The 51,488-nt window shown below is 41.3% G+C and carries 31 protein-coding genes (1 of these 31 only partly in view); 18 read left to right on the top strand and 13 right to left on the bottom strand.

Features of this window, described 5'->3' with window-relative positions:
- Window positions 1-79: 79 nt before the first annotated feature.
- Together KXJ59_RS03060 and KXJ59_RS03055 are read right to left on the bottom strand one after the other, a co-directional pair.
- A complete protein-coding gene (locus KXJ59_RS03060; protein WP_295201007.1) occupies window positions 80-1,888 on the bottom strand; it encodes a RagB/SusD family nutrient uptake outer membrane protein in 1,809 nt (602 codons plus the stop codon).
- Window positions 1,889-1,906: 18 nt separating this feature from the next.
- Window positions 1,907-5,152 carry a TonB-dependent receptor gene (locus KXJ59_RS03055; protein ID WP_295201004.1) on the bottom strand — a complete coding sequence of 1,082 codons (3,246 nt, stop codon included), beginning with the start codon at window positions 5,150-5,152 and terminating at the stop codon, window positions 1,907-1,909.
- Between the two features lie 573 nt (window positions 5,153-5,725).
- Here KXJ59_RS03055 and KXJ59_RS03050 point away from each other — a divergent pair.
- From KXJ59_RS03050 to KXJ59_RS03015, 8 genes are all read left to right on the top strand, one after another.
- The gene (locus tag KXJ59_RS03050) at window positions 5,726-8,245 is read left to right on the top strand and encodes a glycoside hydrolase family 9 protein (RefSeq protein WP_295201003.1); all 2,520 of its coding nucleotides are present in this window, start codon (window positions 5,726-5,728) and stop codon (window positions 8,243-8,245) included.
- Window positions 8,246-8,501: 256 nt separating this feature from the next.
- Entirely contained in the window at window positions 8,502-9,095 is a 594-nt protein-coding gene (locus KXJ59_RS03045) for a hypothetical protein (protein ID WP_295201001.1), read from the top strand.
- A gap of 376 nt (window positions 9,096-9,471) precedes the next feature.
- Entirely contained in the window at window positions 9,472-11,985 is a 2,514-nt protein-coding gene (locus KXJ59_RS03040; protein WP_295200999.1) for an SIR2 family protein, read from the top strand.
- A gap of 396 nt (window positions 11,986-12,381) precedes the next feature.
- Window positions 12,382-13,098 carry an SDR family NAD(P)-dependent oxidoreductase gene (locus tag KXJ59_RS03035; protein WP_295200996.1) on the top strand — a complete coding sequence of 239 codons (717 nt, stop codon included), beginning with the start codon at window positions 12,382-12,384 and terminating at the stop codon, window positions 13,096-13,098.
- Window positions 13,099-13,553: 455 nt separating this feature from the next.
- Window positions 13,554-13,988, top strand: coding sequence for a UPF0158 family protein (locus KXJ59_RS03030; protein ID WP_295200994.1), 435 nt, complete (start codon window positions 13,554-13,556; stop codon window positions 13,986-13,988).
- A 123-nt stretch (window positions 13,989-14,111) separates the two neighbouring features.
- Window positions 14,112-14,459 (top strand): DUF3024 domain-containing protein, encoded by a 348-nt coding sequence (locus tag KXJ59_RS03025; protein ID WP_295200991.1) that lies wholly within the window; start codon window positions 14,112-14,114, stop codon window positions 14,457-14,459.
- Window positions 14,460-14,775: 316 nt separating this feature from the next.
- A complete protein-coding gene (locus KXJ59_RS03020) occupies window positions 14,776-15,339 on the top strand; it encodes a hypothetical protein (RefSeq protein WP_295200989.1) in 564 nt (187 codons plus the stop codon).
- Complete coding sequence (locus KXJ59_RS03015) at window positions 15,336-15,494, top strand: hypothetical protein (RefSeq protein ID WP_295200987.1); 159 nt, start codon at window positions 15,336-15,338, stop codon at window positions 15,492-15,494. Before KXJ59_RS03020 ends, KXJ59_RS03015 begins: the two co-directional genes overlap by 4 nt.
- A gap of 191 nt (window positions 15,495-15,685) precedes the next feature.
- On the opposite strand, the gene KXJ59_RS03010 is transcribed toward KXJ59_RS03015, so the two are convergent.
- Window positions 15,686-18,022: a S9 family peptidase gene (locus KXJ59_RS03010; protein ID WP_295200986.1), complete on the bottom strand. Its 2,337-nt coding sequence runs from the start codon at window positions 18,020-18,022 to the stop codon at window positions 15,686-15,688.
- A gap of 476 nt (window positions 18,023-18,498) precedes the next feature.
- Between KXJ59_RS03010 and KXJ59_RS03005 the strand changes: the two genes are divergently transcribed.
- The 6 genes from KXJ59_RS03005 to KXJ59_RS02980 all read left to right on the top strand — a co-directional run bounded on the left by KXJ59_RS03005 (window position 18,499) and on the right by KXJ59_RS02980 (window position 25,202).
- Window positions 18,499-18,861, top strand: coding sequence for a hypothetical protein (locus KXJ59_RS03005; protein ID WP_295200984.1), 363 nt, complete (start codon window positions 18,499-18,501; stop codon window positions 18,859-18,861).
- Between the two features lie 216 nt (window positions 18,862-19,077).
- A complete protein-coding gene (locus KXJ59_RS03000; protein ID WP_295200982.1) occupies window positions 19,078-19,518 on the top strand; it encodes a VOC family protein in 441 nt (146 codons plus the stop codon).
- A gap of 68 nt (window positions 19,519-19,586) precedes the next feature.
- Window positions 19,587-20,186, top strand: coding sequence for a VOC family protein (locus tag KXJ59_RS02995; protein WP_295200981.1), 600 nt, complete (start codon window positions 19,587-19,589; stop codon window positions 20,184-20,186).
- A 423-nt stretch (window positions 20,187-20,609) separates the two neighbouring features.
- On the top strand, window positions 20,610-21,962 hold the full coding sequence (locus KXJ59_RS02990) for an MFS transporter (RefSeq protein WP_295200979.1): 1,353 nt from the start codon (window positions 20,610-20,612) through the stop codon (window positions 21,960-21,962).
- A gap of 239 nt (window positions 21,963-22,201) precedes the next feature.
- Window positions 22,202-23,155: a carbohydrate kinase gene (locus tag KXJ59_RS02985; protein WP_295200977.1), complete on the top strand. Its 954-nt coding sequence runs from the start codon at window positions 22,202-22,204 to the stop codon at window positions 23,153-23,155.
- Window positions 23,156-23,249: 94 nt separating this feature from the next.
- The gene (locus tag KXJ59_RS02980) at window positions 23,250-25,202 is read left to right on the top strand and encodes an alpha-amylase family protein (protein ID WP_295200975.1); all 1,953 of its coding nucleotides are present in this window, start codon (window positions 23,250-23,252) and stop codon (window positions 25,200-25,202) included.
- 124 nt (window positions 25,203-25,326) lie between these two features.
- Here the strand turns inward: KXJ59_RS02980 and KXJ59_RS02975 are convergent, their stop codons facing one another.
- The 6 genes from KXJ59_RS02975 to KXJ59_RS02950 form a co-directional block, all read right to left on the bottom strand.
- Window positions 25,327-26,871, bottom strand: a complete 1,545-nt coding sequence (locus tag KXJ59_RS02975; RefSeq protein ID WP_295200972.1) for a phosphatase PAP2 family protein — start codon at window positions 26,869-26,871, stop codon at window positions 25,327-25,329.
- Between the two features lie 3 nt (window positions 26,872-26,874).
- Window positions 26,875-27,810 carry a hypothetical protein gene (locus KXJ59_RS02970; protein WP_295200970.1) on the bottom strand — a complete coding sequence of 312 codons (936 nt, stop codon included), beginning with the start codon at window positions 27,808-27,810 and terminating at the stop codon, window positions 26,875-26,877.
- Between the two features lie 154 nt (window positions 27,811-27,964).
- A complete protein-coding gene (locus KXJ59_RS02965; protein ID WP_295200968.1) occupies window positions 27,965-29,047 on the bottom strand; it encodes a hypothetical protein in 1,083 nt (360 codons plus the stop codon).
- 214 nt (window positions 29,048-29,261) lie between these two features.
- Entirely contained in the window at window positions 29,262-30,587 is a 1,326-nt protein-coding gene (locus KXJ59_RS02960) for a vanadium-dependent haloperoxidase (protein WP_295200967.1), read from the bottom strand.
- 62 nt (window positions 30,588-30,649) lie between these two features.
- A complete protein-coding gene (locus KXJ59_RS02955) occupies window positions 30,650-31,204 on the bottom strand; it encodes a hypothetical protein (RefSeq protein WP_295200965.1) in 555 nt (184 codons plus the stop codon).
- A 20-nt stretch (window positions 31,205-31,224) separates the two neighbouring features.
- Window positions 31,225-33,258 carry a glycoside hydrolase family 65 protein gene (locus KXJ59_RS02950; RefSeq protein ID WP_295200962.1) on the bottom strand — a complete coding sequence of 678 codons (2,034 nt, stop codon included), beginning with the start codon at window positions 33,256-33,258 and terminating at the stop codon, window positions 31,225-31,227.
- Between the two features lie 53 nt (window positions 33,259-33,311).
- Here KXJ59_RS02950 and KXJ59_RS02945 point away from each other — a divergent pair, with 53 nt between their 5' ends.
- From KXJ59_RS02945 to KXJ59_RS02935, 3 genes are read left to right on the top strand one after another with little or no spacing between them, the layout of a single operon-like run.
- A complete protein-coding gene (locus KXJ59_RS02945) occupies window positions 33,312-36,860 on the top strand; it encodes a VCBS repeat-containing protein (protein ID WP_295200959.1) in 3,549 nt (1,182 codons plus the stop codon).
- A 5-nt stretch (window positions 36,861-36,865) separates the two neighbouring features.
- A complete protein-coding gene (locus KXJ59_RS02940; RefSeq protein WP_295200957.1) occupies window positions 36,866-38,185 on the top strand; it encodes a vanadium-dependent haloperoxidase in 1,320 nt (439 codons plus the stop codon).
- 43 nt (window positions 38,186-38,228) lie between these two features.
- Window positions 38,229-39,155, top strand: coding sequence for a hypothetical protein (locus tag KXJ59_RS02935; protein ID WP_295200954.1), 927 nt, complete (start codon window positions 38,229-38,231; stop codon window positions 39,153-39,155).
- A gap of 96 nt (window positions 39,156-39,251) precedes the next feature.
- Here the strand turns inward: KXJ59_RS02935 and KXJ59_RS02930 are convergent, their stop codons facing one another.
- The 4 genes from KXJ59_RS02930 to KXJ59_RS02915 form a co-directional block, all read right to left on the bottom strand.
- Window positions 39,252-42,596, bottom strand: a complete 3,345-nt coding sequence (locus KXJ59_RS02930) for a VCBS repeat-containing protein (protein ID WP_295200951.1) — start codon at window positions 42,594-42,596, stop codon at window positions 39,252-39,254.
- Window positions 42,597-42,618: 22 nt separating this feature from the next.
- Complete coding sequence (locus KXJ59_RS02925; RefSeq protein ID WP_295200950.1) at window positions 42,619-45,945, bottom strand: VCBS repeat-containing protein; 3,327 nt, start codon at window positions 45,943-45,945, stop codon at window positions 42,619-42,621.
- A gap of 105 nt (window positions 45,946-46,050) precedes the next feature.
- On the bottom strand, window positions 46,051-47,664 hold the full coding sequence (locus KXJ59_RS02920) for a RagB/SusD family nutrient uptake outer membrane protein (RefSeq protein ID WP_295200948.1): 1,614 nt from the start codon (window positions 47,662-47,664) through the stop codon (window positions 46,051-46,053).
- An 18-nt stretch (window positions 47,665-47,682) separates the two neighbouring features.
- The gene (locus KXJ59_RS02915) at window positions 47,683-50,745 is read right to left on the bottom strand and encodes a SusC/RagA family TonB-linked outer membrane protein (protein WP_295200946.1); all 3,063 of its coding nucleotides are present in this window, start codon (window positions 50,743-50,745) and stop codon (window positions 47,683-47,685) included.
- 298 nt (window positions 50,746-51,043) lie between these two features.
- Here KXJ59_RS02915 and KXJ59_RS02910 point away from each other — a divergent pair, with 298 nt between their 5' ends.
- Window positions 51,044-51,488, top strand: partial view of a LacI family DNA-binding transcriptional regulator gene (locus KXJ59_RS02910; protein WP_295200944.1) — the start only. Its footprint extends 542 nt past the window's final position; only the first 445 of its 987 coding nucleotides appear in the window; the start codon lies at window positions 51,044-51,046; its stop codon lies off the right edge, out of view.

The raw sequence follows: 51,488 nt of genomic DNA, 5'->3' as shown, positions 1-51,488 counted from the left end.
CTCGTTCTCTGCGGTGAATTTACTCGAATTTTCACCGCAGAGAACGAGGGAACGCAGAGATAGGCCGCAGGGGGATGTTTTAATAGCCTGGGTTTTGGGTTAGGTTGGGGTTGGCATCGCGGGCGGGTTGTGGTATGGGTAAGAGTTCTGATTTACCCGTTACAAAACCTGTTGCATAACGTGCCAATGCTGTTGTATTCACTGCAGCCTGTGCCCAGTTTACCCTTGTACTGGCTGCTGGTGTCGTACCCGGTGTTGGCGCATAGAATGAATTGGCCCATAAGGTTGCATCATCTGCTGTTGAGTTATTGCGATAATACATAAACTCAGGTAATGTGCTGTAAGCGCCCGATCTGGTTGACATAGCAAGCAATGCAGTTTTGGTCTGTGCAATTTTTGTTGCCAGCAGGTTCCACCTGATCAGATCAAATTTACGTACACCTTCACCTCCCAGTTCCAATGATCTTTCTTTCACCACTGCATCAAAGAAAGCTGCTTTTGATAAACCGGTTGGTAAATCAACCGTTACATCAGGTGTACCGATCGCTTTTCCAAAACCTCTTCTTCTTACCTGATTCACGGCGTTATAAGCAGCAGCAGTTGGACCACTGATTTCATTCTCTGCTTCAGCCAGCATCAGCAACACATCTGAATAGCGCAGTATCTGCCATTTCAATCCAAAATATTGTACCGCATCTGTTGGTGAAACAACAGGACCACTGATCCAGTCTCTTCTGTATTTACCATCACACATGGCAGTCAATGCCTGACCAATTTTAGTACTGCCATTGGCCGCCACATTATAAGGTGCACAGGTTACATCTCTTCTTAAATCGTTCTGATCGAATGCATAAAAATAAGTGGGTAATACATTGATACTTTTATTACCCAGGTTGTTTACAGTAGGTCCATTATAATAAGCCAGTTTGGTATCTGCCGTTGCATTTCTTCCGATACCACTTGCCTGAAACATCAGTTCACCATTGGGGTCGGCCACTACTCTTGCATTCACCTGGTCTTTCCATAATGCCCTGAAACTGGGGTTCAGGGAATGCTGGTTGGATGCAATGATTTCATTACACTCATCTTTAGCAATCTGATAATAGGTAAGATAATCTGCAGGTCTTTTCATCGATCCGTCGCTACGTAAACCAAATCCACCTCTGAACAATGCAATCCTTGCACGCAACCCTTTTACCGTTCCCTTGGTGATACGCTCATCCAACTGATCGCCGATACCTGTAACTTCATTTCTCCAGGGCACCAGATCAGCCGCCACTTTTAAATCGGCCAGTAATCGGTTATAGATGGTGTCTCTGTCTGTACGTGTTGGGAAAGGAGCACTTGCTGCCACCGTTGATGAGGGCTGAAAATGCGTGGGTAAATCACCCCAGTTTACAATGGCCTGAAAATAAAACTGGGCACGCAAAGTGAGTGCCTCACCCAGTAACCTCCGCAATTGTTTTTTCTCCTGCTCACTGCCACTATTGTACATATCCATTTTAGGGATATTGGCAATACAGATATTGGCATATTCAATACCGGTAAACAACTGGTTGAATGGATTGGTAATTTGTGCATTACCAGATGTTGCCGCATAACGGGCAATATCACGTCTGTCATTATCCGCATTGCCGGTTGGCCCCTGCATTTCATCTGTATCAACGGTATAATACAGACTGAGGCGAATACCAAATCCAGCATCACCCACCAGTCTGCTGTAAGCACCGGCCAGTGCTTTACGCGTGCTGGCTACGTCCTGAAAAACCATCTCGGAGCCCACATCTGTAATGGGCTGCTGATCGAGGTATTTTTTACAGCCGGTAGTCAGCAACATCGTTCCTGCTACTGCGATCACTGTGAGTTTGTTAAAATATTTATTGTTCATATAGCAATATTTGATCGTTTAAAAAGTTGCGTTGATACCGAAAATGAATGTTCTGCTTTTTGGATAAGCCGAGTAATCAAGACCCTGCGTCAGTGGACTGTTTCTCACACTCACTTCTGGGTCGTACCCTGTATAGCTGGTGAGTATGGCAAGGTTATTAGCCGTTAAGTAAAAACGCAGTTTACTCATTTTAAGTCCCACTAATTTTTTCACCGGCATGCTGTAACCAACAGTTACGTTGTTGATGCGCAGGAAAGAACCATCTTCAATAGCCCATGAATGCGGATAGAAAGCACCTGCACCACGAACCGGCTGCCAGATGGTTGCATTGGCATTGAGCGCAGCCAGCTGATCTGGTGCAATACCTACCACCTGGTTGCTGCCGTTTACATACTGCGCTGTTTGACCGGTTGCCGTTACCACTTTCCAACGATTGCTCATGATATCGAGCATATTTGAATTGGCGGTATAACCATTGGTAAACTCAATCTTATTTGCATTGTATACATCATTACCATAAGAGAAGTTCATGAAGATGCTCATATCCCAGTTCTTATACGTGAACTGCTGATTTAAACCACCTGTGAATTTAGGTAATGGATTACCGATAACCGTTCTGTCGTTATCCAGTGTAATGGTACCGTCGCCATTCAGGTCTTTGAATTTAATAGAACCTGGCTGAACCGGTCCGATGATACCTGCATTACTCACCATACCAGCTTTCAGTGTATAAACGCCTGTGCCGGTATTGTAATCGAAATCGCTTACTTTATAAAAACCATCTGTTACCAAACCCCAGATAGCACTGGTTGGACTTCCGATGCGTACCAGATAATCGGTGGGTTGTCCGGAAACACCCCAGCTGGCAGCAGGGAAGAATGATTTCTGGTTCAGCCCCAGTTGCTCCACATTATTTTTGTTGAAGGCCATATTGTAGGAGATGGTCCAGCTGAAATCTTTGTTACGGATGGGTGTGGTACTCAGTTGCAATTCCACACCTTTATTGGTGGTTTTACCTACATTCTGTAACTGTGAGGTATAACCATATGTGGGTGCAATGGGTACATTCAGTAAGAGGTCTTTCGAACTGTTGTTGTAAATATCTACACTCAGGTTCAGCCTGTTTTTAAAGAGACTGATATCAACCCCAAAGTTTTTATTGAGTGTTGACTCCCAGCGCAGGTTTTCATTCACCAGACCGGCAGAATAGAAAGCATTTACAATTTCATTGTTCATGCCATAATACAAACCGCCATCGTTTCTGAAAGTGGTAAGGAAGAGATAATCGTTAATACGGTTATTACCCACGGTACCAAAACCTACACGGAATTTCAGATCGCTGAGGAAGCTCACATTTTTCAGGAACTTTTCATTCTTGGCCCTCCAGGCAAACGAACCCGAGGGGAAATAACCCCATTGTTTACCCGGTGCAAATTTGGAAGCACCATCGGCACGGAGGTTGAAAGAGAAATAATATTTATCTACATAGGAATAACTCAGGGCACTAAAGAACGACATGCTCGTGTACCTTGTTTTATTCACTCTCGGAAAACCCGCAAACCTGTTGGCCAGCGATGTTTTGGTTAATGCATCCTGTACAGATGTAAAAGTTGGATAATCGCGGAACTGACTGGTATAACGTTCTGTACGCAGGTCATAGGTTTCCTGACCCACGAGGATGGTGAAATCGTGTTTGTCTTTATACCCGTTAACTGAATAAGTGAGTGTATTGGTATTGGTAATGGTTGTTCTGTTAACGGTATCGAGTGTAACAATCGCTTTTCTTCCACCCTGAATCACGGCAAATGGTGTGATGGAATCGCTGAACTGACGATCAATACTATTCTGTCTGTCGTAACCGATGGTAGATTTAAAATTCAGGTTTTTAAGAATGGTATACGTAGCGGCAGCCGTAAAGTTGTATACATCTGAAGTTTTACGTCTGAATTCTGCATTGGCCAGTGAAATAGGATTCACCAGGTTCAAACCATTACCCACATTGGGATCGGCCAGCGGATCGGCATCATCTATATCCTGTGCGGCAGAAAGAAAGGGTCTGTACTTAACCGCATTACGCAAACGGTTATAAGATGTTCCCTGGTCTGATGAAGTTCCTGCACCATATACATTGGTACTGGTATAACGACCTGTAACAGCCAGTTTCAGGTTGCTTAATATTTTGTAATCTGCTTTCAGGTTGAGTAAGTGACGGCGATAATTTGAATTGAGTACAATTGCTTTATCATCATTATAAGTATACCCGAAACTGTAGGTGATTTTTTTATTGCCACCCATGGCAGATACGTTATGGGTTTGCATGATGCCTGTGCGACCCATCACTTCATCCTGCCAGTCTACCGTGTTCACATTTTTGTAGTTGGATAAAGTGTCCCAGGTAGTACCAAAATTTCTGGCGAAACTGGCACTGTCGGTAGCACTGCCCCTTGATCTTTCATACTGGTACAGCACATAATCGTAGGGCGTTTGCACTTTCAGTTTTTTGGCCAGTTCTTTAACCCCAACAAAACCATTATAGCTTACCACCATTCTGCCGGGTTTACCGCTTTTGGTAGTAATAACGATAACACCATTGGCACCACGGGCGCCATAGATGGCGGTGGCGGCTGCATCTTTCAGCACATCGATACTTTCAATATTCTGAGGCGATAAGGCAGATAAACCATTTTCTACCTGCACACCATCTACAATGTATAACGGAGAGTTATCACCAGTAATAGACATACCACCTCTTACCCTGATACGGATATCAGCATCAGGAGAACCTTCTGCTGTGGTAGCCGTAACACCGGCCAATCGGCCACTGAGTGCTTCTGCTGCAGAGTTAATGGGAATATCTTTCAGATCTCTTGCACCCACGCTGGCAACGGATGCCAGCAGGTTTTTTCTTTTAACGGTCTGGTAACCGATTACTACTACATCATCCAATGTTTCTGCAGTAGCAGCAGCGAGTGAGGCATTGATGGTATTTCTGCCGTTTACTGCTTCTTCTTTGGCAGTAAAACCTACAGAGCTAAATACCAGCGTAACACGGCCATTGGCGGCGAGTAAGCGGTAGTTACCGTCTTTCGAGGTAACGGTACCGTTCTGCGATCCTTTCACCCTTACACTTACTCCTTCCAGTGGCTGGTTATCGGCACCGGTTACACGGCCTTTTATTTCAAAACTGTTCTGGGCATAGGTAAACATACCCGTTAAAAGCAGTAAGAGGGTGGCTAGCCCCATCAGCTTCATTTTCTTTGGCATAAGCAAGCAATTTCTGCCCCCTTGCCCCCTAAAGGGGGAATAAAGGAAGCGTTTCGGTTTAATGTTCGTTATAATAAGGGATGATGGTATATTACCACAGGATGTGGTACAAAGAGGTGAATGTTTCTCGTACAGATTCATGGCAAGCAGTTTACCCCCTAGCCCCCTGAAGGGGGATTTGGAGCGTTTTTCGTTAATCAATTCTACGCTTAACCGGAGAAACCCCGAAGCATTGCCAATGCCTTTTTTTACGCAAACGTTCCCGGCAACGATCTCACAGAACAGAGGAATAATGAATATCGAATATTGAATGAAGAAATGAGAAGGCAAATGTTTGATGGAGGATGTCGGATGTCTGATTTTTTGAATTTTTGATCTTTGATTTTTTGATTTCCTAACCCTTGATTCCTTGCCCCTTTATTTCCTGATTTCTTATTCCTTATTTCATATTCCTTATTCTCTTCCGGTCTTTCGGTCTTCCGGACTCCCGGACTCCCCTCCTAAAAATTTCTCCCTCCCACCTTTTTTTATGCAACCGATTGCGTAATTTACACTCAGCCATACAATTGCCTTATGAAAAAAATACTTGCTACGTTATTTGCCTGCTTTTCTATTGCTATCCTCACTGCCCAGGAGCTTAAACTCAATGAGCTGGAATATTTTGAAAAACAGGGCGTGAATTATCTCATCTACAGCAACCTCTTTACCGGCGGATTTAATGATGAAAAAAATGCCGGTATAGAACTCATACACCACGGCGTGCGAACCGCACAGGGAGGCGCCATACGACTCTCCAGCACACCCGAACAGTGGGACCTGGTGCCGGTAATTTCGAACCGGAAAATAGACCGTATGCTAAAAACCATAGAAGCTTCGCTACGGTATGCAGAATACGATTTCGACTCACGCATTGTGGTAACCGCCAAAGGCAAGGCAATTGAAATTGCCGTGTACCTCGATAAACCCCTGCCCAAAGCACTGGAGGGCAAAGCCGGGTTTAACCTCGAATTTCTCCCCTCACAATACTGGAACAAAGCCTATCTGGTAGATGGCCGTTACAACCGCTTTCCCCGCTATGTGGTGGGTAATACCCAGGCCAAACCCAACAGCGAAAAACCCAAACAGTTTAAAGGATACAATACATCTGATGACAGGGGCTCCGGAAAATTTATTGATCCACTGCCACTCGAAACGGGTCGCAGTATGGTGCTGGCACCCGATGATCCGTCACGCCTCGTGAAAATAAGTTCGCCCGATGCCGACCTCCTGCTCTATGATGGACGCATTCTCGCACAGAACGGCTGGTTTGTAGTGCGCAGTACACTGCCCGCCGGTAAAACAGGTAAAGTGCTGAGCTGGACCGTTGATGCCAATGCCATTGATGGCTGGATCAGAGAACCCAATATTGGTTTCTCTCAAGTAGGTTACCAGCCATCGCAACCCAAAATTTCGGTGATTGAACTCGATAAAAAAGACAAACCCGAAACCAGCGCATCGCTGTATAAACTGGGTGATGATGGTACTGCCACCAAAGTATTCACAGGCAATGTAGTGCCATGGGGCGATTACTTTAAATACCACTATGTAAAATTCGATTTCTCATCGGTAACCACTCCGGGCATTTATTATATTCAGTATGGTGCGGTGAAGACGAATAATTTTTTAATAGAGAAAAATGTCTACGACAACATTACCAAAGCCACCAGCGATGTGTGGATTCCGATTCACATGAACCATATGACCGTGAATGAAGGCTACCGCATATGGCATGGCGAACCTTTTAAAGAAGGCTACCTGCAGGCTCCTCCCAATACCGATCATTTCGATCTGCACCGGCAGGGGCCAACCACCGATACCAAATACAAAGCACTCGAACTGATACCCGGTTTAAACATCGGCGGCTTTTTTGATGCCGGCGATTTTGATATTGAAACCGGTGCCAATATTGGCGTGGTTCAAAACTTTGTAAAGACCTGGGAATATTTTAAACCACAACGCGACCAGACTTTTGTAAACCAGCAACAACGTTATGTTGATCTGCATCGCCCCGATGGCACACCCGATATACTACAGTATATTGAACATGGTACATTGAACCTGCTGGCACAGGCGGAGATTATCGGGCATATGGCGCAGACATTGTCGAATGCGGTGCTGGATAATTATCACCACTTAGGCGATGCGGCATCCATTACAGATGGTTTGCCCTATAACCCCAAACTGGGTGCGCATGAAATAGCTGCCGATGGAAAATCGAGTGGTGTGAAAGATGATATGTGGGCTTTTACCAGCCGCAACCCCCGACTCGATTTTCGCGCCGCCACCATGTTTGCCGCTGCCAGCCGCGCACTGAAAGGGTATAATGATGGGCTGGCCGACAGAGCATTGAAACAATCGAAAAGACTGCTGAAAGAAGCCAGCGATTTAATGGCTAATCAACCGCAGGAAAATGCGGGACCCTTTGGCTCAGCCAATATGGCCACCTACCTGCAACTCTTTATTGCCACCGGAGAACAAACTTATTCCGATGAATTCCTGAAACTCTTATGGCCCGCACTCGAACGCAATGTGAGCTTTACCCTTTCTACGGCATTGGATGCTGTGCCGTATATGAATGCTTCTTTTATAGATAAGCTCCGGCCTTATGTGGTGAAGTACAAAGACTATATAGACAGTCTGGAAAAAAACAATCCCTACGGAGTACCCATTGGTTTGGGCAACTGGGCAGGCAGTGGCGATGTGGTGGGCTTTGGCACCACGGTTTGTTTTGCGCATAAATTTTTTCCTGATATCATCGACAGCAAACAGTTGTACAAAGCCAGTAATTATTTATTTGGTTGTCACCCCTACCACAATTATTCATTAGTGGCCACGCTGGGTGCCACACGCCCCAAAAATGTTTTCTATGGAAACAACCGCGCCGATTTCTCATTCATTCCCGGCAATGTAGCCCCCGGTATTCTCTTCCGCAAACCCGACCATTTTGAGAACTACGATGACTGGCCTTTTTTATGGGGACAGAATGAGGGAACGATTGGGGGGAATACAGGGTATTTGATTTTTGGGGAGGCGTTTAGGAGTTTGGTGAAATGAGGAGGGGTTGGGGGGTTAGATATTAGGTGTTAGTGTATACTACTTCGCTTTGCGAGATAAACCTTTTGAAAAGTGATTTGCTTTTCAGAAGGTTTTTTGTTTAGCATAAGTAAAGACAAAATCAGTAATGCTGTTTTGCGCTAATTAGTGTTTGATTTTAGATAACGTGTTGAATTTCAATAGAGTTAAATTTTATATATGTTGAAGAGAATTGCGTAAATTTATGAGTTGTACGCTATTTACATAAACTTCCCAAATGTCAAAAAAACTTAGACAAGAACCTATCTATATCGCACCAGGAATTTTTGGTTGGCTTGATAATAATTATACACCCCATGTATTGGACGAAGTCTCTACTAATGAATTAGACCCATACAATGTAAATCACAAGATACTTATCTATGAAAGACAAGTTAAAGAATGGTTTCTAAACCCTGCGACAACTCTTTCACATCAAAAGAATAAAGGCTTTATTGTTTTGATGATATGCTTATCTTATATTGAAGGTATTGAACAATATCGACAGGGTTTAAGCAGTAATGGACAAAGTTCAGCATTCTTTGTTTCTTCGTTGCAGAGAATTTATCCTGATAGATTTACAGACGTTCAATTAAGAAGCCTATATAAACAAGCAAGATGCGGTTTATTCCACAATGGAATGGTTGAAGAGAAGATGATAATAAATAACAGCTTTCATCATAGTATAGAATTTATTGGTAACACTGACGTAAAAGTTAGTCCTTCCAAGTTGCTTAGAGATATCAAAAACGATTTCGAGGCTTATTTGTTAGAATTAAATAATAATCAACAAAGTCGCCATCGATTTGACCAGATGTATTCAAATGTCTAAACGGCATTCACTATATAGTTTTATGTACCCTCTCTTTTTAAGAAATATAGACATAGATAAAATCGTTTTCATTAATTAGCGGATTGCTCAGGGAGACTGTAACATCCTATCATTTATACTTAGTACTTCATCTGGTGGCTATATCTTAGCTATAGAGTAAAAATTCAAGACAAGAAAATATTATAAACTGCATGTAACATAGATTTTGTAAAAGTTGGTTGGTAGAATTTATTGCTCAAGAGTAGGAATAATGATAAGGGTTCAGTAAATTAGCTATATCAATAAAAATTTAGCCAAGCCTACGACAGACCAACTCCCCCACATTCGCAAATTATAAGCTGTTCGTCTAAATATATTTCATTATCAATATGACCTTATGCTTGATCAAGAAAAAGAACTAAAGAGAATCATCGAGGTAGAAGATCCCATTTTATTCCTTGGAGCTGGGTTTTCTCTTGGCGCAAAAACTCATTCAGGACGAAATGTACCCACAGGCAATCAGCTTAAATCTGATATTATCACAGAACTGTTAAGGTATCCGAAAGGGTCCACAGAATACTCCGATTTGGAAAAATACAACCTTTCTGAAGTATGTGATTTTTGTGAAATTGAAAAAAGCAAAGCTCATCTTACCGATTATTTAGTCGACTATTTCAAAAATTCTAAGCCTGCTGTTTTTCATCATCTCATAACTTCTTATCCCTGGAAAAAAATTTACACTACTAATATTGACGACATAGTTGAAGTTTGCTATAAAAACACAAATCAAGAATTATTAATTCAAAATTTCAAGAGAAGATCGACCATTTCTGAAAAAGGAAAGATTGAACTACTGAAGATTCATGGCTGTGTTAATAACCCTAGCGAAGGTTTGACATTTAGCAATAAGAGTTATTTAGACACAATGATTCTTTCTAAAGACTATAGATTTAATAGTCTTTCATTAGATATGCACTCTGAATCAATTATTTTTATTGGGCATGATTTTAATGAATACAATATAGATTTTTATCTAAAGCTTTATGAAAACTCTGGCTACCAATCATCAAAAGGCAAGCTAATATTCATAAACCCTTTCCCCTCAATAATATTTAAAAGTAAAATTAAGCAGATTGGTGCTTTATTAATTGAATGGGACACAGAATCGTTCTTTCAATTTGTTTCAACAATTCGTAGTACTACAAATGATAGCACTTTAGTAAATCAATTAAGAAATCTTACGCGATTTGGCTTTGAAAGTTTCAAGACTATTAGATCAAAAACATTACCAATCAAGAAATATGAAAGTAATTTATATTTTGGATTTGAACCTAATTGGCTCGATATTTTTGACGAATGGGATTTCCAGAACAATGATCTAATTGAATCTTTAGTACAGTTCTGTGACACAAGCAAAACTGAAGAATCAAGAATATTTGCAATCTATGGTAAAGGTTTAAGTGGTAAAAGTACTTTTTTATTGAGAGCGGGCATCGAATTAGATTCCTTGGGCTACGAAGTTTGGGATTTCCGTGGAAAGCATTTTAACTATTATGAATTTTTCAAATGGACAAAGCTAAACCCTGAAAAAAAGAAGTTTGCCTTACTTTATGACAATGCTAGCTATAATTACAGAGACATTCTACGCTTAGTAAAGTTAATTCATCATTCACAACATCTTATAGTAGTCACTACATCCAGGCTTCCTTCACATCTTAAATCAAGATACAATATTGTTGATGCTTTTCATAAAGAATATTTTCTTGAGCCTAAAATCACTAGAGAATTTGCGTCAGAAATTGCACAGAGGCTAAATACAAAAGGATATCTCGGGTCTTTAAAGGAATTCGATGACATTTACGACAGGATTAAATTTATTACTATCAAAAATGACTTATTAAGTATTCTTTATGAAATCACATATGGCAAAGGTTTTCGAACTCGCATCTCTGATTCTTTATTACCGATATTAAAAAAGGACTCTGATGAACGTGACTTACTCATTATTCTTGCACTTTTTGAAAAGCTTGATCTTCCTAGCGTACCAAAAGAACTCATATCATTACTTTTCGGAAGCAACTCGAAGGTGGCCCTACAAAATATAGAGGACTTCATAAAATACACCTCCAATAATGATGTTAGCTTAAGAACGATTTTCTATTTACAATCAATATTAAAAACTTGTTCAGTTACTAAGATTATAACTCTTGTAAAAAATATTCTACTATCTATTGCGCCTCAAATTAGTGATCGACATAGTAGTTGGACTCAAATAGAAGCCGCACTTACAAACGAAAAGCTTTTACGAAAAAGATTTGGAATTAAGACTAAGGAAATTAAGGAAATGCTCTATGATCTAAAGCTCGATCTCAGCGGCAGCTATAACTTTTGGATTCAGTTGGGCATTACTGAACAAGCCGAAGGAGAATATGACAAAGCTTTAAACCATTTCAAACAGGCAGAGGTAATAAATCCAGGCTCCTACATGGTAAAAAATGCCATTGGTAGAAATTACCTCAAACAAGCAAATTCTCTTAATAACATTAGTTTGGCAAGAACAATTTTCGCCGAGGGCGAAACAATATTACTACGTTTGATAGCTAAAAGAGAAGAATTGGAGGTGAGGGCTTTCTCGACACATACGTACTTGTATGAGAAAATTATTTTTTTAAGAAAGTTTGAAATTGTCCCTTCGAATGATGAAATCCGAGAAATGTTTAGTTTATTAAAGAGGCTGATGGACAAAGATCCCGAAGATGTAATGTCAAAGCAAATCAGTAATTATTTTTATGATTTTTTACGATCCATCAAGAGGAGTAATGTAATTAAATTGAACTATCACGATCTAAAGCTACTCAATTCGATGCTTTCGGAAAGCCGAACTGATATCGTAGATTTAGTAGACGACTAACCTATCACAAAGATTCATTTATTCATTCTCCGTGGAGTCTACTTAATCAAAAAAGTTCGTCGAATGTCTACGAGGCACGAGGGACTATGCGTGCTGCGCAGCCAGGGTCTACTTACTCAAGAAAAGTTTCCCGCATCGTCTCCCACTCACGCCAAAGGCGAGAGATTGGGGACGTTGCGGTGCTGCACAGCCGGAGTGTTTCTATTTGTTTTAACTACGTATGTTGGGTAATAGTATGCGAGATGGTTATGTAATAATTAGCATGTTTCTGTGTAGCCGACCGCAACGTCCCCATGCGCTCACCTGCGGTGACAGCGGGAGACGATGCGGAGAACTAAAAACAAGTTTGCTATTATTGCAGAGCGACACCAAAATATAACGACAGACAATATTGATATGAATAAAGCAATAATTATCGGCGCCACATCAGGAATAGGAAAAGGACTTGCCTTAAAATTGGCAAACGAAAACTATACTGTTGGAATTACTGGCAGACGAACAAAGTTACTTGTTGAATTGAAATCTCAAAAGCCAAACTTATTTTATCCCAAGACTTTTGACATAAGTGACACCGACAAAATAGTTGAAGATTTAGAAGACTTGACAAAGCAACTTGGCGGACTTGACTTACTAATAATAAGTTCTGGAACTGGCGACTTAAACGAAAAACTTAACTATGAAATTGAAAAACGGACAATTGAAACCAATGTAACAGGTTTTACTTGTGTTGCGAATTGGGCGTTCAATTATTTTGAAAATCAAAAGGCAGGGCATTTAGTTGCAATCAGTTCTGTTGGCGGACTTCGTGGAAGTAGAATTGCACCTGCTTATAATGCTACAAAAGCTTATCAAATAAACTATTTAGAAGGTTTAAGACAAAAAGCAACAAAATTGAAATCACATATTTTTGTAACAGACATAAGACCAGGATTTGTAGATACTGCCATGGCTAAAGGCGAAGGACAATTTTGGGTTGCTTCAGTTGACAAAGCAACAAATCAAATTTTTGATGCCATAAAAAAGAAAAAGAAAATCGTCTATATAACCAAACGTTGGAAAATTATTGGGACAATTTTAAAAGGAATACCCAGACAATTATATGATAGAATGTAAACCAAAAGAAAAGCAACGAATCGCTAACATTCTTTCTTCATTCTCCGCAGATTCTACTTAATCAAAAAGTTCGTCGCATAGTCTCCGAGGCACGAGGGACTCTGCGTGCTACACGTCTTGGGTGCATGAACAAAACAAGTGAATCACGATAGTTCATCCTTTATAGAGCGCAGCTTCATGCTGCGTATAGTCTACTCAATTCAGAAAAGTTCGTCGCAGCGTCACAGAAAAAAGCGAGATGCACAGTTGAACGCCAACTGGGGGACAATTTGTCCCTTGGTTGAAATGGAAGCCACTGACGGTAGAAAACGAAAAATACAAGCGGTTCATACAAGGGGCTTTATTCTCCTCTAGGTCTACTTAATCAAGAACGCTCGCCACAGAGTCACCGGTTTCAGAGGTAGAGATCGCGAGGAATAAATTATTTTATAAATTAGTCTTGCTATTAATAGACTATGAATATTACATCCCCCGACAATATAAAGATAATTGCAGAAGAACTTGACTGCGGCTTCCGTGCTTTCATTCACAGGAAAACAGGGCAACTCCTTTTTATTCCAGACACCAGCAGCTATTCAGATCTTGATACTGATGTTTGGAACGAAGAGATCGAAACATTAGAAAAGAATATCGCTGAGTACTATGAAATAGAAAAATGGACTTCAAATGAAGCATTTGAAATAATGAGAACGTTTAGCGATCAGTTGACTGATCATACATTGAAAAGACAACTATTCGAATCTTTACAAAAGCGTAAACCCTTTAGAGAATTCAGGTATGTCATCGACGACTCAGACGATTTTAGGGAACAATGGTTTGACTTTAAAAATAAGTGGCAACAAGATTATGTGGCAAGATACTTAAACCAACTTAAGCCATCAGATGAATGAGAAGATAAACAGTGACTCTTCACTGTTTATAGTAAATAGCTGTGCAAGTCGCATTCTTTTACCGATTACCATTAAGCAATATGGGATCGCTTATCTATTGAGGTTTCTAATATCTTTGTACTAATGAAAATAGATGTTATCCAGGCTGTTGATGTAATTGAAGTAATGGAGAATTATCTACAGAGAAAGAGGCCTCCAGAAAATCTAAGGGCACAGCTTGATCTTATGTATCGAATAGAAGAACAAAGCATCATTATTTTTGAAATAAGACCCAGATGGGACAATCCAACTGTTTTTATTGAAAGTCGGGTAGCAAAAACCACTTTCATAAAATCTAAAAATCATTGGAAAATATTCTGGATGCGCGCAGATTTAAAATGGCATAGTTACAAGCCAAATCCTACTGTAAAAGAAATCAAAGATTTTGTAAGAATAGTGGATGAAGACAAATACGGATGTTTTTGGGGCTGATTTACGATGTTTACTTTCCCACAGTGTTTTCATAAAAAAGAAGTTACCACACAAGAATTTTCAATCTCTACATTGCTGGTGAAAGAGAATCAGTGAAGAAATTCTAAGACACATATTCGTTAGACAAATTATCATCGAAGATTTTTCATCTTACACTTAGAAAAAATTCTATCGAAAGATAAACATACAGTATGCTGAAATAGCAGGCACTTAATGTTCTCTGAATAATATTTTGATGTAACTATTCTCTATTTTTATTTTTATAGGCATACCTTATTGATATGCCTCTCCTTTTAAAGTGACCATCTAAAACCGAATGAATAATTTTGAAAACATTTATGAATTAAAAGAAGACAAATCAGCAACTGGTTTGAAATTCTTTTTCATAAGCAAAGGTGAGCGGGATATTATTAAAGCTGTGCAATTCTCCTTTATACAAGAATTAAATGGGCGCAATATTTACAATCTTGGATTTGGCGATTATGATTTAGAAAATGATACAATAACTGACGATATAAATACCAACAATGGTGATGCTTACAAAGTATTAAATACGGTTTTAAGTACGATACCTATTTTCTTCGAAAATTTCAGCAACGATATTTTATTGGTTCAGGGTAGTGATGGAAGACCTGCTTTTGCAGAAAACTGCAGATTAGTATGCAAAAAAAACTGTATTGATGAGTGCAAAAACTATAACAGGAGAATTAACATTTATCGCGGGTATGTTGACAAAAATTATGAGGAATTAATTGCTGATTATCAATTCCTTGGAGGCAGTATCAATGAAGAACAACAAATCATTTTACAACCATATGAACGGTATAAAAAGTACGATTCTGTATTTTTGTTCAGAAAAAATATTAATTTCATACTATGAAAACTAAAGTAACAAAATCAAAAGAATCGGTAAAGCCACCTGAGCCTGAGCTTTTGTCTTTAGTAGCGTCAAAACTCAGAGACAGGGTTTTATTTCCTAAAAAAGTGGAAGATGCAAAAAAGTATTTACAGAAAGTAAAGATCACAAACTCATAATCGTTCCCTACGATTTTCCCGTCTCTGATCGCACGTGAAAGACGGAAACGACACTGCATTAAGATATTCCCATAAAACAAGAAGCCCAACTTTCGTTGAGCTTCTTGCCGATCGGGGACACCCCAGTCCAAATTTTATAACTATGTTTTTAGCTTGTTTTTGCTTTACAAAGGTATAAAAATCTAACTATTTTACTGGCGTGCACCCGGTGCAGTTGCCTGCCTTAACTGATAATCCAGTGGTGGCTCCACCCCTAACAGGTGTTGCACAAAATAATCCCAGCGGCGACGCATCATATAAGGCCCGTATTGACCGAACCCATGTGCACTGTTGGGGAATAGTATGAGGTCGAAACTCTTGTTGGCTTTTTGTAATGCTTCTACCACTAACAAGGTATTGTATGGAGGCACATTATTATCCATCATACCATGTGCCAGCATTAGTTTCCCTTTCAGGTTTTTGGCAATGGTTTGGTTGGCCTGCGCTTCATAATTTGAGTTTTCAACAAGACCATTGTAACGCTCGCCCCAGTCGTCTTCATAATTTCGGTTATCATGGTTACCCGATTCGGATATACCTACCTTAAAAAAATCGGGGAAACGGAACATGGCTGCAGCAGTGGCAAAACCGCCACCTGAATGTCCCCAGATACCCACGCGGTTGGTATCAATCGGATATCGTTGTGCCAACTGACGAATGGTAGTAATCTGGTCGGGCAATGTGTTCTCACCCATATTGCCATAATTCATATCATGGTAACTCTTAGAACGATTGGGGTTACTGGTACCTTCTACCATTACCACAATAAAACCCAGCTCTGCCAATGCCTGGTGATCGCCACGGGAAGCAGTAAAACCCCAGCTACCCACACTACCACCCTGCGGACCGGGATAGATATAATCGATGACCGGATACTTTTTATTCGGTTCTATTTTGGTTGGTGTAAAAGCCAGACCATAAATATCTGTTTTACCATCATGTGCTTTCACCGTAAAGGGTATTGGTGGTTTCCAGCCGGTAGCCACTAATCTCGATACATCGGCTTTTTCCAGTGTAGTGATGAGTTTACCATTCAGGTCGCACAATTGTGTAACAGGTGGCGTATCGGGTTTTGAATAGGTATCGATGATATAATTGCCCGAAGGAGAAAAGCTGGCCTGGTGTGTACCTTCACCCGGTGTAAGCAGGGTAAGGTTCTTACCATCGAAACCAATTTTATATAATTCAGAAAAATAAGGATTGGACTGGTGACCGGTTGAGGTAAAATACAAGACACGGTTTTTCTCATCTACTTTTACCAACCTGCTCACTACCCAATTGCCTTTGGTGATCTGGTTTTTCAGTTTACCGGTGGTGGCATCGTATAAATACAGATGTCCCCAATCGTCGCGTTCAGAATACCAGATGATTTCGTTTGAGTTAGCGAGATAGCGCCAATTGATGCCACCCCTTCCCGATTCGTAATGTGTGGCTACTGTTTCTTCAAATACTTCACGAACAGCACCTGTTGCCGCATCGGCAATACGGAGTTTTGATTGCTTGTGATCGCGTGAGGTAGAAAGAAATGCGAGTTGTGATGCGTCTTCCTTCCAATCTACATCAGCCAGTGATCCACCTACGGTGATATCATCGCTGAGAGAAGATCGGTGCGGGTCGGCAGCCACCTGTAGTTTGATTACTTTAGCTGCGTCAATATCAATGATTACCCGATGCAGCATGGCCACTTCTTTATCGCCGGGTAAAGGGTATTTCCATGCACGTAAACTGGGTTTACCCACATTGGTAGTTACCAGGTACATATCGCTCACATTGCGCTGATCCTGTTTAAAGGTTGCGATCTTTTTCGAATCGGGCGACCAGCGTACAATGGCTCTTTCGCTCGATTTCCATCCTGCATTATCGGTGGCATAACCAAAATCTTTTACGCCATCTGTGGTAAGCTGTGTTTGTTTATTGGTAGCCACATCACGCAGCCATAAATTCCAGTCTTTAATATACACTGCTTTTTTGCCATCGGGTGAAATGGCTTCAATACCAGCACCGGGGCCACGGTTACCAGCGCCAGTTCTTCCCTCTGCTTCGGCAGGAGCCGGAGCTGTATCATCAGCAGTAATAGTTGCGCCCTGCAGGTTGTATTTCCATTTTTTTCCGGCTACGGTAAAAGAAACCGATTTGCCATCATCGGAAAAATGAATGGTCTGGAAAGGAAGTTTAGCTGCATCATATTTGGTACCGCTTGCGGTTGATAATGCAGCGGCCAATTTTTGATGATCAAAAGCCGGGGTGCGGGTTTTTTGAACCGGGTCTACCAGCATAAAACTGTTTTGCTTTGCTGTAACAGAGAGATACCAGAACCGATCGTTGGGTAGCCAGTTGAGGCGGACCGTTCCTGCATCAATAAAAGGCTCTGTGTTATAGCTCATGAACTTTTCTGCACGTTCATAATCTTTGGCTGTAAGCGCATTGCTTTGTGCCTGTGCAGCTACCGTGAAAGCAATAGCTACTAGCGTGTATACATATTTTCTCATGTGATTAAAATATAGTTCCTGAATATGGATTGAGTGAACTAATATAAAGCAAATAATGGAAGGGCGTTCTACTTTCGGTGAATAGCGTGTATGGAGGTTTAAAGATGAGAACACTTTCTTACTATACTTTATTTGTTTACCTCGGAGACTCATCTGTTTGCAAAGCCTTAGCAATTATAAACCATAAATTCACCGGAGAAGTAATGATGATGATGGAAGCGTATAATAGAACACGGATTTTTATGATTTTCATGATATATCATCATCATCATGAAAATCTGTGTTCCATACTCCTCCCTGCATGTATCTGCGGAGGACTCATCCATTGAAAATATTCGGGCAACCGTATATCTATTGATGTATTTTATTGAATACCGTCACTTAGTCAAGGTAATATAAGCGTATTTTTAAGAAAGGTTTTGGTGCAATATGCGCATCACAATGCCCCATTGAATCGTATTAAAAATTATACCACCATGCATTTTACAAAGTTGGTACCCAGTGTATTTTATACAGATCTTTCAGACGGCATAAAACTATTTGTTGATTGTCTGCAATTCACCATTGTACACCAGGATATACATACTGCACAACCCTATTGTGTATTGCGAAAGGATTCAATTGGCCTCATGGTTTTTCAGGATGAACAATTGGCCAAAGAACACCATCCTGAACTTCGGCTTGTAACAGATAATATTGAAGAAGTATATGCACAGATAGCTTCATCTCACCCTCACCTGCTGCATCCCAATCTGAATAAAGTTACCCGCAGACCCTGGGGTGCAAAAGAATTTGCCATTACAGATACACAACTGGGCATCCGATTTCAGGAATGGTAATTGGGTGAAACATGTACGCAGGAGGAAAACCCACAGCGCATAAACGCCTCTTTCAGACATATATACATACCATTTGGCACAATCAACCTCTTTTTTGTCGTGATTCTACCTCCTGTATGGAAAGCGTAAGCATTAGGTTTGATAGCTGAAAACAAGGTGAAATAATAGAAATATCATCCAATAAAAAGTACATTAGAACTCTTAAAACAACCAACCATGGCATCCATTAACCCTTACCTCCATTTTAATGGGAATGCAGAAGAAGCATTTACCTATTACAAATCTGTCTTTGGTGGCGAATTTGTTACACTTATCCGCTTTAAAGACATGCATTTTGAAGGCGCTCCTGATAATGAAAAAGAAGCCGACAAAATTATGCATGTGGCCCTACCCATTGGTAAACACAATGTACTCATGGGTAGCGATACCCCCCAACAATTGGGCACACACAATGAAAGAGAAACACGGAGTAAAATTTCTATTGGTGCAGAAAGCAAAGAAGAAGCCGACCAACTATTCAAGGGTCTTTCAGCAGGTGGAGAAGTTGAAATGCCCATAGCAGACAGTCCATGGGGTTCTTATTTCGGTATGTTCAGGGATAAATTCGGTATAGAATGGATGGTAGACTTTGATCCGAGACATAAAGGGCAACCATAAATACAGTTAAAACGGCCCATGTATTTTTTACTATGAGCCTTTCTCTTTTATCAGCTAAAAAACAGCACATGTATAAACTCATTTTGTTTACCGCAATGGTTATCGGCTTTGGCATTGCCTGTACCAATCCGAAACAGTCTGATAAAACCAACAACACAATACATGATACCATGACTGTACATAACACTGGTAAAAGTAAGAACCCTATTACGCAAAAAATTTCACCCTATCTGTGGGTGGAGAAAGATGCGAAGGGTGTTGCAGATTATTATTTATCCATTTTTAAAGACGGTAAGTTGAAAGATTTTCGCCGCTTCGATAGTACCGAAAGTGGCAATGCCGCGGGCATAGAAACCGCTGTTATTGAAATAGCAGGTATGGAGTTTACCATATTGGCTGCGGGGCCACTATTTAAGTTTAATGAAGCGGTTTCTTTTGTTATTAATACAAAGGATCAGGCCGAAACAGATTATTACTGGAATGCACTTACCAAAAATGGCGGCGAAGAAGGCTCTTGCGGATGGTGCAAAGATAAATATGGTCTGTCATGGCAGGTTGTACCCACTGAATACTTTGATCTGATCCATAGCAGCGATCCTGCAGTAAGGGAAAAAGCAATGAAGAACACCTTAAAGCAGAAAAAACTGATTCTATCGGAACTTAAATAAGCAGGTATCATTTTATAGTGTGTACAAAAAAATCTATCCCATTTCCCCTTCACGCCAAAGCTTTTGACGGGAAACTTTATGGCCAGCGTGTTTCTGTTTAGTTCACCTGTGTCTTTTAGTCTCAACTATGTAAGATCATGTTGTAATGATCAGTTCGAATCTGTGTAGCCTCCAGCATTGTCTCTATCTCACCTTCGCTGACAGTGAGCAACAATTCGCGGAACTAATCGAATGATTCCTCCGGCTTCCTTCATTATTCATTCTTCGACATGCTGCTGTTCTACAAAATCCGACATCAGCGATCAGACATCTTACATTTCCCCAACAAACGTTTTCGAAAAAAATATCTCTTCTTCGTTGCTAAAACGCTGAAAGAAAGCAATTATATTACAGTACATCGCTTATACACCCTAACTGCTTGCCATGTCATTAGCTAAACCCAAACTGAGTTTCTGGCAGATCATTAACATGAATGTCGGTTTCTTTGGTATACAGTACAGTTTCGGATTACAACAAACAGCTGTTAATCCACTGTACAGTTTTTTAGATGCCCGACCGGAAGATCTTCCCTTACTCAATCTTGCCGGCCCGATGACTGGTTTGCTTATTCAACCCATCATTGGTGCACTGAGCGATAAAACCTGGCACCCGCGCTGGGGCAGGCGTAAACCCTATTTTTTAATCGGTGCCATTTTCTGTAGTCTCTGTTTATTCGCCTTTCCCTTCAGCCGTGCTTTGTGGATGGCCGTTGGCTTATTATGGATTCTCGATGCCGCCAACAATACCGCCATGGAACCCTATCGTGCCTTTATTGCCGATAAACTACCGGCGAGTCAGCGTGCCATGGGTTTTTTAACACAGAGCTTTTTTACAGGATTGGGTATAACACTGGCCAATCTTTCTTTATTCTTTTTTCAGAAACTAATTACCGGTCAGTCAACCACTTCAACAGGGGAGCCCGGTATTCCTTACTGGGTGTATGGTTCCTTTTTTGTTGGGGCAGTATGTTCTATTGCTTCTGTGGCATGGTCGGTCATTAAAACACCGGAGATACCGCCTACTGATGCAGAACTGGCAGCACTGCGCGCAGAACATAAAAGTTTCTTCACCCCTTTTAAAGAAATATTCAGTTCCATTGTTCATATGCCCAAAACCTTATGGCAATTAGGTTTGGTGTACCTGTTTCAATGGTATGCCATGTTTTGTTACTGGCAGTTTATTTCGCATAGCATTGCACAATCTGTTTGGCATACCACCGCAGAAACCAACCAGCAACTCTACGAAGAAGCTGTTGGCTGGACAGGTCTCGTTAACGGTTTTTACAATATCATTACTTTTCTTTCGGCTTTCGGACTGGTATGGATGGCCAGAAAATTCGGCGCCAAACAGGTACATATTGTTTGCCTGATCCTTGCCTCTTTATCCTTGTTCCTTCTACCTCATATTGAAAACAAATACTACTTATTTGCTCCTATGATTGGCTTTGGTATTGCCTGGGCCAGTATGATGGGTGTGCCATACATTATGGTAGTAGGTAGTATTCCGAAAGAGAAATATGGTGTGTATATGGGTATCATTAACATGATGATTGTGGTACCAATGATTATTCAAACCCTTTCCTTTGGTTATATCTATAAATCCTTCCTTAACAGCAACCCCGCCAATGCCATCACATTTGCAGGAGGGCTATTGCTGATTGCTGCATTTGCAACGATGAGAATGCGTGTTGCTAAAAATGAGGAAGAAGTGGATATGCCGGTTAGTGGCGGGCATTAATAATTTGGAGATTTGGAAATTTGAAGATGAGAGATGATGTGGTATGGTAGAAGTTTATAAAATCGATGATTAAACTTAGCTTAACCAATAAATGAAACCTCCGTGAAACTCCGTGCCTGACTCTGTGCAACTCTGTGGTTAACTTTCCCGAATAAATGCCTGCTTTATTTTGGAGCTCATACTAACCACAGAGTTACACGGAGTCGAACACGGGGTGGCACGGAGTAATTCTGCCAAATATGAAAATACTATGCATTGGAGAAGCGCTTATTGATATGATCTGCACCGATAAGGGCAGCAGTCTTTCGAATGGGCAGCATTTCCTCAAGAAACCCGGAGGCGCACCAACCAATGTGGCGGCGGCCATTGCAGCATTGGGTGGACAGGTTGAGCTGGCTGCCAAAGTAGGTAATGACCCTTTTGGTAAACAACTCATTGACGTGATGCAGGAATTTGGTGTTTCTACCCGCTGGATGCTGCAAGATCCACAGGCTTTTACCACTTTCGCATTTGTTTCCTTAATGGAAGATGGAGAAAGAGATTTTGTATTCAACCGTGGCGCCGATGGCATGCTCACCCGCGATGAAACAGAAGCCATTCCACTCGATGATATTGGCATCATTCATTTTGGTTCGGCTACCGGTTTTCTGCCCGGCCCCTTACAGGCAGCTTATCAGGGTATGTTGCAAAAAGCATTGTTACAGAATAATATATTCATCAGCTTCGATCCCAATTACCGTCACCTGCTTTTTCCGAACGATACGCAGACTTTTATTGATCAGTCGTGGAATTTTTTACAGTCCTGCCATTTCTTCAAACTGAGTGATGAGGAAGCCATGCTCATCACCGGCACCTATGCGGTGGCCGATGCAGCGGCCGTTTTACTGGAGAAAACAAATGCAGTTTTTACCATCACCCTCGGCAAGGAAGGAACCTTATTGGGTTATAAAGGCAACACTTATACCATTGCCAGTATTGCTGTTAAACCTGTTGACACCACCGGTGCAGGCGATGCTTTTGTAGGAGCCGTATTATACCAGTTACACAACAAAACATTAAACGATATCATACAATTATCATTACCCGACTGGAAGCAGGTTATTCATAATGCCAACAAAGCCGGTGCCAGAACCTGTGAGTACTTAGGTGCGATGGAAGCGTTTAAGCACTTGAGCAGCGCGATCTTCGATTGAGCTGCCTGCTACTAGCTGCTAGCTGCTAGTAAGATGTTTTACGAGAACTAAAATGAATATGCTAGTAGCTAGCAGCTAGCAGCCAGAAGCTAAAATGTACAATTTCACCCTCCACCAACGAATTACCCGCATCTGCCAACAACAGGGGCTGCTGCTTAGTGGCGATGATCTTGGGTTTTATACCAGACTATCTGCTAATGCAACGGCTATTGAGAGTTTGTATAGATCCTTATACAGCAATCACCTTATGGCTGATGCTCTGTTTGAACAATTGCTGATTACGCTTATACGCGGTCATCAACAAAGAAATAAGGAATTGCGTGCACGCGATATTACCAAAGCCAACAAAGGGCAATGGTTTCTCAGCAATGAAATATGCGGTATGAGTTTATATGTAGATCGCTTCTGTGGTACACTAAAAGATTTGCCTGCACGTTTGCCTTATCTCGAATCGCTGGGCGTTAATTTCCTGCATGTGATGCCCATTTTTGAAAGTCCGGCAGGTGAGAGCGATGGCGGTTATGCGGTTTCCGATTTCAGAAAAGTAGACAGTCGCTTTGGTACCATTGATGACTTACGTGCTGTACAAAAAAACATGCAGGAAAAAGATATGTACCTCATGCTCGATATTGTACTCAACCACACTTCGCATCATCACGAATGGGCGGTTAAGGCAAAGAATGGCGATCCTGTATACCAGGAATATTTTTACATGTACGACGACAGAAGCATTCCCGATCAGTTAGATGCGACCATGCCCGAAATATTTCCAGAGACTGCACCCGGTAGTTTTACCTGGAATAAAGAGTCACGCAAATGGGTAATGACGGTATTTCATAATTATCAGTGGGATCTTAATTATACCAACCCTTCTGTACTGGTGGATATGCTGGACAATATCTTATTCTATGCTAATCTCGGTGTTGATATTCTTCGCATAGATGCCCCTGCTTTTATATGGAAACAATTAGGCACTACCTGCCAGAATTTACCAGAAGCACATACCATTCTGCGCCTCATACGTCAATGTGTGGAAGTAGCCACGCCGGGAATGGCCTTACTGGGCGAAGCAATCGTTGCTCCAAAAGAAATCATGAAATATTTCGGCACCGATTTATATACGGCCAAAGAATGTGATGTAGCCTATAATGCTACACAGATGGCCCTGCAATGGGATGCATTGGCTACCGGCGACACCCGCATTATGCTGGCAGCTCAACATAATCTTTTACAAAAACCTTTTGGCTGTACCTGGATCAGTTATACCCGCTGTCATGATGATATTGGTTTGGGTTATGATGACAGCATGATTGCCGCGGCAGGATTTAATGCTTATGAACACCGGAAATTTTTGAAAGAATATTATTCAGGTGTACATCCTTCCTCCTCTGCAACGGGTGCTTTGTTTTCAGTGAATCCTAAAACACAGGATGCACGTATCAGTGGTTCTCTGGCTTCTTTATGCGGATTAGAAAAAGCAATTGCGTCGGGTAATGAAAAAAGCATAGAAACAGCAGCAAAGAAAATATTACTCATGCAGGCGCAGAGTATTTTTATTGGTGGCATTCCCATGTTATTCTATGGCGATGAAGCGGCTTATACCAATGATTATAGCTATCTCACAGAAGAAGGTAAAACCTATGATAACCGCTGGATGCACCGGCCTGTAATTGACTGGAAAAAAAATGAAAAAACAAAAGAACAAGGCACCATTGAACACCTGATTTTCAGTGGCACACAAAAGTTATTGAAACTTCGCAAACAATTACCGGTTACAGGCGACTATAAAAATATTCATTGGATTACGCCGCATAATATACATGTAGCAGGTTTTATCAGATCAATGGATCAGGATCACCTGTATTGCTTATTCAACTACAGCGATAAAGCGGCTTATCTTACCTGGTATGCGTTTAAGGAACAAGGTTTTGGAGTGACTAACTTATACGATCACTGGAATGACCAGCGACTGAGTGTAGGTGCAGATTACGAATACCTCATTATAGAACCTTATTCTTTTTGTTTACTGGAAGCTATTAGCTATTAGCTGTTAGCTGTTAGGGGTTAGACATTGGTAGGTAGAAGGTAAATTTGGAGGAGTAAGAAAAAATTGAATATCCTCTTACTCCTCCAAATCGCTAGTAGCTAATGGCTAAGAGCTAATAGCTCCTCTAATCTGCTCCGTCGGTTTTAGCTCTGGTAACGGCATAGGCACCAACCTTATTACCTGTTTCCAGTCCCTTTTCACAATCACTTCTGTAATGTATGCCCCCATACATACGCGATATAGATGCTTCTCGGGCCATGGCATCATAAGCCTGTGCCCTTGATGGTACAATATGACTTAATATAGTTGCCGCGGCAGCACTGAAAGTGGAGTGTCCGGAAATATAGGACGGGAAATTAGGTAAGCCTGTAATAGTTTTAATAGCTGGATTCAATTGCGATGGACGTGGATTGAAATAAAAGAATTTGGTATCCCAGCATACAATTGCTGCATCCATCATCGACATATTCAATAATGCCATATTTCTTGCCCAACGTACTTCACTGAATTTCTGATTGATAAAGTCTGCATCTGCAATGGCACCCCAGTGACCCGGAGGTGTAGCGGTAGCAATACCATCAGCCCATAAATGTGTAATACGAATTCGTTCTGCGTTGGTATTGTTTACCAGATCGTAGATTTCTGCTGTTTCCTTTTTCATCTGTTCGCTCGATGTAGATGGGGGTGCTGCCGGACGAAGTGTTGGCGTAACTGTTTCATCAAACAGGAATGGTCTTACACGACCAAAGAGTGGCAACATGGGTGGACGTTTAGGCGTTTCCTTACTGATCCATGGTATTTCACCACGGGCAATGGTTTGTGTTTCGAGCAATGCCCAGTCTGTAGCATTTCCGGCTGCAGCGCCTGCCCTGTCGGCTCTTCCTCTGGTGATGAATTTCTGTGCCACTAACCTGCCCAATGCTTCTCCTGCTTCTATATCGCTTCTGGTAGCAGTACCGGCCATGAGTTTTGACATCATCTGCTCTTCTGCTTTTTTCTGTATAAATGCAATCTCACCAGGGAAAAACAGTTTCATCATCTCCGCTGTTACACCTGCCAGTACTGCATCTTCTGATGGATAGGATGGCAGATCAGACTGTGGTAACCTGGGTTTGATATTCGCATCTGTTTTATACGGTGCCGGTCTGTTGTACAGTTTTTTGTAATGCCATGCAGCCACCAATGCATCATATTGTGCCGCACTGATATAGGCATAGGCCCTTGCTGCATAGGGTGGATTGGCAAATGGAAATAAAGGATAAGCAAATGGATTATTGGCACTGGGGAATGGATATGTACCATCAGGATTCTGATAGGGTGGCAGGTTATATTTTGCCACGAGTTCACGCATCAGTTCATTCCATCTCAGTACACCACCGGCTCCCCAATATTTAATAGCGGCTTCCTGTTCAGCAGTAAGATCGCGCTGGTATCCTTTTACTTCATTTAATTCTGCGATATAACCAACAGAACTAACGGCTGCCGGTGCTGCCACCGGAAATTCCGTTGGACCGGTTAATAAAATAGGTTTCCAGATACCTGCATCAATATCTGTTTTTGTTGGCGCCAGCATCGGCGCATCATCAGTTGTATTGGGAACATTTTTGGAGCATGACATCTGCACCAATATTGTTGTTGCCAATAAGCATATGGTAAGTAGTTTTTTCATGGCTTATTTTTTATCGGTGGTGGATGTTTTTTCCTTTTTCTTTTTGGGTGAAAAGTCAATGATATAAAAAGCACCTCCACCAATAGTTGATGCCTGTCCCATATTTCTTCCGCTAAGTGTAATATTGCCATTTGCTATCAGCGATAATCCATCCACTCCTTTCAGGTTATACTTGAGATTAATACCCAGCATACTTGCATTCATTCTGTTGCTTACAAAAGGCATATTGTTGCGGGTAATATCAAAACCGCCGAGTGTGGTCCATTTGTTCCATACGGCTTCTGCAATCATTCTGCCGGTACGGTAACCTGCCCTTACATTAATAGATGATGCATCGGGCATGGCCACTTCATTTGTATTGTGTAATTGGGTTGTGTAGTACGACTCTCTGTCGAGTGTTACTTTATCACGTATTACATAAGTAGCAGAAGCAGTAGTAAACCAACTGCCATACTGGTAATCGACCATTCCTCTTAATGAAATGGTTTTACTTCTCAGTCCGATAGACATGGGTAAGAAATCGGGTGTATAATCTGATACGGGCAGAGAAACACCACCAATGGTATAAAATGAAAGCGTACTCTTGCCAAATTCTTTTTCGTAAGGCATCCATTTTACCCAGAGTGATAAATCCTGTAAACCACTCATACCGCTGAGTGTACCGGCAGTTGCTTTGGTTTTAATATAGGGCAATCCAAATAATACATTCAGTTTATCAGAAACACCATAGTTACCCATGTATGCGAGCATGCTGGTTGATACGGTACCAAGATTGAGGTTGTTTCTTTTTAAAGTTCCTTCCCAATATTGATCCCAACTGCTATAGTTGTACATAATACCGGAGCAGTAGTTATTTTTCGCCATCATTATACCATCAATCTCTGTTTGTGCTTTTGATGGTGAATGTGCTAAAACGATTATCATAAACAGGCCTGCCATCTGGCATAGCTTTGTTTTTATTTTTTGCATCATGTTTCGTTTAGTCAATAAATTAATTTGAGAGGGGTTAGGGATTAGCTATTAGCTATTAGCCATTAGGGATTAGGAAGAAATAATAAAATCTCTGCTAATACCTAATAGCTAATCCCTCCTCCTAAAATCTTACACTTATTCCCACATTCACTGCCAGATCGGCAAATGCTGCATCGCCCTGTGCGCGAACACCGGTGATTCTTGTTCTTTCAAGATCAGCATAGCTCTGTATACGGCTGCGCTGAACAGCAAAGGGTACATAAGCGTAGAGGTTCATTTTCTTTAATGAATAGGTTACACCCGGCTCGATGGATGCTACAAAACCCGGACGTCTGAAACCATAACTACCTCCTACCAGGTCTTTCGCTGTTACTCTTTCATTTCTGTAACCGGCAGAAAATGTTAAACGATTGAAAGTAAAGTTGGCCCCAAAACGAATCATATACTGATCGGGCACACTCATTACATCACTGCCATACTGAATGGCCGTAGCAGAAGGTGTTCCACCTCTTGCAGTTGATACACCATTGTGTTCACGCGGATTCATCAGGTAAAAGAAATTACCGTATAAGCTTACCCTTCTTGAAATTATATGGTTAGCATTCAGCTCCATGGTAAAACCTGTTCCACCATCGCCGAGTTGAATAGACTGGTCTACCGGACCTAATACTTTTGCACCGGCACTGGTATAAAAATGATCCTGTACCCTGAAATCGCCTGTAGGTAATTTAATACCAAGGCCTGCCTGCAAACTGAATTTTCTTGCTTTGGCAGGATCGGTTAACCAGTGGTAGGCAGTAATACGAGCATCACCCAATCCGAAAGAACTGGTAAGGTGACGTGCTGCTCCTCCGTGCTCATATAAGGATGTGCGTGTATTGGATATAACAGGTATGCCAAATGTTATTGACCAGCGTCTGTTAAGTATGCGAGTTAAACTCAGGTCTACTGTAACATTGTGATTAATTACTTCTGTTTTATTCTGCATTCTGTGCTTTTGCTCATCTGTTCCAACAAAATGGCGAAAGGAGTTGAAATAGCGGGTATTGGCATTAAAACTCCATTTGCTTTGAACAGAGTCTGCACCAAAAAGATTATCAATAGTACACATGCCACCCACACTTCTGATGGCCACACAACCCTGTGCATTTGATTTTGTTTGAATAAGAAAAACAACTGTCAGTAAAAATATGATTGGTCTCATGTTAGATTAGGTTTGATTTGCCATTGTTGATCACTGATCATCAATAGCCGGGTTTCTTTAGCAATTATTAGTTGATTGTTACCTACAACAAATCAGCATCATTGGTCTCGCCAATATGGTGATTATTCGATTGATTGTCTGGTCAACACTGGTTCGTTTGTTGACTGTATCATTTCAATTTTCAATGGTGGTCAGCGACCAACATTGGCATCGATTATTTTTTCATCTTCAAACGGTCAACTACCATTCGTCCAACGCGTTGACCATAATCGGTGCTGATGATACATGAATTGTGGAAATGGATACCACCATAAAACCTGGCCCAGTTATTTTCTTCAGCAGCGGCCCTGAACGAGCTAAAGCTTCTGTTGGGTATACCGAATTCCAGTTCAGTAGAATCGGTATAAGAAAAATTATCACCGAATACGCTGGTTAGCGCCTCGGCAGCGGCAGATGAAATGGTTGAGTGTCCGCAGGTATATTCAGGAAAAGCAGGTGTTTGCAGATAGGGTCTCCAGTTTGGATCGATGTATTCATTGATGACTGTTTCCGGTCTGGCGGTATTGTATTTGTATTTCACATACCAAGACTGTATAAATGCATCAAATAAGGCTATAGATGTTTTGGCAACGGCATATACATGTGTGGCGAAATCGGCTTTTGCTTTTTGTCCGGCAATACCCACAATACTCATCCAGTGACCCGGAGGAGAGAATTTTTTGCTGCCATACATTACATGTCCTGTTACATTCATCTTAAACGGGTTGTCATCCCAGAATTCTGCAATATGTTTCTGCTCAGGTGTTAAGCTGTCAACGGCATTTTTAATGGCCATTACTTCCCGATAATACTTGCTTTTTTTATCTGTAATATTAAAGACAGGTGGAGGTGGTGGATCAAAAACGCCTGCACTATCAATTACAAGTGGTCTTATCTCATGCCAGTGTGGTTCTGCAGCCGGGGCATACATAGGTGGTGTTGGCACCCAGCGACCCGGTATATTTTTCACCGCATATTTTTCGGCACCTCTTGTCTGCAGGTAATTATCCTTCTTGCTCCAACGGATGATGTGCATGCTGATACTGTCTGCCAGCATACGCGATGCTTTTTCTACTTTGCTGCTCAGGCCTTTATCTCTGGCAACCTGTAAAATACTATCCTCATAATCCTTCATACTGCCTTCCGGAAAAGTTACCGTCTCTCCCACTTTCATATAAGCAAGCAGGGTAGCCAGTTCAATATCCATATCGGCTGTAATAGTTGGTACAAGCGGTTTCTGTAACCCCTTCAATTGTCCGCCCAGCGATTCGTACTCATTGGGATAAGCAGCGGCTACCACTTCATAAGCAGCAACAGCAGCATATACATAATTACGCGATGCTACCATGGGAGGAAAATTATTCCCCATCACTACCGTATTCAGTTCATATACGGTATTGCTAAACAAAGCTGGATCGTGTAAAAATGTTTTATACTCGGTAGATGGTTTACATGCCTGTGCACATAAAACAATTACGAGCCCCAATAAGAGCTTTCTCATAAAACCAGGTTATTTCAATAAATTCAGATAAAAAGAAAAGAATAATGCTTAATGAACCAGCATTAAGCTTGTGGAGGTCGCTCTAAACGATTTATATAATCAGACAGATAAGCGGTTTCCTGATTCAAATAATGAACCTGTCTGGGTGCTGCATTCCTAAACTGCCAGGAAAAAGAATGATCCCCGGTAAAGTCCAGAACAGAGAATTTAAGAACCGTATGCTGATTGGAAGATTTTTGTGTGGATGAACTTGCATTATAGTCTCCCGCTAACCGGAAGAAATCATCCCGGGCATTCCGGATACCGATTTTTTCCATATTGGGCACACACCATAATTCAAGTGAGTCTTTGTAGAAACGTCTTTTTACAAAATGATAAGTCACGCCATTAATATCAACCTCGCCCGTTGCATTTTCGTATTGTGGCGAATTGGCACCATAAGGTGTACTGGCCGGAACTTTGAGGTGAAGCAACATGGCTTCATCATAAATATCATTGTACAGATTAGCCTGAAATGCGTTGTCGGAAGCCGTTTCCATATAACCCAACAACATCCTGTAGCCACCAAGGCTAAAGAGTAGTAAACTGAGAGATACTATCGTGGCAAGTCGTTTCAAGCAGTTAAAAATAATAGTTTTTATTGAACAATCAAGGTTTTTTTGTCGGGTCCAATACCTGTAAGTGTTAGTTTTTTCCAGTGTTTGGGAAGTACCGATTTAATCTGTGTAATTCCTTTTGAGGTAATGTCAATACCCCCAAAACCCATCAGCACACTTTGTAAAATACCGCCAGCCCCTGTAGCAAAATAAGGATTGGTTCCGCCCTTGGTTTCTGCAATCACCCTGAACGGCGGGTTGAGGTTGGGTTCATAAGAGTCTTTAAAAAATTTAAGGGCCTTGTCTGCGTTACCCAACCTCGCATAGAGTAGGGTAAATATGGCCTGTGTCATGGCAGGTGTACCCTCATTGGGTACACGTGTTTCATAATACTCGAGGTCTTTCAGCACCTGTTTCGGATCGCTTACTTCTTTTAATGGATAAGCAAGCAGGTTTACATCGCCCTGTTTAATACCTTCTCCTTTATAAGTGGCATGCTCCTGTGTAACCCCGTTTTCCATTTTTAAAATGGGAATATTTTTTGCCACCTGTAACCAATCGGCATCTGCTTTTGCTCCGATCAGTACAGCGGCTTCGGTAGCATAATTCAATACTGCTTTGGCCGCAGCATTGGTCCATGCATTGTTGTCTACATTCTCGGCCCACTCATCGGCAGCTACTACATTTTTTATATCATACTTACCCGGGCCATTTCTTTCTACCCTGCTGGCCCAGAAATCGGCTGTTTCTTTCAAGATGGGCCAGCCTCTTTCTTTGAGCCATTCTTTATCCTGTGTTACGCAATAATAGTTCCATGCTGCAATACCCACACAGGCTGTAATATGATGTTCAAACGGTCCACTCAATGCCCATACCGGTGTTTCTTCTACACCTGTGGCGGCACTTTCCCAGGGGAACATGGCTCCTTTATAACCATGACTGAATGCATTTTTCTTTGCAGCAGCCAATCGGTTGTACCGGTATTCTACCATACTTTTTGCCATGTCTGGTTGTAACACCAGCAATGCAGGATACATCCACAATTCTGTGTCCCAGAATACATGGCCATTGTAACCGAGTCCGCTCAAACCCATGGGCGACGGGCTATAATCTGTTCCTTCTCTCACAAAAGAATAGAGATGATACATCATACTGTGAACATCCTGTTGTGCCTGTGCATCGCCTTCAATCTGAATATCGCTTTTCCATAATTCGCTCCAGGCCTTGCTGTGAAAGGATAATAAACGTTCTCTTCCCTCGAGCTTTGCAAAAATGGTCATACGTTCAGCTTCATTCAACGGATCATCATGATGCGCACTGGTGATGGAGGAACCTGCAACAGAGAAACGGTATGTAGTTCCTGCTTTTACTGTTTTATTGAATTTCATGAGGTGCATATTATTATCCCACATCTCATGAATTACACGTGGCTCTTCACCATGGTGTTCGGAGAAAAGAAAGGTATTGGATGCACACATCAATAATTTTCCGGTTGGACTTTTTGCAGATGAAGTAAGCAGGCTGATGGTTACATGCGGACGATCAATTTCATTGTAATAATTCTGTACATCTTTCAATGCATCCGGTGCTTCCATTACACTGGCTGAATTAACCAGTATATCTTTTTTAGCTGTTACAGCCACATCCATTAATACCGTAAAGGGAAGATGACGGAGTGAATAGTAAGTATATGTTACAGTGGCTTTATCACCATAATCAAAAGAGCAGGTGAATGATGCTTTCTGCATATCCAGTTCCTGTTTCATATTGCGCACATCAGCTGCACCAATATTTCTGCCATCGATACCCAATTGCATATTGAGCAGGTTAAAACTCCGGAGGAAATTACTCACTCTTCCACGGCCATATTGGTCATACGCTCCTGCTAAAACCACTTCCTTTACTTTAAACGGTTCAGGTGAAGAAACAATACCAATCATTCCATTGGCAACTGTTACTCCATAGTAATTGGCGGGGTTCACTGAGGGTACTGTGAGCTTCCATGGATCCTGCGATTTGGCAAGTCCGATACCCATAAAAAAGAATAGCTGGCAAATCAGGCGCAATCGTTTCATAATGCTTATTTTGCAAGTACTTGAGTTAGCTCAAATTTATTCTAAAACCCTGTATGAAGCACATTTTTCTTGCCGCAATCGTTTGCATGATGGCCATGTCATGCAAACAACAGACTACTCTATTCGAGGAAATAAATCCTGAAAAATCCGGGCTGCAATTCAACAACCTTATTACCGAAACAGAAGAACTGAATGTATTGAATTACGAATACATTTATAATGGTGGTGGTGTGGGCATTGGCGACTTCAATAACGACAGCTTACCAGATATTTATTTTACCGGTAACAGAACTTCCAACAAACTCTTTCTGAACAGAGGCAATCTCAAATTCGAAGATATTACTGAACAGGCTTCTGTTGGCGGTAACGGCAAATGGAGCAAAGGTGCGAGTATCATCGACATTAACAATGATGGTCTGATGGACATTTATGTTTGTGCGGCTGTTTTATCTGACAGCAATGCAAAAAAAAATCTTTTATACATTAACCAGGGTGCGAACCGTACAACAGGTATTCCTGTATTCAAAGAAATGGCAGAGGAATATGGTCTTGCTGATGCATCCAATACGCATATGGCCGCTTTCTTTGATTATGATAATGATGGTGATCTTGATGTTTATCTTTTAATAAACGACCTGGATGGCACTTATCCGAACGAATTTCGCCCCATCAGAAAAAATGGCAGCTGGCCCAATACTGATAAGCTCTTTGAAAATAATTACGATTCAAGTCTTCATCACCCGGTGTATAAAGATGTATCTGCCAAAGCTGGTATTTTAATTGAAGGTCATGGTCTGGGTGTAAGTATTGCAGATATTAATCAGGACGGATGGAAAGATATTTATGTAAGTAATGATTACCTGTCGAATAATATACTCTATATCAACAACCGCAACGGAACTTTCAGCGACCAGTGCGCTGCTTACCTGAAACATACCAGTAAAAATGCGATGGGTAATGATATTGCAGATATCAATAACGACGGTCTGGCCGATATTATTGAAACAGATATGATGCCTGCAGATAATTACAGGCAGAAGATGATGCATTCCGATATCAGTTACCAGACTTTTCAGAACAGTGACCGTTTCGGTTATATTTATCAATACCCGAGAAATACCTTACAACTCAATCAGGGTTTGTTACCTGCAGGGTATGATACGGTTGCAAGACCTGCGTTTAGTGAGATCGCTTATTTCAGTGGAGTGGCACATACCGACTGGAGCTGGGCCCCTCTTTTATTTGATGTAAACAATGATGGCTGGAGAGATTTGTTTGTAACAAACGGTTTACCCAAAGACATGTCTGATAAAGACTTTATGGCTTACCGTAGAAATGCAGTAGCCAACGCACCGCTGGAACAAGTATTGAATCAGTTACCCGTAGTAAAAATCAGTAACTATGTGTACCAGAACAATGGCGATCTGCGTTTTATTGACCGCACAAAAGAATGGGGTATTGATTTTCCGACTTTTTCTGCAGGCATGGCTTATGCTGATCTTGACAGAGATGGTGATCTTGATATTGTGATCAACAATACCAATATGCCGGCTACTTTACTCAAAAACAAACAACAGGAACAAAAAGAAGCCCCTCATTATATACGCATTGGATTGCAGGGTACCGATAATAATAAATCGGGTATTGGCACATGGGTACATGTATTTACCAAAGACGCCCATCAGGTACTGGAGTATTCTCCATACAGGGGTTATCTCTCTACCGTTGAGCAAACGATTCATTTTGGTGTGGGGAAACAAAGCACCATTGATTCGGTTAAAGTGATATGGCCTGACGGGAAAATGGAGACCAGAAAAAACATCAGCAGCAATCAAACCATTCTCTTCTCTGCTCTTCAGGCAACTTCAGTTACAGCAGCTTCTGTTATACCTGATTCTTCACTGTTTAGTGATATTACTTCAAAAGCAGGTATTAACTATGGTTTTTCAGAAGTTGATTTTATTGATTTCGATATTCAACGTTTACTGTTACATAAGCTCACACAATACGGTCCTTCATTAGCCGCAGGTGATGTAAATGGCGATGGGTTAGACGATTTGGTTACCGGTGGTGGTTCTCCTTTTCATGCTTCTGTTTTTATGCAAACAAGAGATGGGCGGTTCAACAGAAAATACTTACCGGGTCATACCAGTCCGCAATTACAGGACGATGCGGGTATCAGTTTATTGGATGCTGATTCTGATGGTGATCTTGATTTATTTATCGTTTCTGGTGGTGCAGAAAACCAACCTCAGACAAAAGCTTATACCGATCATTTTTATATCAACGATGGCAAAGGAAATTTCTCTGAAATAACCGCCGATTTTACAAATAACCGTTCTACCAAAAGCTGTGTCATTGCTTCCGATTATGACCAGGATGGTGACCTTGATCTATTCATTGGCGGACGGGTAATACCAGGCAGTTATCCGATGCCTGCCAGCAGTTTTATTTACAGAAATGATTCACAAAAAGACAAAATTGCTTTTACAGATGTTACCAGACAGTTAGCCCCTGATTTACAAAATATTGGAATGATTACTGCTGCTGTGTGGTCTGATGCGGATGCGGATGGTAAAACCGATCTCTTGCTTACTACCGACTGGGGCAGTATTCAGTTATTAAAAAATACGGGTAAGGCTTTTACGAAAACAAAAACAGCCTTAGATTCATTCAAAGGCTGGTGGAACAGCATTATTGCTGCTGATATGGATAATGATGGCGACATGGATTATGTAGCGGGTAATTACGGTATCAACGGTTTTTTACAGGCATCGGATCAATATCCGCTTACCGCTTATGCAAAAGATTTCGACAACAATTCCAGCTTTGATGCATTGTTCAGTCATTGGTTGCCTGCTACTATTTATGGTGAGAAAAAAGAATTTCCGATAGCCGGGCGAGACCTCTTGCTGAGAGAAATGAGTATTATGAAAGAACGTTTCCCCAACTATGCAGCTTATGCCAAAACAGATATGAGCCTGTTGTTGACTCCCGATGTTTTAAAAGATGCCTATACAACAACTGCTACTTATTTGCAAAGTTGCTGGATTGAAAATAAAGGCCAGCTGAATTTTGAAATACATCCATTACCTGCTGCTGCACAACTTGGCCCTGTGTATGGTATAACAGCCCGCGATATTGATGGCGATGGCTGGACTGACCTCGTATTAACCGGTAATGAATTTTCGATGGCTGCTTACCTCGGCAGACAGGATGCATTAAATGGGTTGGTTTTATTGAATAAAGGTAAACAGGGGTTCAGCTCCTTATCCATTGCTGAATCGGGTTTCTATACCCCGGCCAACGGAAGGGCATTGGTTGAGCTGATGGTACAGAATCAACCTGCTGTTGCAGCAGGACAAAACAGGGATATGCTCAAACTGTTTCGTTCGAATAATAAGAACCAGTCTGTTATCAGGTTAGCGCCAAATGAAACACATGCAATAGTTTATCTGAAAGATGGCAGCAAGAGAAAAGAAGAGTATCCATTCGGACAGGGATTTCTTTCACAATCTTCAAGATTTATTTCGCTCAATACCTTTATTGTATCGGCAGATATTTTTGCCGGAAATAAAAAGAGCAGGACCCTTAAACCATGAGCTGTATGAAAGAATATAAGAAATGGTTGTTGATTGTATGCACTGGTTTATATGTCATCGTCAACGGTTGCAAAACAGAAAATAAAAGCAGCAGTTTTAGCGCAGCAGATTTACAGCATCACTGTCTACAGCAGTTAACAGATGTAATTGTATATGATATTGTTAATCCTCCGGTTGCCAGTAGAATGTATACCTACAGCAATATTGCTTATTACGAAGCATTACGGCCCATAGATAAAAAGTTCGGCAGTTTACTCCCTTTGCTCAAAGGTTTTAAAGCGCTTGAGCTACCAGACAGTACCACCAAATACGATTTCAGGTTGTCGGCAGTGGTGGCTTTTATGAAAGTGGCAGAAGCATTGGTTTTTTCAAAAGACAGTATCAGGAAAAGCAGGGAAATATTACTCAAGGATTTTGCGATGGATGAAGATATGAGAATATCCTCTGTTAACTGGGGTGAGAAAGTAGCGGCTGTTATTTTAGAAAGGGTTTCAAAAGATGGTTATAAATTAACCCGTGGTATGCCGAAATTCAGCGTGCTGAAAGAAACCGGTATCTGGCAACAAACACCTCCCGATTACGAGGAAGCGGTTGAACCCAACTGGAGATATATTCAACCCCTGTTAATGGATTCTGCTGCTCAATTTAAACCGGTGAGACCACCTGCATTCAGCATAAACCCATCCAGCCAATATTATAAAGAAGTGGTGGAAGTTTATGAAATGAGTAAGTCGCTGACCGAAGAACAAAAACTGATTGCCCGTTTCTGGGATGACAATCCCTTTGTTTCTGAACACAAGGGACATCTTACCTATGCCAATAAAAAGACAACCCCTGTGGGTCACTGGATGGGCATTACGGCCATCCTCAGCAAACAGTCGAAGAAGTCGGAGATGGAAATTGCCCAGGCTTATGCGCTGGCTTCGGCAGCAATTTTTGATGGTTTTATTTCTACCTGGGAAGAAAAATATAGCAGTAAAACCATCAGGCCCGTAACTGTAATCAGAGAATACCTTTCCTCAGAATGGAACCCGTTATTACAAACACCTCCTTTTCCGGAGTACAGCAGTGGTCATAGTGTGATCTCAGCCGCGGCTGCAACTGTATTATCAAAAGTATTTGGAAACACTACGGCTTTTCATGATACCACCGAATTGAAGTACCTCGGCCTGGAAAGAAGTTTTTCTTCTCTGGCTGCGGCTTCCGATGAAGTGAGTATGAGTCGTATGTATGGTGGCATTCACTATCGTTCAGCCGTTATTAACGGACAAAAGCAGGGTCAGCAAATCGGCAACTACTATAATCAAATATTTTTGAACCACTAAAGCCGCTAAACGGTAAATTTGAACATTAAATGTGGTTTTACTTATGAAGCGATTATTGCTTGCTGTTTCTGTTATCATCATTCTCATTTTTGCAGTCGGTTTCTTTCTCCCCAAAGAGAAAACCTTTATCCAAACTGTCAATTCTCCTGTTCCTTTTGATGGTATATCGAGGGTGATTGTAAACAAGGATTTATGGAAAAACTGGTGGCCAGGTACAATCATTAATGACAGTACCGTAAGTTTTAATGAGAAAAAAATTGTCATCAATACCCTCCTGTTAAATGGATTCAAGGCTACAATAATTGAGGATAATCGAAATACTTATTTTGATCTTCAGTCTGTTACTACTTATAATGCTGAAACTGCTATTACGTTAACCACTAAGGTTTACTTATCTGCCAACCCGTTTATAAAAGTTTTTCAATACCTGTCTGTTGGCAATACAGAAAAAACTGCTGCAGCACTATTTGAGCAGTTGAAAATTACGCTTTCAGATATAAAGAAAGTGTATGGCTTTGATATTAAGATGGGTAAGGTACCCAACTCTTCTTATGTATCTGTTAAACAGGATTTTGATCACTACCCTGATAATACAGAGTTGTATAAAATGATTGATGAGGTGAAGGCTTTTATCGTTTCTGAAAACAGTAAAGTAGTCAATGACCCCATACTCAATATTGTAAAGGAAAATAACAAATTATACACTGCTATGGTTGCAGTAGCGTCTGATAAAGATATTCCTACCAAAGGAAAATTCATGTTGAAACAAATGATGCTGGGCAATATTGTGGTGGCCGAGGTTAAAGGCGGCCCGGCAAACATTGAAAAATGTAGACAGGCCGTTCAGTTTTATGTAAATGATTTCAGGAAAATTTCACCTGCAATAGCGTTTGAAAGAATGATCAGTAATCGTTTAACTACCGACAGCTCGCAGTGGCTAACCACCATCAACTACCCTGTATTTCAATAATACCTCTCTCTGCGCAAACTCAATTCCCTCATGTTCTCTGCGGTGAATTTACTCGAAAAATCACCGCAGAGAACAGAGCGTTTACGCATGCTAGTTTTACTTTTTTCCCAGCACTATCACAGTTTCATTGTTACGGGCAAGGATATAGGCTTTTTGGTTTTTGATGGTGATGGATTTTGCATTTCTAACCTGTCCGGCAATGGCAGGCATACCCAAACCAGCTATCTTCATCCCCTTACCCTTTTCATAAGATAACAGATTTGCAAAGTCGGCATCCTGTCTGCCTATTTCTACATTGTTCGAATAAAAATTACCCATTGCAAGCCATTGTGGTTGCCCGTCTTTTTCAATACGAAGCATTGACCTTAACTGACTCAACTGCGTTTCAAATGGCAAGGCAGAAGCTGTAAATTTCATACCACCTTCATTCGTCAACAATACATGTTCGAAACAGTTGACTTCTAACTGATAGGCTTTCTCAAATTTTTGCGGTGCGAATAATTGTTTTAAATCTGCTTTTGCGAAATCGGCGGCGTATAAATATTTTTTCCGCAGTAATGGAATCGATTTTTCGAGTTGCAGTTTACTGGCCAATGGCATTTCAGAGCCATTCACATAATAAGTGAGTATCTGTTCTACCCTTCCGTTATCATCAAAATCGTTCATGTACATTCTTACCGGGTATTTTTCGGAGGCTTTTACACGGCTGTTATTCCCGAAATTACCTGCTACCAGGTCAATATCTCCATCACCGTCTATATCATCAGCAAAAACAGATTGCCACCAGCCTTTTTTTGCTGTAATGGTTTGTTGAACAAACTGGTTATCCTGTTTTACAAATGCCTCTATACCTCCCCACAAATAGGAAAGCAATAAATCTGTCTGTCCGTCTTTATTCAAATCAACCCATTGTGCAGAAGTTACCAAACCGCCGGGTTGTATCAATGCGTTTGCAAAAGCAGGTGTTACATCGCTGAAATTTCCATACCCATCGTTCAATAATAAATATGAACGTGCGGGCATTCCATAAGCATAAGTAACAGATCGGCCGGCAAAGAACAGGTCCATATATCCATCTCCGTTAATATCGTTGGCTATTACTTTGCTTTGTGTATTCATGCCACGCGGGAAAGCAACATCTTTTTTTCTCAGGTTGCCTCTTCCGTCGTTCAGGTATAAAAGTGGTTGAAGGTGTTCATCTTCCCCATAATATTCATTGCCCCCGCTGGCAATTACCAGATCTATGGCTTTATCATTGTTTACATCCACCCAAATAGCATCTACGTTTTCCCACATGGAATCACGGTCAAGGGCCGGTTGAATTGATTTACTAAATGTGCCATTTTTATTTTGAACATACACCGCATTGGTATATCCTTTTGATGCGCCAATGAATACATCTTCCAAACCATCGTGGTTAATATCTGCAACTGCCAATGCGGGTCCTTCTGTTGAGAGCATATGTGGTATTAATGGCTCTCTGTCGAAATCATTGAATAGGTTTTCCTGGTGCTGATAGTTAATGCCTGTTGCCTGCGTTATATCTTCAAGATCAGTCTGCATTATTTGATTTTGCTGAGTCAGTCTTTTTTCAAAATCAAATTTGGGCAAGCCCTGTGAGTAGACAACCGTTTCTTTTCTTCCCTTTGTCAGCTGAACCGTTTGATAAGTTCTGTCGGGCCATATCAGCAAAGCCGAATCCACAGTAATATTTTTGAGTCCTACATGAATGGGCAACAACATACTTGACTGAAAACCATGCACGGGATAATGCTCATAACTGTGTACCTGTTTTTTGCTGTAGACTAATAATTTGGCGCCGATGGCATTTTTATTCCCCGTACTGCCTGTCAGTTTCAGTTGTGCGAAATCTTTTGAACTTGTATCCGTATTTGTTTTGTTCTCATAAATCAATGCGGGATCATTGATATTATTTACGACCAGATCGAGATCACCATCATTATCGAGATCGGCATAAACAGAACCATTTGAAAATGTGGGAAGGTTATTGTCGATACTGTCTGTCAGGTTATCGAAAGAGAGATTGCCTTTATTCCGATAAAACTGATTGGGTATTTTAATCTCCGGAAACTTATTAATCAGGGCAATATCCTTGTCCTGTATGGTATTATTTTTTAGTTTTCCCTGCAGCTCACCTCCTGATACATAATTGATGTAATCAATATCATTCATTCGCTTGGGAATACCGTTCGATACAAACAGGTCTTTTAAACCATCATTGTCAAAATCCATCCACAATGAGGCCCAGCTCCAGTCTGTGGCATGAATACCTGCGTACTGACCAACTTCACTAAAATGCCCGTTCTTTCTATTGTATTGAAGATTATTTCTTGCATACTGATGTGTGTACCCGTATTGCAATTTCTGTTGAAAGATATTGTAATCATCTTCTGCCATTGATCGTTTCAGCATATAAGGATCATAAGGCAACATATCCATGGAAATGATTTCAGGATAAGCATCATTGTTCACATCCGCTACATCTACACCCATACTAAACTGACTTGTATGCATTAACTGCTGAGCACCTTGTTCTGCAAATGTGCCATTCTGCCGGTTAATGTAGAGATAATCGTTCTCATGAAAATCGTTACCTACATAAATATCAGGCCAGCCATCGAGGTTAATATCTGCCACAACTACACCCAACCCATACCCTATTTTACTTCCATTGATTCCTGCTTCTTTGGTTATATTGGTAAACCTTATTTCGATTTTGCCATCCTGCATAGTTTTCTGATCATTTCTGTACAAACGATGACCTGCCAGAGAATCATAAGTATTCATGAAATTTTCTCTTGGCGCATAATTACCATCATGGTTTACAGAATGGTTTAGTAGAAACATATCGAGGTCGCCATCGCCGTCATAATCAAGAAATGCGGCTTGTGTGCTGAAACCGGAAAAATCTAATCCATAAGCACTGGCCTGGTCTTCATATACCGGTATTTTATCCGGACCAATACCAGTACAAACCAATAACTGGTTCTTTCCTTTTAATGTTTTGTATTTGCCTACACGGCAAACATAAATATCCAGCAGACCATCATTATTGATGTCTACGACAGATACGCCGGTACTCCATGCACCATCGGCAGGTATATGTGCTTCTTTGGTTACTTCTTTAAATTTCAGGTTTCCCGTATTGAGGTATAAGGCATTGTTTTGCTGATTGGCTGCAAAAAAAAGATCTATCAGCCCGTCATTATTAAAATCGCCTGCTCCTACCCCTGCTCCGTTGTAGAAATACATATAGGAGAACAGGTTGAATGCCGGTGTGGGTTGCAATTTGTTACTGAACTGAAGTCCTGTTTGTTCATGGCTGAGTGGAACAAATACAGAAGCTGCTTTTTTTTGCGAACATCCTGCCATGATAACCATCAGCAAACCAACGATACTATAGAACGATTTTTGTTTCATGTATTTCATTTACCTGCAATGGTTATTTTTTATTGTTCCTGGTATTGACCTGATAATACAGCGGTGTATCATTGTTTCTCAGGAATAATAAGCCTGTTTTAGTTTTTTGTTTTACCTGTGCGATATCTCTTACCTGTCCTTTTACAAATAACCCGGAAGCAATAGAGGATACTTCACTAAAACGGTTATCTCCCTTGTTCAGTAACACCTGGCCGTAAGAAGCATCAATACTGCAGAATTGGGGAAGCAGGTCAAAGAAATTACCGGCAAAGATGATATCGTTTTTACCATCTTCATTTATATCACTGATAACAGCTGCCTGTAGCGATGAGAGCTGTGCCATAAAGGGCAATTGCTCCAGTTTAAAATTCCCTTTCCCGTCGTTATAGGCAATACAGTTTGCCGCATTGTTTACGGTTAATACCCTGGCACCTGCTAACCCGTCTTTGAATACCTGCTGAATGGTTTTATCTGCAAATTCAGCATGTTGCAGGTTTGATTTTTTCAGGGATGGTATCTGTTCCGTAATATCTTTTTTCAGAAATACGGGTACTTCTTTTCCATTAAGCGAATGACTGAAAATTTTATCGATGGTTCCATTCTGATCAAAGTCTTTAATCCACACTTTTACAGGGTTTTCCGCATCTGGTTTCATGTAAAAGTTCTGCCCGAGGTTGCCGAGCAATAAATCGGGATGACCGTCTCCGTTCAGATCACCAACTGTTACCGACTGCCACCAGCCCAACTCGTTCTCCAACCCTGTTTTCTGTTCTGCAAACTGTTTGTTTTTGTATGCATATACTTTTGGTGATATCCATTCACCCACTATCACCAATTCCTTTTGTTGATCGGCATTCAGGTCTGTCCATACAGCTCCCGTTATCATACCCAGTGACTGTAAGAAAGGGGCCGCTTTATCTGTAACATCGGTAAAAACTGCACCGCCTTCGTTATGAAATAAAAAGCTCCTGGGTGTTATACCATAGTTCTGCGGTTCGCTTCTGCTGCCGATAAAAATATCCATCTTCCCATCCTGATCGTAGTCTAATGGAATAGCTACACCTGTATTGGTATGACTTACCAGAAAAGTACCCGATCGTAAAGTGAAATTTCCTTTACCATCATTCAGGTAAAGCTGGTGTTGGTATTTTTCAGATGAGGCGGGTGCAAAATTGCCACCACCGCCCACAAAAATATCCATATCACCATCCTGGTCTGCATCAAAGAAAAAGGCAGCGGTTACATCATTGAAAGTAAATTTTTCAAAGTCAGGGACCGTTTTTTTAGAAAAGCCGTTTGCTGTTTGCAGGTATAATTGTGAAGGCTGCGCAACTGCACCACCAATAAATATGTCTTCCATTCCATCACCATTCACATCTGCCACAGCTGTTTTAGGTCCTTGTTTGGAGAGCATGAAGGGAATATTTCTTTCCTGGTAAAAATCTACATGTTCATCTTCTTTGTGCGATTCGAAAGGGAGGTTTAGTTGGCTAAGTAATGTTGTTTGGGGCAGTTGATGTTGAAATAAATTTACACGGACATCAGCACTGTCGTATTTTATTTTCAGCAACTGATTTACTGATGGCTTGAGAATAGTAGATACTGTTTTATTGGGCCAGAGAACCTGCACTGAATCTGGTTTAAACATTCCCAATCCGATGGTTTGTTTATATTCTACCGATGACTGAAAGCCTTTACTGGGTATCAGTTCCCTGGTAATTACCTGGTCTGCTGCAAAAATTTTAATGGTGCTGCCTACTGCAAAAGGGTTTTGCTGATTAAACTGCAACTGCATTGCCATATAATTGGAAGTAGAATCAACCCTGCTGTTATTTTTATATACCAGTGCCTCCTGGTTTACATTATTGATGATCAGGTCAAGATCTCCATCATTGTCCAGGTCTGCATAAGATGCGCCGTTTGAAAAAGTAGCCTGATCGAGTCCCCATTCTTTTCCTGCATCGCTAAAACGAAGATTGCCCTGGTTTTTGAATGCTTTATTGGGAATAGGTACAGAAGGCATTTTATCAATCACATTATTTACTTCTTCTTTTTTCCCTTTTAATACCATCTGGTTCACCACATCGTTGGCAAAGAAGTCGATAAAATCCTGATCGGTTACATCACGGTAAATACCGTTGCATACAATTATATCAGATAGCCCGTCGTTATTGGCGTCGAACATCAAAGCTCCCCAGCTCCAGTCGCTGGCGGCTACACCGCTGTAGAATGCTGTTTCAAGAAATTGTCCATCACCATTATTTACCTGTAGTGCATTTTGTGTAAACTGGTTATAAAAATTCTGGTTCTGTTTCAGTTTATAGGTGTCGTACCCTTCAAAAGATGTATTGGTTTTTAAGCGGTAATCATCGCCGGGTAACATGTCTGTAGTAAAAATATCCGGCTTACCATCGTTATTGATGTCTTGAAGATCGGCCCCCATTGAGGAGAAACTGATATGCTGTGTACGATTTTCAATTTCATCTTTGAATGTGCCATTACGTTGGTTGATATAGAGATAATCTTTTTCAAAAAAATCATTCGATACATATACATCCGGGTAACCATCAAGGTTAATATCGCCTACGGTTACACCGAGTCCAAAACTGATGATACTTCCATAAATGCCTGCTTCTTTTGTTACGTCAGTATATTTCCCGTTATCATTTCTGTATAAATGATCACCACCACCTTTAAGAAACTCAGCATAAGGCGCTTCTGCATCTGGTATGCTGCGCATATTGGCGTAGTTGAGCGTATTTACCGGAATGGGACTGTTATTAACGAGAAAACAGTCGAGGTCTCCATCGAGGTCGTAATCAAAGAATGATGCATGGGTAGAGTATCCATCATTATCCAATCCGTATTCAGCCGCCCGTTCAGTGAACGTGAGGTTTTTATTATTGATATAGAGTTTGTTTTTACGCAGGGTTTTATTCAGCATATTACCTGCGTTACAAACATAAATATCGAGCCAGCCATCAGCGTTGATATCAACAAAAACAACACCCGTGCTCCATTCATTGTTATAAATAATTCCTGCTTTTTGTGTGATGTCTTCAAATTTCAGATCCCCTTTATTCAGGTAAAGTTTATTGGCACTTTGGTTAGCGGTAAAGAAAATTTCCGGCAGTCCGTCGTTGTTCAGGTCGCCGGTAGCTACACCACCGCCATTATAGAAATTTCTGTATTTGAATACGTTAAATGATTCCGACTCGGTGAGTGTGTTTTTAAAATTGATATTTGAGTCGGTAACGAGTGAGAATAATGTTTTATTCTCTGCGTTTTTGCAGGCTGCAAGCAAGGATATACAGGCAATCAGCAGCCATTTTCTGTTCAGCATCATCATACGCTAAAATAACATAAATACTGTCTGCTTGTCAATTCATGACTCGATAAAAAAAGCCGGTCAGAGAAAATCTGACCGGCTTTTACAACTATTCTCGCACATCTATTAATAACCGAAATTCTGTTTCAGGTTAGGGTTAGAAGCCAATGCCGTTGTTGGAATTGGATAAACCGCTTTGTATGCATCAGATGCATTTGGTCTTTCTTCAACAGGAGCGTTGAATCGACCGAAACGAATCATATCTGTTCTTCTGTGACCTTCGAGGTAGAGTTCGCGACCTCTTTCAGCCAGTAATGATGTAAGTGTTACAGCTGTTACAGGTGTAGCATTTCTTACCAGACGGATACTGTTTACAATAGTCAATGGTGTTTCACCATTGGCACCTGTAGTACCGCCTCTTAATAATGCTTCAGCTTTCATGAGGCGAACATCTGAGAAACGTAAGAAAGGAAACTCATTGGTACTACCCCATGCACCATCGTTGATGGTAGCAGGATCGAGTGGGAATTTGTTTACACGGATACCACTTGCTTCTCCATTAAAGAAGATAGAAGCTGTACGTGTAAAAATCAATGGGTTACCACTTCTGTCGTATAAATCACCAATTGGATCACCAATTACACCAGGCTCTTTAGGATTGCTGGCTTTAACCGGACCACGTGCCTGACCTACCAGGAAACCTGCATTAGCACCTACCAGATTGGTATAACCAGCCAGAGGTGTTGATTTACGAACGTCATTGTCTTCAAAGCTATCATAGAACTGAGACAGTGTTACGAAACCGTTCCAGCTTGAAGGACGCTGATTATAATGCCAGCTCTGACAAGTCTGCCATACGAGGTTGGCACCATTACCTGCTCTTGCATCTCCACCGGCTTTACGTACGAAGATGTTTTCAGATGATTGTGTACCATTATCCCATTTAAAGTTATCCCAGTAGTTAGGATCAATACTGAGGCTGGCATTGGCAGCCACCAGGTTACAATATTCAATCACTTTATTCATATCTGCTGGGGCAAATGTAAATGGACCGGCAGGTGAAGTAGGTGCTTGTTTGTAAACAGCTTTATTGAGGTATGCTTTAGCAAGCAATGCCCATGCAGCTTCTTTGGTTACCTGACCACGGAGGGCTGGAGTATATGCAGGTAAAGCAGGTACCGCAGCTTCCAGTTCTGTAATAATGGCATCAATTGCTTCAGACCTTGTCATTACAGTAGGGATGGCATTGGCTGCAGCAGTTGCCGGACGTGTTTGAACCTGGCCATAAATATCACAAACCAGAAAGCGGAAATAAGCACGGAGAAACTGTCCTTCTGCTTTTGTTAAACCTGTTGCAGTTTCAGCAACCAGTGTTGTCTGGAACAATGCACCATTCAAACCATTCCAGGTATCATTGATCTGGTTATGATCAGGACCCCAGGTATGCAGGTGCAAACGACGCCATGTACCGAAGTCATCCCAGTCGGTACCACGTGTTGGGCCCATGATTTCATCGGTAGAATGTTCCTGTAAACCGAACCAGTTACCCTGGCCACCGGTTAATTGGTTTAATTGTTCGTACACCGCAGAGATAGAAGGAGGAGTAGGAGCTCCACTTCCGGCATTGGGTGCGATTGAGTTGGGTGCTTCAAGCTTTGGATCAAGCTTGGAGCATGATATGGTAAGTACAGTTACAGCGGTAAGCACCGGTATAAATCTACTTTTAATGATATTTTTCATTTCTTCAGTTTTTATTGATTAAAATCCAACGTTAACACCTACAGTAATTACCCTTGGTCTTGGATATTGCGTATAGTCAAATCCACGTGAAGGGATACCATTGATGCTCTTATCTACGTTCACCTCAGGATCAATTCCAGAATAACCTGAAATCAATGCCAGGTTCTGACCTGATGCATATATCGACATAGACTTGAAGAGACTTGTTTTCTTCAGGTTGAATGCATAGCTAAGGTTTACGTTAGCCAGACGGATAAAATCTCCTTTCTCCAGGAAGCGTGTTGATACTGAACCTGGGTTGAATGGATTTTCTGGTCCTTTACCTACCGCATTGGTTACGTTACGGGCATTACGCAAGCTACCTTTCAGGAACAGGGCATTGGCCGTATTGTTATATACGTGGAAACCGGTGATTGCGTTCACAAACACACTTAAATTCCATCTGCCATAAGAGAAGTTGTTGGTTAAACCGGCAAAAAACTTCGGTAAAGCGCTACCTACCAACTGGTTAGAAGCACCGTTTCCATAACGGGCATTACCATTACCATCGAAACCATTAAACACTGGCATAGACCATGTGAAGATGGGTGAACCATTGGTAAGGGTTTGTGCAAATGCACCTGTGAGACCCTGTCCGCTTACACCACCTGTATTAATTGGTGTTGGTAAACCTTCGATGTTATTGTTAACGGTGGTCATGTTATAGTTGATATCCCAGCTGAATTTCTTACCCTGGATAGCACGATAATTAACACTTGCTTCCCATCCTTTGTTGATTACTTCACCATCTAAATTTATCCACCAATTGGCAGTCGGTGCAAATCCACCGGGTGTTGGAGCAAAGAACAGCATGTTTGTTCTCTTGTTATTATAGTAATCAACGGTTACAGACAATCTTCTGTCTTTGGTAGTGAAGTCAACACCAACACCTGTTGTAGCAACTTCTTCCCATTTCAGGTTAGGGTTACCCTGCTGAATGAAACGGGTTACAGGACCAGCACCTACATCAAATGTCTGCTGCAGGTTCAATGAGGCATAAGATCCTAAGTTATCCTGGCTTCCCAGTTTACCATAGTTAGCCCTGAAGCTCAGGTCGCTGAGGAAACCACCAAATGCTTTCTGTGCCCATGACTCTTCCAGCACTCTCCATTTAAAGGCAAAAGCCGGGAAAGTAGCATAACGGTTGTTTGAACCGAATTTAGAAGAACCATCAGATCTTACGGTTACAGTTAAGAAATATTTGTCGTTGTATGTATAGTTTAAACGACCAAAGATGGACTGTAATTCGTTTCTATCGTAGCCGGGAACAAAGTTGGCATAGTTGTTAAACGCTGCATAATCTTTTACAAATACATCTTTAGGTCCAACAACAGGTGTTTTTACACCCCAACCAAAAGCGGCTTTGTAACGATTTTCAAAACTCTGGTAAGAATAACCGGCAATAGCATTCACTGCGTGTTTGTTATTGAAGGTTTTGTCGTAAGTCAGGTAATGCTCGATCAGTTGAGATTTAGTCTCCAGGTTTTGTTTGGTTGTACGACCATTGCCCTGGATCTGATTACCATAATCTTTACCAAATACATTGATGGTTCCACCATATGCACCTGTACCCAGACGTGGGTCAGCAAAAGAAATTCTTTCAGCCTTAGAATTATCCAGACCGAGTACTACTTTATAGCTCAGGTCTTTTGTAATCTGGTAGCTGGCAGAGAAATTGCCGAGGAAGCGGTTGATTTCATCGTTATCAGTAAAATAAGCCAGCATCTGACTTGGGTTACGCTGGTCACCTGGCTGATAGAATGAACCATCTGGATTGTAAACAGGGTTGGTTGGGTTAAACTGCAAAGCAGCACCTAACAAGCTACCCTGATAACCTGCGTTATTTGAAAGCGGAGCATAAGAGTTTTCTGTTCTAGACATAGTAACATTTGCTTCCAGCTTCAGTTTTTCGTTTAATAATTTCTGACTGAGGTTGGCACGACCTGTTAATCTTTTCAGACCGGTATTCTTTACAATACCTTCCTGGTTATCATATGAACCACTGATACGTGCAGTAGTTCCCTTGCTGCTCATTGACCAGCTCAGGTTATGATTCTGTGAAATAGCCGTTCTGAAAATTTCATCCTGCCAGTCGGTGTTGGCACCTTTGTCGATACTTACTACCGCAGCTTCTGCAGCGATTGGGTTTGCACCACCATCGATATTGGCTTTTTTAGCAGCCAAGAGGAAGTCCTGTGCATTCATCAGGTCGTAACGACGTGCAGTTTTTGCGATGGTAGTTGATGCTCCGTAAGAGAAAACACCACCTTTACCACCTTTACCTTGTTTGGTTGTAATGAGGATTACACCATTGGCACCTCTTGAACCATAGATAGCGGCAGCAGATGCATCTTTCAATACAGTAATGCTTTCAATATCAGTAGGGTTCAGGAAGATAAGCGGGTTTTTAGCAGATGTACCGCCTTCAACACCACTACCATTGGTACCCAGTGTACCGCCCTGAATAAGGGGCACACCATCAATAACATACAAAGGTTCCTGTGCACCACTGATAGAACCGGTACCCCTGATGTTGATGGTAGCAGCAGCTCCGGGTTCACCGGTTGATGGTGTTACAAGCACACCTGCTGTACGACCCTGCAACAATTGTTCAGGAGAAGCGATCTGACCTTTGTTAAAGTCTTTTTCAGTTACACGGGAAACGGAACCAGTTACATCTTTCGATTTTCTGGTACCATAACCAATTACTACCACATCGGCCAGCGCATCTGCAGTAGCAGTAAGCGAGGCATTGGCAGTATTGGATGAAGAAATGTTCACGTCAACAGCGCTATATCCTGAGAAGGAAATAGTTACAGTTCTTGCTGATGATGGAACGCTGAGTTTAAAAGTACCATCGGCACCGGTTTGTGTACCAGTCGTTGATCCTTTTACTAAAACAGACGCACCAGCCAGAGGCGATCCGTCTTTGGAGTCAGTTACTTTACCAGTAACCGTTTTCGTTTGTGCCTGCGCGAATAGGGTAAATACGCAAGCAAGTAAACCCACAAGCGTGGGCCTGACAAGCTTCGAAAGGTTCATAAATGGCAGTTTATTGGTTATTAAGCGTGTACAAAGTACACATTTTTTTCAGAAACAAAATTTTTTCTTAAAATTTTCTGTTTTTCTGGGAAAAATGATACCTGTACCCATTACAAGACCAATATGTTCTCCAAAAAGATGCACAGTTTAATGGATACTGACGAATTTTTACAGGTGATTATTTCTTAACTAAAAGATTATCAGCATTTTAAGAATATAAAAAACATTTCCGCAATGGTTTGCGGAAATGTTTGTTGTGGAAATTTTATTTACATTCCATTTTCAAACAGACCCTCTAATGCAGAATACGACGCTTAAAAAAATTTCCGAGATCCTCGGCATCAGCATTTCTACCGTTTCGAGGGCATTAAAACACCACCCAGACATTTCTTTGAAAACCAGGCAAAAAGTAATTGACCTGGCTGAAACACTCGACTATGAACCCAATGCCAGCGCCGTTCAACTCAGAACAAAAAACAGCAAGCTGCTTGGACTTATGGTACCTACTGTTTCTAATTATTTCTATGAAACATTTATTTCAGCCGTTGAAGAAGATGCCCGCAAACAGGGTTATTCAGTCATGATCTTACAATCTGGCAACGACCCTGCTATTGAACTGGATAACCTGAAACTGTTTCGCCAGAACCGGGTGTCGGGTGTATTTACCTGTTTAAGTTCTTCCACCACCGATTTAAAAGGTTTTGAGCGTATGCGTGAAATGGATATTCCTGTGGTGTTTTTTG

Source organism: Sediminibacterium sp., from assembly GCF_019264485.1.
Taxonomy (GTDB): Bacteria; Bacteroidota; Bacteroidia; order Chitinophagales; family Chitinophagaceae; genus Sediminibacterium.
Note: the sequence above shows the minus strand (reverse complement) of the source record. Positions and strands in the feature narration are given on the sequence as shown.

Excerpts from the sequence above, each read along its gene's own strand:
- KXJ59_RS03060 (WP_295201007.1), bottom strand. The coding sequence starts at position 1,888 with ATGAACAATAAATATTTTAACAAACTCACAGTGATCGCAGTAGCAGGA.
- KXJ59_RS03055 (WP_295201004.1), bottom strand. The coding sequence starts at position 5,152 with ATGCCAAAGAAAATGAAGCTGATGGGGCTAGCCACCCTCTTACTGCTT.
- KXJ59_RS03050 (WP_295201003.1), top strand. The coding sequence starts at position 5,726 with ATGAAAAAAATACTTGCTACGTTATTTGCCTGCTTTTCTATTGCTATC.
- KXJ59_RS03045 (WP_295201001.1), top strand. The coding sequence starts at position 8,502 with ATGTCAAAAAAACTTAGACAAGAACCTATCTATATCGCACCAGGAATT.
- KXJ59_RS03040 (WP_295200999.1), top strand. The coding sequence starts at position 9,472 with ATGCTTGATCAAGAAAAAGAACTAAAGAGAATCATCGAGGTAGAAGAT.
- KXJ59_RS03035 (WP_295200996.1), top strand. The coding sequence starts at position 12,382 with ATGAATAAAGCAATAATTATCGGCGCCACATCAGGAATAGGAAAAGGA.
- KXJ59_RS03030 (WP_295200994.1), top strand. The coding sequence starts at position 13,554 with ATGAATATTACATCCCCCGACAATATAAAGATAATTGCAGAAGAACTT.
- KXJ59_RS03025 (WP_295200991.1), top strand. The coding sequence starts at position 14,112 with ATGAAAATAGATGTTATCCAGGCTGTTGATGTAATTGAAGTAATGGAG.
- KXJ59_RS03020 (WP_295200989.1), top strand. The coding sequence starts at position 14,776 with ATGAATAATTTTGAAAACATTTATGAATTAAAAGAAGACAAATCAGCA.
- KXJ59_RS03015 (WP_295200987.1), top strand. The coding sequence starts at position 15,336 with ATGAAAACTAAAGTAACAAAATCAAAAGAATCGGTAAAGCCACCTGAG.
- KXJ59_RS03010 (WP_295200986.1), bottom strand. The coding sequence starts at position 18,022 with ATGAGAAAATATGTATACACGCTAGTAGCTATTGCTTTCACGGTAGCT.
- KXJ59_RS03005 (WP_295200984.1), top strand. The coding sequence starts at position 18,499 with ATGCATTTTACAAAGTTGGTACCCAGTGTATTTTATACAGATCTTTCA.
- KXJ59_RS03000 (WP_295200982.1), top strand. The coding sequence starts at position 19,078 with ATGGCATCCATTAACCCTTACCTCCATTTTAATGGGAATGCAGAAGAA.
- KXJ59_RS02995 (WP_295200981.1), top strand. The coding sequence starts at position 19,587 with ATGTATAAACTCATTTTGTTTACCGCAATGGTTATCGGCTTTGGCATT.
- KXJ59_RS02990 (WP_295200979.1), top strand. The coding sequence starts at position 20,610 with ATGTCATTAGCTAAACCCAAACTGAGTTTCTGGCAGATCATTAACATG.
- KXJ59_RS02985 (WP_295200977.1), top strand. The coding sequence starts at position 22,202 with ATGAAAATACTATGCATTGGAGAAGCGCTTATTGATATGATCTGCACC.
- KXJ59_RS02980 (WP_295200975.1), top strand. The coding sequence starts at position 23,250 with ATGTACAATTTCACCCTCCACCAACGAATTACCCGCATCTGCCAACAA.
- KXJ59_RS02975 (WP_295200972.1), bottom strand. The coding sequence starts at position 26,871 with ATGAAAAAACTACTTACCATATGCTTATTGGCAACAACAATATTGGTG.
- KXJ59_RS02970 (WP_295200970.1), bottom strand. The coding sequence starts at position 27,810 with ATGGCAGGCCTGTTTATGATAATCGTTTTAGCACATTCACCATCAAAA.
- KXJ59_RS02965 (WP_295200968.1), bottom strand. The coding sequence starts at position 29,047 with ATGAGACCAATCATATTTTTACTGACAGTTGTTTTTCTTATTCAAACA.
- KXJ59_RS02960 (WP_295200967.1), bottom strand. The coding sequence starts at position 30,587 with ATGAGAAAGCTCTTATTGGGGCTCGTAATTGTTTTATGTGCACAGGCA.
- KXJ59_RS02950 (WP_295200962.1), bottom strand. The coding sequence starts at position 33,258 with ATGAAACGATTGCGCCTGATTTGCCAGCTATTCTTTTTTATGGGTATC.
- KXJ59_RS02945 (WP_295200959.1), top strand. The coding sequence starts at position 33,312 with ATGAAGCACATTTTTCTTGCCGCAATCGTTTGCATGATGGCCATGTCA.
- KXJ59_RS02940 (WP_295200957.1), top strand. The coding sequence starts at position 36,866 with ATGAAAGAATATAAGAAATGGTTGTTGATTGTATGCACTGGTTTATAT.
- KXJ59_RS02935 (WP_295200954.1), top strand. The coding sequence starts at position 38,229 with ATGAAGCGATTATTGCTTGCTGTTTCTGTTATCATCATTCTCATTTTT.
- KXJ59_RS02930 (WP_295200951.1), bottom strand. The coding sequence starts at position 42,596 with ATGAAACAAAAATCGTTCTATAGTATCGTTGGTTTGCTGATGGTTATC.
- KXJ59_RS02925 (WP_295200950.1), bottom strand. The coding sequence starts at position 45,945 with ATGATGATGCTGAACAGAAAATGGCTGCTGATTGCCTGTATATCCTTG.
- KXJ59_RS02920 (WP_295200948.1), bottom strand. The coding sequence starts at position 47,664 with ATGAAAAATATCATTAAAAGTAGATTTATACCGGTGCTTACCGCTGTA.
- KXJ59_RS02915 (WP_295200946.1), bottom strand. The coding sequence starts at position 50,745 with ATGAACCTTTCGAAGCTTGTCAGGCCCACGCTTGTGGGTTTACTTGCT.